Genomic DNA, 57671 nt, shown 5'->3' with positions numbered 1-57671 from the left:
CCTCTTCAAGCCCTTGCTTTAGAAAATTCAGTATACCTGTTTCATCTTCTATAATAAGGATTCTCATGTCCGTTTTTGTTAAGGAAATTAACTTGTTGGCAATGTCGGTATTAGGGGTTCCAATTTTATGTAAAGTAAGCATTCGCAAATGGTAATCTATTTAAAATAAGTCTTAAGATCATCTTAAAAAGTATTTCCAGGCAATGAAGAAAAAAGTGATTTGCAGGGAGGGATAAGTTCCGGGCGCAGTGGTTTGGTAAGTCTCAGCTGTTTCTTAAGATTCTCTTAAGATTTACTTTTTACATTTCAACTTGATGTTTTTTCCTGCATTTTCGTATGAATACTGGTTGCCAGGCTGTTTTTGCCAAAGAATCCAAAGTGGTGTAACTGCTCTCAAAACACATAGGAAGCTTATTGACAACCCTTCTAATTGCCAAGCTCCGTTCTAGAAAGTTAGAGTTCTGCGTCCGTTAATCAACCGCTTTCTCAACCTTATGTATCTACCAAAATCGACAATATGATAATGGATAAACCAAAATTGTTTCGCAAAAGTATTTACCTCACGCTCTTTCAGTTGAGAGGTTTGGAACAGCTTAGCGAATATGACGGGATCGATTTTTCAGAACATCTAAGAAAAGCGGTGGAACAATATTTGAAAAATCAGAAAGCTGATTTTTCGCTGGTCAAAGAAACTGATCTGACTGTCAGTTTTACCGAATCTGTAAGAGAATCTGGTATGCCGGGCGCTTATTGGATTTCAGGTCTGGTAGATAAATATGCGTTTTCTGCATTGCTGTTAGGAGAAAACTCCAAGTGGGGAATTGAGAAGGGAAGGATTTCCAAGTTTTCAATATGGGATCCGGTTGTAAAAGAAAGTAGCAATAATTTCCTTGCGTCCTGCATTGTCAATTACGATCGTGGCTGGGATATACGGCCTAGTAGAATTGCCAAGCCATATTACAACAAGACCAAGTCATGGATTGAACATGATGCGGATCGTTTTATAAAAAATAAAATTTTAGATATCAAGAATTAATCTTTTTGTCAAATGCGTGCCTCATTTTAAAAATGTGGCGGTAATAGATTAGACAAATTTTCCAATTTCAAATTGCTGCGAAATGAAAAATTTCACCCAGGCAAAATTGTGTTTCAACCTGGCCTGATTACAATTCCGTCCCCGGCATGAATTATAATGTTATGTAAATTGAAAAAATAGTTGAAAGAACTGCCTTTAATTTTCTGATTTGAGCTCTTCTTCAAGGATCTTCTGCTGCCCGATTTTTACAAACATCCAGGAGGCCATCAAAGTGAGCAGCATGGCAGGCAGTCCTCTGAACTGAAAATCGCTGTTGATAAGTTCTTCAATTTTTGGACGCGAATAGTTGTGGGTCAAATAGCCCTGCAAGTCTACCGCGATGTAACTGAAACTGATAAAGAAAATCCAGAATATAGCCAGTCCGTACACGACTACAAACAGTTTGGGGATGCTTTTCGGACGAAGCCAAAACATTGGAATGGTCAGTAACATGGGCATGAAAGCCACAAACAGGAATATAATGAATTTTGGTGATACGATCGCAGCTCTGAAAGACAGCCAATCTTTGGCACCGACGGGTGTATATAACGAGTACTCGATCAAAGGGTTATAGTTGGTTGTCCAGCAGGTAATCGTAAAGAGCAGGATAAATATCCAGCGGCTTACAAATTTGATATCGGACAGAAACCGGTTGAGTAACCAGAATGCTATCAAAATCTGCAAGGAAGAAGGAATGATTTGAAAGTAAAAACTTACCTGTACCAAACGCCGATAAACTTCGGCATCAAAACCCTTGATCCATAGCGATAATTGCATTGGAAGAATAAAAAACAAGGTGGCGCAGACAGAAACGGCACTTAGTATAATGGTAATCCATATGGCTATTCGGGGAAATGAGTCGGGACGGAACCAGAGCAATAAAACGGAAATTGAAAGCAAACCAACGGAAGAATAAATCATCAGGATTCTTGACGAAGCATTGAAAACGCCCATGTAGGCGTCGTAATGCTCATGAATTTGGGTAAACGAAGGATATACGATCAAGTAATTGGACGTGATCGTACTCAGGTAATAAAAGCTGACCAGATAGAAAGCGGTGATCACCGCAATAATTATCGACGTTAGTGGATTCTTTTTTGTTTCTGACATTTCCATATTTTGATTTTTTGAAAGGGAGTTTAATATTTCATATCGGGAAGCCAGGGCGGTTAACTGGCAGGCATTTTTATATTTTTCAGATAGACGAAAAGCCGGATTGCCTGCGTTTTAGTTTGTTTAATTTTCTTTTCATGATAAGAAACATGATCAGCAGGCCTGATGTAAATGCCAGTGCCAGACGAATAATCAAAGTTTTCATGACATCCATCCGGTCAAATGGCATTGTTCCCTGTCCGGCGATCATACACCACTGGTCACCCTTTTTGATGTATGTTTCCAGGCGCATGACATCCAGGTTCATCTCGCCAACCGGCGTGTTTAAGGTTACATCCAGCAGTACATTTCTAACGGCTGTTTTTCCATCGTTATACAGCCTGACTATTTCGGTGCCGGGAACCACAATGACACTTTTGAAGGATATACCATCCTGCTCGGTATTCTTTTTCCAAACACCCCCGCTGATCGACCTCAGCCCTTCCGGTCCCACGGCAACAAGGTCGTCGCCGCATCCCGAAGTGATCTGACCAGACGCAGGTTTGTCCGGCGCAATGGCGTGCATGTAAGCAATCACCTCTTTCCTTATTTCAGGATTACCGGTTAAATCAAGGGCGGAAGAATCTGCTTTGGATAGCAAATAAGCCTGATGATCCACTTTTTTATCACAGGCTGATAATACTAGCATTAAAGCGCTTAAAGGGAAGAGGAAACGTTTCATATTGATGGTTTTGAATTTAAAGAACTTGTGATTTCAATTGTGTATAATTTTCTGATTACCAGGATAATCCAGGTTATATCTAAAATGATGAGGATTCTTTCGGTAAGCCCTCGCAGCTGAGGAGCGCTAAGTAAAAAACCAATGAATAACGCAGTGCTGATGGCCCCGAAAAACCAGGAAAGTTTTGCCATGTGGCGCCAGTTGTCATACTTATCGAAAGTAAAGCCCCAGGCAATCATCGCCACGGACAGATTCAGTAGAGCAAAAAGCGCGGACAAGCCATGAATTAAACCTTCCGTTGTGGGCCGATCACCCGGAAGGTCCGTGGGAAACACCGAAAAAGTAAAAGTGCCTATGCACCAAATGCACAAGGTAATTGCAGCAGTTTTCGATGGCTTCATACTACTGAACAGCCCGATAATCAGGCATATTGCCCCTACACCGATGAAAAGGAATCCAAGGGTCATCAGCCATCCATATTCCCCCAGCGCATATTCACTTACAAAGCTGGCAAGTACGCTCTTGTCTGGCCGAATAAAATGCACGATGGTGAAAATGAACAGGAAAAGCAGATGGCTGCCTAAGCCGGTAACCGCTATCATTTTGCCGTAACTCATTTCTTTTTTTGTTGAAAGAATCTGTTGAAATCCCAATAAAATTCGGGTATTTAAAAATGCCGGTCAAAGGGTTTATTGTAAGCAGCAGGTTTTGTTAGGGGGTAGCGGTTTTCATTTAGGAAGGCAAAGAAAAGGCGGTTTATTTACCACTGCCTCAAAAAACCTGCCTTTCGCAATCCGGTCTAGGTAATACTATTTGCTTTCGGTAAGTTTAATAATCCAAGCGTCCCTATGAGCCGAATTCTGTTTTTAACGTTCCTTTGCATTTTTACTGCCCTGGGCGTCATTGCTCAGGATACGATCGTGTTTAATGGCCAGCCTGATTTGAAAAACACATTAGATATTGCCGGTAGAAGTTTGTTTTTTGAAGAAATCAGCGACCATCCGCTCACATTTAACGAAGCTAAAAAGCAGGCTTTCGTTCCCTATACTCAGGAACTCCGCCAGTGGAGATTTTCCAACCGTCCGCTTGTTATCCAATGGCATAAATTCACAATCAGGAATACATCCGGCTCCGATACCATTTCGCTGAGAATTGATGCGGGTATGCATTACTTCACGCGCTTGTATGTCCGTGACACGCTTGCGGTTGTTGCCGGCGCGTTTCAGGCGGATGTTCCCTTAATCAATCGTTTTGGCTTGCCAATTTTAATCTTGCCGCTTAGTACAGAGACTTACTGGGTGCGTAATGTGGATCGTAAAGAGCAGGTTGCACCGCCCGGGATTTTCCTGAAAACGCCCTATCTTGCCGCCCATGATGCGGCAGTAGGTGCCAACCTGGACAGATACCTGTTCCTGTTGTTATCAGCATTGCTGGGGTGCCTTTTTTTTATCAGCATTTACGCAACTTACCAGTACTACCTGTACCGCGATGGTTCCTTTGTGTGGTATATCAGTTATACCATTGCTTCGCTGATCACGGCCATGTACTGGATCGATATCCGGTTGCAGTTTATGCTCTTTCCCGCCTTTGTCCGCGACGTTATTTTTTCTTTCTATCTTTTTTTAATACCTGTCCTTTATACATTTTTTGTGGGAAGTATGCTGAAATTACCGGTACACTTCAAGAAAAGCTGGATGGTCGTTAAAGTGCTGGTGGGGATAGCCATCATGCAAATGATCATTGAGCTTTTACAGGTGCGTTGGGGTTGGTTTATCTTTAACCCTGACTATTATGAAATCTTCATATCACTGGCTCCGGTCATTGTCATGCACCTTATTTTATTGGTACTGACAGCCCTGAGCAAAGATTCTGTAAAGTGGTTCCTGGCTGGTGGATTGGTTAGTTTTTTGCTGTTATGGTGTGTTCCCATTACAGGTATTTTGGGTTTGATTCCTTTTAGAGTCAATGAATTATTTTTAGTCCTCGTTTTTGTTCCAGCCTTTTTGATTTTGGGCTTGACGGTAGAGGCTATCTGTTTTTCATTTGCCTTATCTTACCGCGCCAAGCTTGTTTTGATAGAGAAAAATGAATTACAAAAAACATATGCCATGCAACTTGAAAATGAATTGAATAAAAAAAGCCGCGAACTTCAATTGCAAGGCAGTATCAGCGAGGCGCAGAAAATAAAACAGGTGCAAACCGAGTTTGAACAAAAAATTGCCGAAACTGAAATGACTGCGCTCAGGGCACAAATGAATCCGCATTTTATATTCAATTGCCTCAATTCGATCAAGCTTTATACCCTCGAGAATGATTCGCAAACCGCATCTGAATACCTGACAATTTTCTCCCAACTCATCAGACTGGTATTGGAAAATTCGCAGTCTGAAAAAGTGACATTGCAAAAAGAACTGGAAACGCTTCGTTTGTATATTGAGCTGGAAGCCATGCGGTTTAAAAACAAAGTACATTACGAAATTAACATCGAGCCGGGCATAGACCAGCAATACACAGACATCCCGCCGCTGCTTTTACAGCCTTATGTCGAGAATGCGATATGGCATGGTTTAATGCACAAAAAGGAAGGTGGAAATATCAGGGTGGATGTTACACAGCCATTTGAAGATCTGCTGCATATCGAAATTACTGACAATGGCGTGGGGCGGCAACTGGCTGCAAAATATAAAAGCAAATCGGCAACGCGTCAAAAATCATACGGTTTGAAAATGACATCTGAAAGGCTGGATATTATCAATCAGGTGTATCAGGTGAAGGCCGATGTGAAAATTACGGATATCAGAGACGCAATGAATCAGGTGTGCGGAACAAAAGTGACTATTCAAATACCGGTATGATCCGCTGATATGTTAAAAGCTGTAATAATAGACGACGAACCGGATTGTGTAAAGCTTTTGGCATTACAATTAAAAATGTATTGTCCACAAGTACAGGTAGTTGCAGAATGCACCGAAAGCCATGAGGGCCTCGGAAAAATTACAGAACTGCACCCCGACATTGTTTTCCTGGATATTGAAATGCCGCAGATGAACGGGTTTCAGCTACTGGAAAAGATAGGACATATCAATTTCAGTCTCGTTTTTGTTACTGCGTATGATCAGTTTGCCGTTAAAGCTTTCCGGTTTAGTGCGCTGGATTATTTGCTGAAACCTATCGACGGGAAAGACCTTAAAGTAGCCGTTGAAAAAGCAGAAAATCGCAAATGGCCCGACAAGCAACAGCTTAATTTGCTGAAACACCAGCTGCACGGGAGCGAAAAATCGCTTCCTGAAAAAATCGCCCTGCCATTCCAGAACGGGGTAACATTTGTTGAAATTAAAAATGTGATCTACTGCGAATCGGATAACAATTATACCCGTTTTAATATGTTGGATGGCCATCAGCATACCGTGGCCAAAACCCTGGGCGATATACAGGAAGTGCTGGAAGAAAGGAATTTTTTGAGGGTACACAGGCAATACCTCGTGAACCTGGACCATATTAAAAAATACGTCCGCGGGGACGGCAATTACCTTATCCTTTCCACGAACAAAAATATCCCCGTAGCCCGTAATCAAAAAGACCGGTTGATTGAAAAATTTGGGTGGCTGTGAGCCAGATAAAATCTGGCTTTTCCTCCTAATAAAATGAGTGTAATCGCTGTGGTAAACATTAGAAGCAATAATCCCGCAAACAACTTTTGTTGTGATTCTGGCTAAGAGCCCACCGTATGTATTTGCTTGTCAATTCGAAAAATAGTTTGATCATTTTGGAAGACAAACTGAAATGTTTGACTGTCTGTATTTGTTCCATTTATCCTGAGGAAAAAAAATAAAAATCAGATAACTTAGCGAACATTTAAAAAGTAACGTTGAATCAACCTTTTAAAATACTTTTAGCACCACTGGACTGGGGTTTGGGCCATGCAACCAGGTGTATACCGATCATCCGGTATCTGCTTGAAAAGCAGTGCGAGGTGACTGTTGCTGCCGAAGGTGCGGCCGCTTTGCTTTTAAGAAGTAATTTTCCTGAGTTATCAATAGTACCAATTGAAGGTTATAAAATTCGTTACAGCCGGAGTGCAGGCACTTTTGCTTTTAAAATCCTGATGCAGGTGCCCAAAATTTTTAAAGCAATACAAAATGAAAAGAAGTGGCTGGCAAAGGTTCAGCAGCAATATAAATTCGATCTGGTTATTTCCGACAACCGGTATGGTCTGAAAATCGAAGGGCTTCCCTCGGTCATCATGACACATCAATTACAAATAAAATCCGGAGCAGGTGCCGTTATAGACGGATTGCTTTTGAATCTGCATTGCCAGATTTTAGAGCAGTTTGATCAGTGTTGGGTTGTGGATCATCAGCATGAAAACAGCATAGGCGGAGAACTTTCACATCCCCAAAAAATACCTTCCAATGCACGTTATATCGGACTTCTCTCACAGTTAGACGCGGACATAACCCGGTCAACTGTAAAAGAGGGTAAGGTACTGGTTCTTTTGTCAGGCCCGGAACCGCAAAGAGGCCTTTTGGAATATGAAATTCTGTCCCGGATTACCAGCAATTCGCTATATCGGTATACCGTTGTCGGCGGAAATCCTGGCGAATCTGTGCCTGATGTTCTTCCATTGGGAATTGACTATTATACGCATCTTAACGCGTTTCAACTTCAAGAGCTCATGCACAGTGCTGATCTGGTTATTTGCCGAAGTGGTTATTCAACGCTGATGGACCTTGTGGTTATGGAAAAAAAAGCGCTGCTTATTCCAACACCCGGCCAGTCGGAACAGGAATACCTTGCCGCCAATTTGTCAAAACAAGGTTTATTTTTTTCAACAAAACAAGCCTCATTAGACCTGGAAAGTGATATTTCAGAAGCATTAAAACGTCCCGGATTTGCGGAAGCTTCTGGCGGTTTACAGCATCAAAAAATGAAGGAAGCGGTTGATGAAATACTTGGAAAATTACAAAAGTTCTAGTTGTTCATAAGGATAAGATTCTATTGACTCTTTTTTACAATGCTCATTTCTTCTCAACTTCTGGGGTAGGCCAATATAGCCGTTCTGGCTAATGACGCGAAAGGCGGCCAGGGCGTTTTGAATGGGAAATTCTTGATTCTTTAACGTGCAAGGGCGTCCCTTTTGCAACGGTGGGCATACTGGATGAATCTGATCTTTTTATTATTTGTCCGCAGGATCAGCATTATTTTGAAATCACAAAGAGTACACATTTTACCTTCATTAAATTTACCGACAGTTATTTCGCCGGTCATAAAATGAATACGCCAGACGCACTTATTTTATCGACACCCGAATCAATCATGAGCAATAAGCTTTTGAAAGAAGTGAAATTAAAAATGGAAGAGTCGTACATTTCCATTCTTAGAAATACGGTGGAAAATATCGTTGCCTACAATTGCCGGAAAGATGTTGCCTCATCACCATTGGTCTATTACCAGATACTGTCCATTTTTGGATTGATAAGAGAAGCGGCGGCAAAACTCAGTATCAGGATTGATGATGGTCAGCCGGAAAAAGAAGAACTCATTTCCTACATCCACCAGCATATCTACGAACCATCCTTAATTCAGGTAAAAAATGTAGCTGCACATTTTAATATTGCAACCAGCTATTTCAGCGATTATTTCAAAAGGAAATTTGCAATGAGCTACCGTGAATATGTGAAGTCCTACCGGTTAAACTGATTGAAAAACGTTTACAAATTCCTTCGCTGAGTATGAAGCAAATTGCAGATGAGTTTGGCTTTTCAGATGAAAGCCACTTGTCACATTTTTTTAAAACGATGCGCAAAATGAGTCCTTCGCAGTTTAGAAGTGGCTTGAAGGAATATGAATATCAGGATAATTAATTAAATTATGTGATTATTGTAAATAAGTTAAGTATTATTACCTTATCAAATGTTAATTAATTGAGTTGGTGCCGATCTTAATCATAATAAATTTTTATGGAGGATAAAGCCAGAATTGCGGAACAGGTGGAACCGCAATTCCCACTTTCAAAAGGCTTGGCCATTATGGCCGGCTCCGTGTTGGCTATTGTGACTTCACTTATTTTTCCTCTGGGAGAACTTCTACTTTATGTATTTGTTTACAGCGCCGGAAGAGAAGAAAAAAAGCGAAGCAAAAATCGGATTTAAATTTTTGCCAAAACAGTTCGTTTAGGTCTGATTTTCTTTTTCCTTTTCAACCAAAGCATAGCTCCGGTAACGCTTAGAAACCCGGGTGTCAAGCCAATAAGTACATAAAGTATTTTGACAAAAATCCCCCCGAAATTACCGATGTGCAGTTGGTATATCTGCCATTCCAGTCGATCCGAAAGGCTCTTTTTTGCAATGTCTGAAATATCGATCAATTTGCCTGTTTTCGGATCAAAGGAGATCCCGCTTGCTTTTCCCTGAAATAAAAACCAGCTTGTATTCTCAAATTTTCCCCGTACCAGAACCTGTTGTCCGTGTACCGTAGGCATGGTTACGGCAATCGGCGTGAATCCTTTTATCTTTTTTGACTGATCAATGATGAAATCCATATTCGCGGAGACTGTCTGATTTATGATTGGGGGATTTATTTTCCAACCGGAAGGCATGAAAAAATCAATATTCATCCAGAAACCGGTGAAAAATAGTATCAAATTGAATACCATCGCCCAAACGCCAACAACTCTGTGAAGTGACGAAACCGCTGTTCGCTGGTTTTTGAAATTTAATACATTCTTCAAAAATAATGCATCCCAAAAGTGTTTCCGATAGATAATCAAGCCTGTCAGCAATGACAATACCATGACTAATCCGACAATCCCTGAGAACAATTTTCCAGGCATACCAAGTTGCAAGCTGTAATGAAACTGATACAGCCAGCGAAAAAACGAAGGTGAAAAATCGCTGTAATTCCCTTCGTGCAAAACTTTGCCGGTGTAGGGATCAACAAAAACGAAATAAAGATACCCCTCCGTTTTCCCCTGCTGATTTTTATAAATCATAAATTCATAACTATCGTGGCTATCCAGCGGGAAATCGTGCAATACGATTTTTTTCAGGTTCGGGTAACGGACGGCTAAATTTCGATATATCTGATCAACCGAAACTTTTTTTCTGCCAACCGCCAGCTCATGAAGTTCGGGATTAATCTTTCTGTCGAGCTCAGTTCTGAACATAAGGATTGAGCCTGTCAGGCCAAACAGCAGGAAAAATATTCCTGCTGCCAGTCCCAGCCAGCCGTGCGCTTTAAATGCCCATTTTGTAACGGTTCTTGTCAGCATCCTACTTAAAATATTTTAGCACTAGAAATTGTATCCTACCGTAATTCTGTATTCTCTGGGCGCATAAGGAACGTAGGCAAAAAGGCCAACTGGCCGCGTCCAGGCACTTCCATAGTTAAACCGATTGAAGATATTATTCACAACCCCATTCACAGAAATCCGACTATTGGACCATCCCAAACCGCCATCAACTCTGAATAAATTGGAGATCGGCAGATTTCCATCCTGTGAATATCTTCCCTTTCTTCCGGCTTGAAACTGATAACCAGCTGAAACCGAAAGTCCGTTTAATTTCTTAACAGGCAGCTTGTAGTTTAGCCAGGTATTTTGAATATGTTTTACCAAATAAGGCGATGGGAGCCCAACATTGCTTTCGTTGGCATCTTTTGATATATAAGAATCCGTGTAAGCATAATTAACTACAGCATTCAAGCCTTTAAAAATTTCTCCTTTCAAGTCAAATTCAACACCTTTTGATTTGGTTTGTCCGATCTGCGACTGGAAATTATTATTATTCGGATCGGTCACAATAATGTTGTCACGGATAATCTGATAAACCGAAACCGAAGTATTCCACTTACCATCCGCCCAATCTTTTTTAAGACCAGCTTCCAGATTTTTCCCTTTCAACGGCTCAAAAACTCCACCGGTTGCACTTATTCCGCTTTGCGGTGTGTAGGTATGATCAAAAAGTCCGTAAACAGACAAATCTTTTACAATCGAATAACTCAAACCTATTCTTGGCGTAACTACAACATCGGAAACACTTGTCGGTTTTGGAAGTGACACGCTGTTTTTTGAAGAAGTAAGTCTGGCTGCCAGCGTGATCCTTAATTTATCATTCAGAAGATTTAATTCATCCTGAACATAGCCCGCATAATACTCGATGAATTGCATATTTGTAGCTATATCAGAAAGTTTTCCTGTCCTTTCGTTTGAATCAAAAGTGATACCATAAACCGGATTTAAGGCATCCAAAGGATAAAGTGCAGGATTTGCTTTTGGATCATTATAACCGGCGTAACCCAGGAAATTTTTACGGTTGTAATCAAAACTTGCCAATACATGATGTGTGATCGTAACGGTTGAAAACTGCCCGTTCACGAAAGTCTGCAAGGCGTAAACACTGGAATTGAATCTTTCGTAAGTCAGCCTTCTCTGGATAAGATTCGGTGTGGTTTTATTATAAGCAGAGACAAAAAAGTAATTTCCATCCAGGTGACTTCTTGCATAAGTGGCCTTGGCTGTAAACTGCCATTTGTCGCTCAATTGATTGCGATAGGTCAAAAAACCATTGTTTTCATTGGCCTGAGCCGGTTTTTTATTAGGATCTGTTATACTGAAATCCCGAGGTAGCGAGCCGAAACCGTAAGGAGAAAATACAGTTACCAGATATTGCTGAAAACTTTGTTTGCCATAAATATATTCTGCGGTCAGTGACGATTTGCTATTGATATTGTAACGGATAACAGGCTGGACTACAACTTTGTCATTGAAAGCAAACTTCTGAAATGATTGTGCTTTTTGTCCGGCCACATTTAGGCGGTACTGCCACTTTTTATTTTTACCAAAACTTCCGTCAAAATCACCCGTCAGACGGTAAAGATTAAAGCTGCCGGCTGTGAAACTGATATTGTTTGACCGGACGCCGGTAGGATTTTTCGTGACAATATTAAATGAGCCGGCAGGGTCACCAATGGCATTCATAAAGCCAGCCGGACCTTTGATAAATTCCATTCTGTCAATGATAGAAGCATCTTCCGGCAGCGGTCCATAATAGATCATAGAAATGTCCATCCCGTTTCTGAGCGTGCTGATTCCGGCTCCGCGCATAAAAATCAATGGCCCATAAAAGTCGGCAGTATTGTTACGAATAGTGCCGCTGACATTTCGGGTTATACTTTCATTGACATTAATCGCCTGCTGATCGCGAATAATGCTTTTGTCTATTTCCTGGATATTTTGCGGGACTAAGAGAAGTGCTTTATTTAGTTTTAGACTACCAGAAACGTTGTCAATTTTATAACGTTGGTAATATTTGGAGCTGATCGTAACTTCATTCAGTTCCCTGCTTGTAGTGTCTGATTCCAATGTTGATTTATCTTTTTTCTGAGCAAAAGAGACATTGGAAAGTAAAAGAAATGCGGCAAAAAGAAATTTATAATTCATTTTAATACTCAATTCAATAGTAATCCGGATATCATTTTAACGGCCCGAAGTGGTGGGCTTTTGTGTGGAGAAGCAATTTGTTTCCGGTAGAATTTATAGCGCTAAATAACCCAAAATTTGGGTAAACATGAGCGTAATATTCCATGGAAAAATTATCAAACATAGTAATGCATTCTGCCTGAAAAGCAGCGAACACTTCCGTTGGTAATAATCAAATTGTCCTGAAAAGTAGCTGGTTAAACAGCCAAAGGCGGATGGAAAATTTCGTTCGGGAAATTACGTGGAGAAAGAACAGAATTATATTGAAATACAAGATCAAGCGGCAGTTCGAAACCAGATGGTTGAACACTAAAAAAATTTTGCGTATTTGTATCCATTACCTGGTAGATCAGGCTGGCAAGATAATCCTGTTCTGCCTGACGCTGCTGCTGTTTTTCAGTCTCAGCAAGTTTTTTTGCCAGGTAACATTTCCCGTCACAATGCAGCTGTGGCCTGTTCCGGTTAACACATAAGTTTTTGACAATATAGTCTCTTCTGATCTCAAAATCCAGACAGACCAACGGAATTACCCACGCTTTTACAAGCATTAAAGTAAGCAGGCACAGGCCAATCCATTGTCTATGAGAACCTTTCAAACGAGAATCTAAATTATACCGGTAGAATAGGTTGGCAAAGGTAAGTACGGAATTCTATAATGAAAAAATAAATGACCATAGTAGAACGATATTATAAATATTCCGGGGCCTTAACTGAGGCTTAAACTGTTAAAAATATTCCTGCTTTAAATAAAAAATACCGTCCCAAATGATTTTGAGACGGTATTTTCAGATATACAACTAAAAGAAATCAGGACAATATTAGCCAATAACTTTCCTCAGGTTTTTGTAACACAATTCTACCGTATCAAATGTTGGAGCAAGGTCGTATTCAACAAAGAAATATTGCAGACCGGCAATTTTTGCCGCTTCAAAAATCCGCTGGAATTCCACGACACCAGTTCCAACTTCGGTAATGGTCTGCAAATCTTTTTTGATATCCTTCACGTGCCATAATGGGAAACGGCCCGGATGTTCTTTGAACAATGCCACCGGATCTTTACCCGCCTTTGTTGCCCAGGCCAGATCGAGCTCCATTTTTACAAGGTCTTTGTCTGTTTGAGAAAGCACAAGTTCGTAGGCCGTTTTTCCTCCTTCAACAGCATCGAATTCCGTTGCATGGTTGTGATAGGCGAATCCGATTCCAGCCTTTTTACTGGCTTCTCCGGTTTTTTGAAATACCTCAATGGAGTTTTTAACCTCATCCATAGTGCCCACAGGCGTACTTGCACATACCAGATATTTCAATCCTCCTTCGGCCGCATCATCAACCAGTTGCTGATAATTATCTCGAAGATTCATCATCGTCGGGATTGTGATCGGCTTTCCATCAGCACCCAAAGGCATTTTTCCACCTTTTGGCATTTTAAATGGTGCGCCAAGCGCATGATGCGCGCGCCATTTCATACCCAGATCTTCAACAAGTTTTTTAAATTCCTTTGGTTTGTATCCATAATAACCACCCCGTGTGCTGAATGCGGATTCGATTTCTTTATACCCGATGGAAGCAATTTTTTCCAGCGTTGCTTTCGGATCATTATTCATTTTTTCAAAAACAGTAAACAACTGAATGCCGACCGGTTTTTCAGCAGCAAATAAATCAGACAAACCTGATGCATTTGATAAGTAAGGTATAGCAAGGCTTCCCGCAGTAAGCGCAGCTGCTTTTTTTAGAAAATCTCTTCTGTTATTATTCATAAAAGATAAATTAGAAAGTTAGTATCTGATCATTCAGCTTACTGCTGAAATTTAATTTTTGAAAAAGATAATAGAGGCTCAATCGCTTTTGCAGAATCATTTTTAAACACAATATAGATATCATGTTTGCCCTCTGTGTCCTTGATTTTGATTTTAATAGGCGGTCTGGCGAAAGGATTACGAGGTTTTATTACTTCACCTGGTTTCGCATTCTTTTTCTCGCTTTCCATTTCTGCCATCACTTTTGCAATGTCAACTTCTGGTGCTATGGCTACTTTTTCATCCCCGATAACAGGACCCGTTGGCGAATCAAGTCTGATTTCAATGGTTCCGCCAACGCTGCCTTCTCTTCGCTGAGCCGAAGCGTCCAGTTCCAGTTTATCAATACCAGCCAAATCAATTTGTTTAAATCCAAGATAACTGCCGTTAAAGGCCACCACGCTAAAACCTAATCCCGCAACGCCTAGTGCTTTTAATTCTGCACCTTTTACAATCGGAGCTTCGGCAGCATAAATTTCAGGATTTCGCAGCACAATCATTTCCTCAGAAGTTTGGGATGGAATTGTTTTCGTTCCCGTCACCGCACGATCTGTAAAAGCCGCTCTGATCAACACAGAACCTTTTCCATCATCGCCTTTCGGGATTTCAGGCGTGTATTCTCCTTTCACAGGAAGTGTGCTGAGCGTTTTATCGGTACTGTTCAAAATGTATTTTACAATCACTTCCGCATCCGCAACAGGCAGAGCGGGATGAGCAGCCATAGCTACTTCTCCCCAAACACCGGAACCACCTTCACGTACTTTTTTGACAAGCTTTTCAAGCGCTCCGGACTGTCCTTTGTATTTATTAGAAACATCAGCGAAGGAAGGTCCAACCGATTTAGTATTAGGCTGATGACAAACTTTACAATCACTTTTGCTCATTAAAATCTAGGCAACGGCGAATTGGGTTGAGGCATCCACACTGCGCTGACTTTGCGTAACTTCCGCATAATCAAATCCTTCCGAAGTGTAATCTATACTGACTGCAACTTGTGAAGGTTTAATTTTTCCATCCGTCAGGCTGCCATCTTCCTTATCGTTTACATTGACTGCGTAAGCGATCGGTTTATCGGCAAAGAAAAACGTTTTATTTCCGGCAAGATTTATTGAAACCTGAGGTGGCTCATTACCGGCAACTATTTTTATAGACTGCGAATTACTGGCGCCTTTGGAATCCGTCACCGTCAGATTTGCTGTGTAAACACCCGATTTGTCAAAAGAAACGGTCGGATTTGCAGTAGCAAAAGTTCTTGGAGCAGCGCCAACGCTGGTTATTTTCCAGCTGTATTTTAAAGCATCTCCATCAAAATCTTTTGTTCCTTCCGAAGATAAATTTGCTTTGAAAGGTACTGTTCCGCCTTTTTTATCCGTAGAAACCTGAACGATCGGTTTTCTGTTTCCGCCGTTATATTCAATTCGGATCAAACGTGAATTATCACTTTTTCTAAACCAGTTGCTGCCATATTCAAGGATATACAAATCACCGTCCGGGCCAAATTTTATATCAATTGGCTGCACCGGATGATAGGAGGGAAGTACGCGTTCCATCGAATCATAATCTCCGTTTTCTTTCATGCTGATGGCCATAATCCAGCCACGCGAAAAGTCAGCAGCGATCCATTTGTTTTCGTAATAAGCAGGCCATGGACGTTTTGGATTCACAAAATCAGATTTGTGATAAACCGGTCCGCCCGTAGCACTTCTTGAACCTGATCCTACAAGAGGGAATTTTTCTGAAACGCCGTATGGATAATAAATAAAGTTTGGCGCAGTTGCCGGCAAATCTTTTAATCCTGTGTTGTTAGGCGAATTATTTACCAAATGCAACGGATCTTTTTTCTCCAACGGTTTATTGGCTGCATAATCATAAACCGGAAAAGCCTGATTATCGGCCACAAACCATGGCCAGCCGAAATTGCCCGGTTTCCTGGCCTGATTCATTTCGTCATAACCTCTCGGCCCGATTTCTGAATCCTCATTCGCATCAGGCCCAACTTCACCCCAATAAACATAATTTGTTTTACTGTCCACCGAGATTCTCCATGGATTTCTATGGCCCATCGAATAAATTTCCGGTCTTGTTTTAGCCGTTCCTTTTGGATAAAGATTTCCTTCCGGAATGGTATAAGTCCCGTCAGCTTCCGGATGAATTCTCAGGATTTTCCCTCTCAAATCGTTGGTGTTTCCTGCATGTCCCTGATCATCCCAGCTGCTTCTTCCTTCACGTTCGTCGGTTTGTGCGGCTTTTTGATTTCCGGTATTATTTCCAACGGTCAGAAAAAGATTTCCTGCTTTATCCCAGGTCATACCACCGCCGGTATGGCAGCAAACTTCGCGTTGGGTTTCAACCTCAAGAACTAATTTTTTGGAACTTTCGACCAATTGCTCGTCCTTGATTTCCCAACGGGTCAGAATATGTTTTTTCTCTGTCGGATGTGCGTAATACAAATAAATCCAGTGATTTTTTTCATAATTCGGATCCATAGTAAAACCCATCAAACCTTCTTCCGCTTCCCGCACAACGCCTTCTGCACTGGTATATTTGGTGTTGACGGGAATGGTTGCAATGAGATCGGTTGATTTTGTAGCTGCATTGTATTTTTTCAATGCACCTTTTCTTTCGATGATATAAGCAGAGCCATCTTTCAGCACTTCGAAGACCATCGGTTCGTCCAGATTGTCTGCGATTACGACTGGCGTAAATCGGCTTTCATCAGGTTTTGGCGGACTATCCTGTGTAGTAAAGGATGCGAGAAAAGCCAGTGTAAAAATTTTTAATGACGTTTTTGAAATTTGTAATAGTCGTGGATAAGCTGCGGATGGATCAATCATATAGTTAGGTTAATAAATACCTTGAAATATAATAATATTTTAAGAAAAATTAGTTAAAAGCGAAGAGGTGTCGAATAATATATCCGACACCCTTCTTTCTATCCATCAAATTAAAATTCGTAAGCAAGTGAAAGCCAGAAACTTCTTGGTAATAAAGTCCTGCCCGCCATCATTGTTCCCTTTTCTACTGCGGCGAAGTTGCGGAACTGATCCCCGCGCACGTCTCCTTCTGTAAGTACTCTGGCATTAAGCAGATTGTCTACCCAGAATCTTGCGTTGATATTTTTGGTGAAACTATAACCAGCACCGCCTTTCATCAAAGCATAAGCTGGTAATTTGTAGCTATCACTTGGCGCGGTGAAACGGCTTCCGATATAACTTCCTGCCAGATAAATATTGAATTTTTTGTAATCGTAAGTAGCAGATAATTCCGTGTTAAGAACCGGCACGCGCTCCGTTCTTTTTCCGGTAAAACTGTAAGTGGTATCACCCAAAATCGCAACAATGGCCGAGTTTGTATTCGTGCTTGCGGAATAATCTGTGTATTTGGAATCCTGAATTGTACCCGTTAAACGCAGATTAAGTGATTTGGTAATTTTATACGATGCTTCAAATTCAGCACTGAAAGTTCTGGTAGATCCAAAAGCAAGAAGTGTCTGATTGCCCGAAGAAACCGTTGGGACAGTAATGGAAAGTGACACATTTTTGATCGCCGAATAACTTCCGGATGCAAAAAGAGAGAAATTATTTTTTGCATACTTGTAACCAATCTCAGCCAGGTAAACCGGACGTTTTTTGATTTTGGCAGGATCATAAGCCGTTGCGTTGTAATCTGCAATATTTGGTGCGTTGTAGGCCCTGGTAGCTCTTGCAAATAATGCAGCCTGATTATTGATTTTATAATTCAGACCGGCAGTCGCCGCCCAGTTTGTTGTGGTGATCGAGTATTTGGTATAATCAGCAATGATTAAAGTAGAAGCTTTTGTGTAATCAGGTGTTCCATCCGCTTTGTATGCGTAAAAAGGACGTTTTCCATCCACATTCTGGTTGTCAACTCTGGCTCCCAGATCAAGTCTCCATTTTGGATTTAAAGTGATTTCGTCCGAAGCATAAGCGGATACCGTTCTTGTATTTCCTATTACTGTTGCCAAAGTAAGCGGTGTAATTTGTGCCGCAGTCGGTGAAGTGATCAGTCTTCTTGCACGTTCTTTAAATTCCTGAACGTAAGAAAAATTATAATTTGGTCCGTCATTTCTGTTGTACTGATGAATACCGCCACCAAAAGTCAGACTATGATTATTCATATTCCTTTTGAAATCGATATAATCGATAATCTGAACATCTTTTAATTGTTGGGTAAGACCCGTTACATTCACAAGTCTGTCGCCGGCCTTTAAAGAAGCAGCTGTTCCGTCAAGATAATAGTATTGTGTTGTTCCGTTATAAGCAACATTACTGGCAGGAATTCCGGCCGTAACATTCATGTTGGTATGCTGGTAACGGAAGTTATTATTAATCTCCCAGCCTTGATCAGTCGTATAATTAAACTGAAAACCACCCGATCCTTGTTTGGTATGAATTCCGTCAGACATATCATAATTTCTTGTCACACCATCCGCACTTTTGTAACTGAATTTTGTGTCAATCGTGGCTAATGACTGGTTTACCATGTCGAAAGAACTGCTTTTAGTAGGTTTTCCTGTTCCGTCATAAGGATAGTAACTGGTCAGCATCCATTGTACTTTATCGTTAAGATATTTTCCATAAACGCGAACAAATCCTTTCTGGTTTTTGAAATTATAAGTCATGTTTCCTTTCAGTTGTCCACCTTGGTTGGCAGTATAACCCGGAGAAACAATTCCCTTATCTGTTCTGTAAAAACCACCAATGTTGTAACGGATGTTGCTGTTCACTTTTCCACCCACGTTACCGTCTAAACGATACAATCCCTGAGACAAACCGGTCGTCGCTTTGAACTTGCCATAAGTTTTTTCAGCACCCGTATAACTTAGATTATTTATAACGGCACCCGGTGTGTTAGCCATGACGATGGAAGCATTTCCACCTCTTACGGCTTCAATATTTCTGATGGTTAAATCTGTTTTATAATATTGGTCAACAGAAGGAAGTGAATTATAACCCGTTGGTAGCACCGGCAATCCGTCTTCCATAATCCCAAGAAATATATAACCTCCCTGCTGAGGAAATCCGCGCACCCAAACATTTCCCGGACCATCACCACCTGTACTTTCAACTGTCAATCCAGGAATTGCTTTTAACAGATCTGTACTATTTAAGGGCGCTCTGGTTTGTATATCTTTATTATTGATTGTCGTGATGGCAACGCTGCTTTCTATCTTCTTTTTTGGATTTCCGCCTGTTACAACGATTTCCTGCAATTGAAGCACGTCATCTTTTAATTCTACATCAACCTGTAAGTCACCGCCGATCACCTGGATTTCTTTTTTTACACTTGTAAATCCGATACTGCTGATTGTCAGTGTATAACTTCCTTCAGGAATGTCTACAAACGAAAATGCGCCATTGATATCCGTTACCACGCCATTGCTTTTGTAATTCAAAAGCACGGTAACGCCGCCCAGCGTTTCACCTTTGCTGTCTTTGATTTTTCCTGAAACGGTATAATTCGGCGCCTTACTTTTAATCGAAGAAAGAGACTGCGCTCCATCTTTCGAAGTACGGCTGATAATGATCAGATTTTCAGTTACTCTGTAAGTAAGATCCAGCGGTTTCAGCGTTTCGTCCAGTACTTTATATAACGGCTGATCTTTTACGCTGATATTAATTTTGCGTTCTCCTCTGATGATTTTGCTGCTGAAAACAAACTTTCCACTGATCTGTTTTTCAATGTTTTGCAGTACATTTTCAACTTCTTTATTGTTCAGGTTTACACTGATTTTCTTACTTAATAACGTCTGGGCATTTCCTTCCGTCGCATTGGCATTACCCAAAGCCCATATTGCAATAATAACCTGATAGAGCGAGATACGCATGGCTCTTAGAATAACTTGAAAATTACACGCTTCTTTCATACATTTGAAATGTTTTATTGAGGTTAGATTTGGTAAAACGATCCCCTGCATCCTTTTTGCGAAGGATGTCGTGTTGGTTCCGAAAGCAACTTGGGGGATTTAACGAGGGTCGGAGATGTTGGTAGCATTATCCGACTCTTTTTTTTAACAATACTTCGTTTTTTACATAAGTGTTGAGATAAGGTTAAAAGAACATTTTAGGTTAATTTTTGCAACCTTTACTATATACGACGATCTTCCCGTCCAGCATTTCGTAACGTGCTTCTATTACTTCGCAGATAATATCCAGTTTTTCAAGCAATGATTGTTTTGATAATGATGCCGTGACAGGACAGCCGCGAAGCAACTCTTTATCAAAGATGATATCAACCTGATAGGCGTCTTCGAGATCATTTAAAACTTCTGAGGCAGGCGTATTTACAAAATCAAAAGTTGTGCTTACCGTTGAAACAATCTCGGGATTGTCGATAATCGTTTTAAGCATATTACTGGTTTCGCATTCGTAAACCATTTTTTGATTTGCAGTCAACACCATTCCTTTTGACTGTAATGCTTTCTGGTTCTTTACATCAGCAAAATCGGCCTGGCGAAAAACAGACACTTTTCCTTCTTTTACCTCAACCGTTGTTTTCAGCGCCTGATTTTGCGCATTTATGGTGAAACTTGTGCCCAAAACTTTGGTAACCAACTCATTGGCATAGACAAGGAATGGCCTTTTAGGATCTTTTGAAACATGGAAGAAAGCTTGTCCCGACAAATAAACCTCTCTTTTTTCAACTAAGAAGTTTTCGGGAAAACTGATTTTGGAGTGCGGCATAAGCGTAATTTGACTGCCGTCTGAAAGCGAAATTGTTTTTGAAGACTTCGTTTCATTTTTTTCTTCCCGCAGCGATTTTCCAGCGGTTAACTTATCATAGCTGCTTTGGGTAATTTGATTGCGTTGATATAACCAGCCCAAACCGAGCATCAAAAGAATGGTTGCCGCAGCCCAGAAAATTGAATTTTGACTGAAAATGTTTGCCGATTTGTTGAATAAAGACTTTTCAGTTTCCTCTTGCACATTATCGTTCTTCATTGCACGGACTTTGCTCAGCAGTTCCTGAATTTCAAAATCGATCTCGTTATCATCAAGATGCGTTTCGTAATTTTTGTAAACACTTTGCAATAATGTTTGTGCACGCGTGATTTCCTCCGTTTGCGCCGGATTTTCTTTCTGGTATTGCTCCCAAAAAGTTACATCATGATCACGACGGTATCGGACCCACTCCTGAAAACGGGCGTCCAGTACAAAATCTTCAAGGCTATATTCGTGGTATTGATTCATGTTATTATTGGCTTCTATTTATACATAGGCAGCGACTAACATGAAATAATCAAAAAATTTCACTTTTTTTTGAAAAAAGTTTAAAATCGAAAGTTTTGGTAGTCTTTGGTTACAAACGATCTTTCAATTCCTGTATCGTGCGGTATAAAAGATTAGCAACAGCTTGCTTTGAAATCGACATGACCTGGGCAATGGATTCATTGTCCAGATTTTCGAAAAAGCGGAGATAGATAACTTCCTGCTGGCGTTTGGTAAGTAAATTAATTTGCTGATTAAGCATTTTCAACATCGCTTCACTTGTTTCAATGTCAATGATTTGCTGCTCAATAGAACTTTCGCCCAGATTTTCAGCTTCGAAATCAAGATCATCATCATCTGTCAGCCAGGACTGTTTCTGGCTTTCGCGATGAATTTTCCGGCGAAGCGATTTGAGAAGATAAAATTTCACGAAAGCTGTATCACCAATGGTTTCCCGCTTTGCCCACAATTCCATAAAAAGATCCTGAATACAATCTTTTACAAACTCACGATCTTTGGAAAACTTGACGCCGTAACTAAAAAGACTTCGGTAATACTGTCTCGCAATTTTTCCAAACGCTACATCATCGCCGGCGCGAAATGCATTCCATAGTTCAGAATCATCCTGATTTGAGTCGGTGGGAGTGGGCATTTAAAAGTTTAAGAGCGGTGCCGGTTAGGTTTAGGTTATGCAATCCTACGATATTTTATATAAAATTACAATTAAATTTTATGACGAAGCAATGTAGATTTGATAAAGTATTCGTTGATATTGGCTACTTCGTGGCAAAGGGAAATCACTTCTTTTGAAATTTAAAACATCAAATGATCCGCTTTGCCTATCGTTATGAAGTTTTCATGTTTATATTTGTCCACTTCAAATTGTTGAAAGATAAAATTACCAGTTAACGAATTGAAAAGTTCAAAAAGACAATGGATGGCAATGAGCCTGATCACCCTGATGCTTGTAAAAGCCTGGGTGCTTCCGCTGTTATACCTGGATTTTGAAATTCGCAGAGATTATATTGTTGCCAATCTATGCGTGAACCGAGACAAACCGATTTTGTTGTGCAACGGTAAATGTTATCTTACCAAAAGAGTAAAAGACGCCAGAGAAAAAGAGGAACGACAAGCTGAAAACGATTATTTGTCGCACCTTTTATATCAGGTAATGGATAACAGGACGTTGGTTTTTAATGCTTTGCAAAATCCATTTGAACTCCGTTCTTTTGTTCAATATCAATTTAATCCTTCGCTTACGGCCCGTAATCCGGCGTCCGATATTTTCCATCCACCTCTTGTTTAACTGATTTATTTTAATGCAGTAATTATTTAAGATTGGTTTAATTAATCTGTAATATTTCTGTATTCTTAAAATTATTTTATACTTCTGAATGCGGCAGCAAAAGTCGCAACGCTAAACTGTGGAATCAATTATTCTGAAAGTTTTACGATTTTCTGTTCATACCAGGACTTTTCATCAAGTTTTGACAAGCATTTTGTTACTACTGCTTTTTGGTTGCCAGACAAAAGAAAACACGAAAACGGAAGCTTGGAAACCAACGCCGTTGAAATGGACAAAACCTACGAATTTCCCTGATCCGGTTTATAATTTGTCAAAAAATCCATTGACGGAAGAAGGTGTTGCGTTAGGGAAAACACTGTTTTACGATCAGGTTTTGTCCAAGACAAATCAGATAAGCTGCGCAAGTTGTCATCTTCAAAAAGCTGCTTTTTCACATCAGGGACAAAGTTTTAGCTTGGGAATTCATGGCCAGCTTAGTAAACGGAATTCGCCTGCTATTCAGAATATGGCCTGGAATCCTGTTTTTTTCTGGGACGGTGGCGTTCATGATCTGGATTTTGTGCCTTTTAATCCGGTTCAAAATCCGGTTGAAATGGGAGAAAATGTTAGCAACGTTATTGAAAAAATTAAAAAGGTATCAGATAAAAAGGTGGTGAATTATCCTAAAATGTTCAAAGCAGCTTTTGGAACGGGTGAAATTAATTCAATAAGAATGATGAAAGCATTGTCGCAGTTTATGGTTACGATGGTTTCAGCAGATTCGCCTTATGATCAATATGTTGCTGGAAACGACAATGCTTTAAGGTCGGAACAAAAAGAAGGATTGACGATTTTTAAAAAGAACTGCGCTTCCTGTCACGCTGGTGAACTGTTTACCAATTATAGTTTCAAAAATAATGGGCTGGCACCTTTGAAAGCCAATGATACCGGAAGGTTTGATGTGACAAGACTTGACAAAGATAAATACAAATTCAAAGTTCCGGGTTTACGAAATATTGGGTTCACGGCGCCCTACATGCATGATGGTCGGTTTAAAACGTTGGAAGAAGTACTTGATCATTATTCCGGAAATGTGATAAAATCTGAAACGCTGGATCCAATTTTGATACAGGAAAATGGGGAAACCGGGATTAATCTCTCAAAAGAGGAAAAGAAAAAAGTGATTACATTTCTGAAAAGTCTGGATGATCAAAAGTTTTTGGAAAATCCAACGCTTGCCTCTCCGAAAGTGTCTGCGTTTTAACATAAAATTAATGCCTTATTCGGGTGTGATTTTATATTTAATTCAATTGTTTAGCCGTTTTGAAATCGTTGAAGTATTTATCTAAATTATTTCGGTGCGCTGCACCTTGATGAAGATTTGACGATTTTGTTTCTACAAATATTTGGGTGCTCTGCACCATCTAAAAGGTGAGGAGCACCTCAATATTTGTAGAAAAGACCATAACACATTGCCAATCCCAGGTGCAGCGCACCGTAATATTTGTAGCCAATATGAAAAAACTGATTTATTTATCCCTGCTAACATTGATCTCTGCCATTTCAATTGTTGCCTGCAATGATGACACAAAAGACGTTACCGACAATCCGGATCTGGTTGCCGGAACAGGAAAAATGACTTTAAAATTTGACAACGTATCCGGAAATCAGGATTTGAAACTGGATAGCACAAAATATACAAATAGCTCCGGCGAAGATTTTACCGTTTCAACGTTAAATTATTTCATCTCAAACATTAAGCTGACACGGGATGACGGTAAAACCTACACCATACCGCAGGATTCCAGTTATTTCCTGATCCGCGAATCTGATCCAAAATCCCAGATCGTGACCTTGAAGCAATTGCCGGAAGGGAATTATACCGGTATCGAATATATTATCGGGGTGGATAGTTTACGCAGCGTTTCCGGAATTGATAAACGTGTTGGCGCACTGGATCCATCCGGCGATCCTGAAGATGGCGGCATGTACTGGGCATGGAGTTCGGGATATATATTTTTGAAGCTGGAAGGAGTATCATCAAAAGCAGGATCAGCCAACAATAAATTTTACTATCACATTGGCTTTTTTGGGGGATATGATTCCAAAACGGTCAATAATATCAAGACCGTAAAGCTTGATTTTGCGGGGAATAAGGCAATTGTCGCCGCTGGAAATGTTCCGCAGGTTCGTTTGGTGGGCGATGTGCAAAAAGTTTTCAGTGGTCCGGTTCCTATTAGTATAGAAAAAAATCCAAGTATCATGTTTGATTTTACGCTTTCTTCCAACGCGGCTAATAATTATAAATCCATGTTTAGTTTGGGAGAAATAACACAAAACATTGCGGTACAATAAGCTTATTCTTCAAAATTGAAAGTTGATAATTCTAATATGATTCGTTCATTATTCATTGCAGTTCAAAGGTTCAGCATACCTTTTTGTTTGTTGGCGGTATTGATGCAGCTGAATATTTCCTGTTCTTCCAAATCCAAGGAAACGCCGACAGATCCGGTTCCCGAACCAACGGCTCCAACACCTTTACGCTGGGTAAAACCAACACATTTTCCTGATCCGGTTTATGATCTTACCAAAAATCCGCTGACGGTTGAAGGTGCATTATTAGGAAAATATTTGTTTTACGACGGCATTTTATCCCGGACCAATATTATCGGCTGCGGAACTTGTCATCAGCAGGCAACGGCGTTTACGCATCACGGGCATGATCTTAGCCACGGTGTGGATGATCAGTTAGGAACCCGAAACGCTCCGGCTGTCCAAAATCTTGCCTGGAATACTTCGTTTTTCTGGGATGGAAATGTGCATGTGCTCGATTCCGTTTCGCTTTTTCCAATTCAGAATAAAGTGGAAATGGATGAAACGATGGATAATATTCTGGTCAAACTCAGAGCGACACCGATTGCCACGCAAAAGGTTCAGGTTGATTATCCAAAAATGTTTAAAGCTGCTTACGGAACCACAGAAATCACTTCTGAACGGGTTAGAAAGGCCTTGTCTCAATTTATGATGACGATGGTTTCTGCGAATTCAAAATACGATTATTACGTGCTTGGTGATGCCGCTGCGTTATCTGCGGATGAAAAAACAGGTTTGGCACTTTTCAAACAGAAGTGTTCCTCTTGTCACAATGGAGAATTGTTTACGGATTATAGTTACCGGAATAACGGTTTACCTCCTATAAAAATCGATGATCAGGGCCGTTACGGCATTACAAAAAATGAAAGTGACCGTTATAAATTTAAAGTGCCAAGTCTGAGAAATGTCGGGCTTACGGCGCCTTACATGCACGACGGCCGTTTTGTGACGCTGGAACAGGTGCTTACACATTATACAGATAATATGCAGTCGATGGCTACGCTCGATGATACCTTTAAACTTCCAAATGGAAAAGTGGGAATTGTGCTCACCGCTGCTGAAAAGCAAAGTATCATCTTGTTTTTAAAGACTTTAAGTGATACTCAGTTTACCACTAACGCCCAACTTTCCGACCCCGGCATTGGCAATGCTTTTTAATTGATTCCTCATTTCATGCGTTCGTTTTTAGCTTATTTATTGTTGTTTTCAATAATGCTGCCGACAATCAGTCCGTGGGGAACGATCGTTTATTTCCGTTTGAACCAGGAATTTATTGCCAGAACACTTTGTGAAAATCGTGAACAGCCGCTGGCGATGTGTTATGGAAAATGTTACCTGGCAAAAATCCTCAAACAGCAGAAAGAACAGGAAGATAAAGAAACAGCGCAACGGCTCCAAAATTTGCCGCTTTTTCAACTTTTTTCCCAAACAGAAACGCAGTTTGCATTTATTTGTAAATACGTAGTTGAAACCGGAAAAACCTGCTTTTACTATCAATTAGTCTTTTATACTTCACCGGAATTTCGCTTGCTCAGGCCACCTGAATTTTCTTAACGATAGCGGGATTTATGATTTATAAAATAAAATCATTGCGTAGTTCAAGAGCTGCGGTCCTGCGTTTGTTGAAGTAAATTTAAGTCTGATTAGTAAACACAAATACCTTTTGAAAATGAAAAAATACCTGATAATCGCTTTCACGATTTCTTTTTTATATAGCTGTAATAAAGCCAATGACACAAAGGAAGGACATCATCACGATGCAAAAACTCCTTTGAATGAGCAGACGGAGGCAATGCTTGCGATTCATGACAGCATTATGCCGCATATGGACAAGCTGATGGATTTGAAAAAACAGCTTAAAAATGATGTTAAAATCACAGACAGCCTTTTGGCTCTGAAATCTACCGAAGTGCTGAAAAACCGTAAAGAAGAAGCGTTGAAACTCACTTCGCAGCTTGATAGTACGGATAAAGCGATGATGAACTGGATGCACGAGTTTAAGTTTGACACATTGGAAAAACTGGACAAAACTCAGGCGGCTTCTTACGTTGCAGATCAAAAAAAGAAAATAGAAAGCGTCAGAGAGCAAATGAATAAAAGTCTCTCGGATGCAAATCAGTTTATTGAAAAAACTAAAAACAAATGAAATTATATATAATGGGCTTTCTCGCCCTGATCGTACTAAGCAGCGGTTGTGAAACTAAAAAATTACCCTTTTATGGAGAACCGGAAGTTGTGAAAAAAGTTGTCGATGGGAAAGAAACAGAGCAAACTGTTTATCCGACAATTCCGGATTTTTCATTTATTAATGAGGATAAGGAAATGGTTACTGACAAGGATTTTAAGGGAAAAGTTTATGTTGCTGATTTTTTCTTTGTAACCTGCCCAACAATTTGTCCGGTAATGAAGAAAAATATGCTAACCGTTTATAAGGAGTATAAAGATAACCCGGATGTGAAAATTCTGTCGCATACCATTGATCCGGAGCACGATACGCCGGAAATTCTCAAAAAGTATGCAACAGATCTTGGCGTGACGGGAAAAATGTGGCAATTTGTCACTGGCGACAAAGAGAAAATTTATGACATCGGGCAGAAACATTATATGGTAAGTGCGCTGGAAGATTCATCTCAGGCGGGCGGTTATATCCATAGCGGCGCATTTGTTTTGATTGATAAAGATCGTCACATCCGTGGAATGTATGACGGCACAACGACAGACGGAACTGCAAAACTGATCAAAGATCTGGCAACATTGCTAAAAGAATAAAAGCGGTATTTTAAGAATATTTAAGCAGATCACGGAATCTTTGTGTTTCGTGATCTGCTTATTTTTTTCTCGCTTTTATCCTACTATTTGATAAATTTTGAGGAAGGATAAGTAGAAAAGTACAAAATTTTTGAAATGAACGGTGTATTTGTACGTTTTGAAGAACTATAACAAAACCGATGTTGTTGGTTTGAGATGAAAGCCGGTTACCGGTTTTTCCGGCAATGGTAAAATATTTGGTATAGTTACTAAATTTGGCACTGCTTTTGTAGTGCTGTTATCATTAATAATATTTTGTTAACACCGATTATTTAGAACATCATGTATGACATCTGTACAATAGGTCACATCACGCTTGATAAAGTAGTAACGACCAAGTCTGTTAAACACATGCCTGGCGGAACTTCCTTCTATTTTTCGAAGGCTATTCAGCAATTTGATATCAATTATGTGCTGATTACGGCATTGGCGCAAAGTGAAATGAATGTTGTGACCGGCTTGCGTACTGATGGTATTGAAATACATTCTTTACCAAGTGAGCATTCGGTTTATTTTGAAAATATTTATAGTGAAAACCAGGATTACAGAGAGCAAAACGTTTTGCAAAAAGCAGCACCTTTTGATGTTACCGTAATGCCTGCTATTGACGCGAAAATCTATCACCTGGGGCCTTTGCTTTCGGATGATATTTCTGTTGATCTGATCAAATCACTTGCTTCAAAAGGTTTAGTGTCGCTTGATATTCAGGGCTTTCTGAGATATGTTGAAAACAAAAAAGTGTTTTATACGGATTGGACTGATAAAAAAGAGGCGCTTCCTTATGTTTCCATATTGAAAGCAAATGAGCATGAAATGGAAGTAGTTACCGGCAGAAAAGATGTTCAGGAAGGTGCACGTGCATTGGCCGATATGGGCGTTCAGGAGGTGATTATTACACTTGGAAGTAAGGGGTCGTTAATTTTCAAAGACGGATTGTTCCATGAAATTCCAGCTTTCAAACCAACGGCAATTATCGATGCGACTGGCTGTGGTGACACCTATATGGCAGGGTATTTGAGCAAAAAAATACAAGGCGGCGATATCGAGGAATCAGGAGAATACGGAGCGGCTATGGCTACTTTGAAAATAGGTTCTTCGGGACCGTTTTCGGGTGACGCATCTTCTGTTGAAGAAGTACTTACGAATGGAATTGCTGAAAGATTTAACGTTTTGCAATTCGGATTGTAATTGATAAACGTCCAAAAATAGTAATAAAAAAGCCAGCTTCGAGCTGGCTTTTTTATTTAGTATCAGAGAAGATCGTTTTTGCTGAAAAGGCGCTCAGCCATTTTTTTATCATGACCATAAATATCATTTCGGAAATTCAGGTTTCCGTATTGGTCAACCCAGGTTGTGAAATATCCAATAAATACCGGAATTTCAGCCTTTCCACGCAGGCGGACATATTTTTCTTTTCCCAGATTCATCGCAGTTGTGATTTTCTCGTCGGTCCAGGTACTGTCTTTTCTCAATAAAAATTCAGCCAGTTTTTTAGGTTCAGAAAGCCGGATACAACCATGACTGAAAGCTCTGCTGGATTCGCCGAAAAGATTTTTGGACGGTGTATCGTGCAGATAAATATTATAGCTGTTTGGGAATAGAAATTTTACTAGTCCAAGTGAGTTTTTCGGTCCTGGTTTTTGTCTTACCGAACTGCCATTCCATTCCATATTATGTTTTGCCAAATAGTTAGAATTCTTTTTGATGCCGGGAAGAATTTCCTTTTTCAAAATACCTGGCGGAATATTCCAGTAAGGACTAAAAACAATTTGATTTAAGGTTCCTGAGAAAATTACGGTACTGTGTGCTTCCGAACCCACAACTACGTTCATATCAAAAAGTAATTTACCTTCTTCATATACATGCAGCTTATATTCCGGGATATTGACAAGTAAATAATCGGTTGCAGGCTGCGCAGGAACCCAGCGAATACGTTCCATATTTATTAATATTTGTTGAATGCGTTCCTGGATCGGGACATTTATTTCTCTGAAAAAGGAGGTGCCTAACTGACCATCCTGTTTCAATCCGAAACGCATCTGGAAATGTTTTACGGCGCTCACCAAAGCTGTATCCAAAACCGCCGAAGAATCTGCCGTTGCCAGGTCTCCGAACACGAATAACCGTCTTTTTATTTCCGGAATATTTTCGTAGCTATTCCCTTTTTTATACTTTTTATCAGCCGCGGTTAAAGCCGGCCATTCTTCATCTTTATTAATTTGATAATAACTTAATAGCTTCTCTTTCATTAAGTTATACTGTCTGTTTACTGGTTCGTAAGCTGATAAATTCTTTCCTTTATTTTTCAGCAATGAATCCAGAAAGCCTTCAGTATTGATCTTTTTTCTTGGAATGTACCAGTCAAGTTCCTGCGTATTAATCCGGTGATCGCCAGCATAAGCACGACTGGAATATTTGAAAAATTGTTCCGTCAATAACAGTTCTGTATTGACAACGGACTTATCTTTTGGGTTAACCGATTTCAGTTGTTTTAAAGAATCAACTCTCGAAACCAGTCCGGGATTGTAAAGTGAGCTGTCGCCGGAATAATGGATATAATCATTTTGCATACCTAAAAAAGTTGTAGCAAAATCGGCAAGTCCGTCATGAAAAAACCAGGCAAACTGGTAATTTCTGTGGTTATAAAAACTCTGGATTTGTGATGAAATGCTATCGTTTTTTGAAGATTTCAGAAATCTGGTCAGCTCGGTGCTGTCAACGAATAATTCGGTGAAGGAATTTTTTACCGTGATCGTCGTATCGCGTACAGCGACGGCAAGTGCTTTTTTCTCGGTTTTTGAGCATGAGGAAAATACGATACCCGCCAGTAAAAAGGTGCAAAGATATCCGAAAGCGTGTGTTTTCAGGTTTTTCAAAATCATTTAGCTGATAGAATTATTTTGTTATTGAATGCCTCGAAAACTATTTTGTTGCCACTGCTTAAACTTACGTTTTTAACTGCGCCCGTTCCCTGAAATGTATACGATATGCCAACAATTTTTATTTCCCGCTTAGGAAGCGGATATTCAGCCGCTAATTTATTGTTGACAAAATATTGAATTTTCTCTCCTGTATTTTTGCAGGAAACTTTGTTCCAAATAGAAAAATCTACACCGAAAGCGGATAAATCTGCTTTTTTTCCGGATATATAATTATCTATGCTCAGCATATTTAATTCAGAAACACAGCCTTTGACAGAAAGTGGAATCACAATCGGAATGTCGTCGGTTAACAAGGTAATACTTGCCATCTGACAAGCCGCAGCACCTTCCCGATATTCGTGTTTTATTTCTGTATTAAAAGAAAAGTTTTTTAGAGAAACGGATTCGAAATTCCCCACATTGAAATAATGAACATACGGAGGTTCGGGCTGCATGGAAATATTTTTTTCTGTAATGACAGAAACCGGCAATCGCAGGATATCCGGTTTGATAAATTCAGCATCTTTGAGATAAACCGGAATCTTTTTTCCATCAATTGTTCCAAGCCATCCTTTTGTGGGAACCAGTAACTTATGCTCCTTGACAACCTTTTCCCCGACAATCAGTTTGGCAATATAAAATCCAGGTTCGTAATAAATGGAAGTGTGTTTGTGCAGATTTTTACCAACCAGCGTCCTTTTTCTTCCATCCCAGGACTGCTGGATAAACACGGAATCTGTCGGAGAATCCGAAGCGTCATAAGTGAAAATAACTGAATTCGGAATCTCTCTTGTAATCGGTTGACTATTAAAAGTGTAGTTTTCCTTTTGCGTTTGTCTTGTATTTTGGAATGCAAGAATACTGATTAAACCAATAAGTAAAACTGCTCCGGAAATCCAGGCTAGTTTTTTCCCAGGTATCGTAATTTTTCGATCTGTCTCAAAAGATATTTCAGGTTGATTTAAATTGGAAATGACATATTGTTTCACAAAACTTCGCCAGTCGTTGTAGCCCGCAAATTTTGCCAGCGTATTCAAAGTCGTTACACTTGGCAAGTGATTGTATTCCACGCGTCCCCAAATTCTTCGGAGCGTGCTTATGCTCAGTGAAATGCCCGTTTCATCAAGAATTAGCTGATTGAGATTTTCGAAATCGGTGCTTTGCCAATTTTCGCTTTCTCCCCAATCAAGCTTTTGCTCGATTATCTTCTTACATCTCAATAGTTCACTAATATCGGATAACATTGATAATCAGTCTGGTATAACTTGAAAAAACTTGACCTGTATTTGAACAAAGAAAAAACCAGCGTCCGGCTTAGGTTTGTCTCAGAGGTTTTAACTCCTGCCGAACATCTTTTTATCAAGTAACAAATATTTTAAATATGAACAAAGTAACTTCTTTGACGACGATTCTGCTGTTTTTATTTTTTCAAAATCTAAGTGCGCAAACGATCTTCGTTGACGCAATAAAGGGCAATGATTCTGGTGGTGGAACGGTACGGGCGCCATTGGCAAGTATTCAAAAAGCGCTGGATCAGGCCGGCGGATTTACGGGTAAAGAGGCTATTCATATTAAATTATTACCGGGACTATACCTTCTTAAAGACAGGGTTGTTATTGATAAAATGCGAAATGAAGCCATCTGGCTTACCATCGAAGCAGCTGTAATGCCGGATGACGCAGACTGGGAGCCTACGAAAATGCCGGTTATTCAATCGGTGTCGGCCAATAATTCGGTTACGCAGTTTCCTCACAGCATCGGGTTTTTAATTGCATCAAATAACATTGCGCTAAAAGGTTTAAAATTTATCGGGAATGGAAATCCGGAAGTGAAATATTATTACCCGGTCAACAGAGAAAATGAAAGTTTGAAAGGGCTGGATATCTCTCAATGTTATTTCATTGGAGAACGAAATTCGGCTCCGATACAGGGAAGTATCTGGGCGCATGGTGCGGGAACGCATGTGGATCATTGCATTTTTTATGGCTGCAAAAATGCGCTTCTTCTTTTCAAATCGATCAGCGATTTTTCTCTTACTAATTCGATTATTTACGGAGCTTATGAAGCTGCCGTGTGGTTTGGAGCATTTAATTCTGATTTTATTTTCAAAAATAATATCGTTTCAAATTGTGCTTATTTCTGGTTGCGGGCAGAAAATACTTTTCCAAAATACACTTTCAACAATTCCCTGATCATTAACAACGATGGATATATGGGTTATTACGCCAAAGATGGCTCTATCCCTGCCGACAAAAATGAGCACATAGAAAATCAGATCCGGAAATCCGGGAGTTTGATTTTAAGTGAGGTTAAAACAAATGGCTTACCAAAAGATTATCTGAATCCAACAAAGGAATCGGCAGGGAAAGAGCTTGGAGCCGGGATTTTTATCAATCCCCAAAATTAATCTTCCAAAGCATTTTCATTTTCAAGCCTCTCATAAAACCCATAAACAAATAGTCATGAAACATTTATTTGTAATCATTTTCAGCATTTTGCCTTTTGTTATTTTTGCACAGAAAAAAAACAAAACCAAGACATTGGTATCAGTTAAGACGGATATCAACATTTCTTTGATCGCAGAAAATTGGGAATTTCAAAACGGAAAAGTACAGTTTGAAACCTATGATTCCAGGCCAGTTATGAAAATTTCTGCCAATGCCGGAACGGTGGTTTTAAAAAATACCAGCTTTTCAAATGGTACAATTGAATACGATTTCATTCCGGTAGATCCTATGTTCGCGTCGCTTTATTTTCATTGGCAGGACAAGTTGGAAAATGAATGTTTTTATTTCAGAACCGGTACTTATGAGGATTCAACAGCGATGGATGTTGTGCAGTATGCCCCTCATATTTCCGGAGTCAATCTTTGGGATTTATTGGGCCAATATCAGGGAAATGCGTATTTGAAAAAGACTACATGGAATCATGTTAAAGTTGTGATTTCGGGCATGCAAATGCGCGCTTATCTGAATGATATGCAACGGCCTGTTCTGGAAATTCCACGACTGGAAGGCAATACGTCAAAAGGTTTGATCGGGTTTGATGGAGAATCTGTCATTTCAAATCTTGTCATAAAAATGGATGAGACTGAAAATTTACCTGCCGTTCCTGGCGTGGATCTCACTGCCCATGATCCGAGATATTTGCGCAACTGGCAGGTTAGTAAACCTTTTGAAACACCGGAAAAAGTAGATTTTAGTTATGATTTTATTCCAAAACCTGATCAAACATGGGAAACTATTACAGCTGAAAGAATGGGACTGGTTAACCTGACCCGTAAATTTGGCGGGAGTGAAAAACGCAGGATGGTCTGGTTGAAACTGAATGTTGATTCAAAATCAGCTCAGAACAAAAAAATCAATTTGGGATTTAGTGATGAAGTTTGGGTCATGTTAAATGGTCGTTTCCTTTATACTGATAAAAACGCTTATGGCCGCCCTATGATGAAAGCACCGTTTGGAAGATGTTCAATTGAGAATGCTTCATTTTCAATTCCATTCAAAGCAGGTAAAAATGAAATACTGATGGCCGTTGCCAACGATTTTTTTGGTTGGGCAATTGTGGCAAGACTGGAAGATATGAAAGGAATAACCATAGAAAATAAATAACGTAGATTCGGGTACGTAAAAATATTAGTCGTTATATGACCAAAAGGCAAAAGTCTTTGTTCATATAGCGACTTTTGCATAGCAGCAATTTGAATGAATGCCTGGCATGTAAAAAATGTGCTGGTATAATTATTTTTGATAAAGTTAAAATTGAAGTAGAAGGAAATGGGTTTATACGACAATAAAATTGTAGTTGTAACGGGTGCCGGGAAAGGCATTGGAAAAAGTATTGCAATCGCTTATGCTAAAGAAGGTGCAAAACTGGCATTGCTTGACCGGGATGCAGAAAATCTGGTAAAAACAGAAAAACTGTTCCGTGAACTCGGCGGAGAAGTTTTTACGCAGATTGTGGATCTGACTTTACCCGGAGACATTGTAAATGCAATGCTTAAAGTGAAAGAGATTTTTGGTGAAATAAATATTCTTGTAAACAACGCAGGTCTGGGCCGCAGCAAATCTCCCTATGAACTGGATTTGGAAGATTGGGATTATGTGCTCAATACAAATCTCCGGGGCACTTTTATTTGCAGTCGTGAAGCGGCAAAGGTTATGCGTGGAAATGGAGGAGGTTCTATTGTCAATATTGCGTCCACAAGAGCACTTATGTCCGAACCTGATACAGAAGCTTACGCAGCCTCAAAAGGTGGCATCCTGGCGCTTACTCACGCCATGGCAATTTCACTCGGAAAAGATAAAATTATGGTCAATGCGATAAGTCCCGGCTGGATAGAAACCGGCGATTATTCAGCTCTGAAAATATCCGATCACGAGCAGCATCCCGCAGGCCGTGTTGGCAAGCCGGAAGACATTTCAAGAGCCTGTTTATTTTTAACAAATCCTGAAAATAATTTCATAACAGGGACCAATTTTGTGATCGATGGGGGCATGACGAGGAAAATGATCTACGAAGAATAGATTTTTCATTAAAACCAGAAGACTTGTAAAGGTATATTATTTTGGGAATTATAATCAGCGAAAGTGCCAAAGGGAGCAGGAAACGGCGTATTGTGTCTTAAAAAGAAAAAACACGCAGGCTTCAAAATGAACCCGCGTGTCAAATTACACTTCATCAACAAACTAAAAACCAAATAAAACTACTACGAAAAAAATCGCTTGTCAAGTTTTTTTTGCTGTAGGAGGGGGATTCGAACCACCCACGGTGCGGTTAGCCTCGATACAAAATACTGTTGGTGGTCCACCCCAGTCGACTCTCGTCGGCATTATACCGTGTTTTTCCCTGATTCACCACCCCCGAGACAGGAGGGCATGGCTGCCAATTTCATCACCCTACAATGTGATATTTTGTGTATTCCAAACTTTCAAATAAATTGTTTTCCCGGAAACCACACTGCAAAAGTAAGGGGTTAAGTTTTAAATATAAAATATTTGCATAAAAAAATCGAAAAATTTACGATATTTTTATAAATTGCTTAAATAAGTTGCGATTCCTTCAACAAAAAACCCCTAAATGCAAAAATATTCAGATATAGACAGCACTGATTTGAGAATTCTGTCATTGCTGATCGAGAATGCTGCACTACCCTATACGGAGATCGGAAAGCGTGTATTTGTGTCCGGTGGTACAGTGCACGTGCGTATGAAGAAGATGGAACAACTCGGTATTGTGAAAGGTTCACAGCTATTGATTGATCCGGCTAAACTGGGCTGGGATATCAGTGCTTTCCTGGGCGTTTATCTTGATAAAAGTTCTTTGTATGAGCAGGTTGCATCCGAATTGGAACGTATTCCGGAAGTGGTTAACATACATTACACCACAGGGATTTACAGCATTTTTGTAAAAATTGTTTGCCGGGACACCGGGCATTTGAGAGAAATCCTGCATGACAAAATTCAGAAAGTAAACGGAATTCAAAGAACTGAAACTTTTATTTCACTCGAAGAACGTATAAATCGCTCTATACCACTGACGGATGAATAGACGTTAAATGGAAGAATTTTCTAAATTCATCAATATTTTAATTTTGCTATTGTATATATAAAAAACTTATATATATTTGTTAGGTAAAAACTACATTATGGATACGAACACAACAAGTAACGAATACGTACGTGGTACGCTTAAAACCATCGTTTTGAATTTGCTGGCAGAGCAGAAACGTATGTACGGTTATGAAATTACCCAGGAAGTGAAGGAAAGGACAGGAGGGGCGATTGCACTTACTTTTGGTGCGCTGTATCCTGTTTTACATAAATTGGAACAGGATGGTTTTTTAGTGACAGAGTCCGTTGAAGTGGATGGCAGGCTACGGAAATATTATTCGCTGACAACGCCGGGAAGTGAAGCGGCACGTATTAAAACGGATGATCTTGAACGGTTTGTAGATGCGATCCGGTTATTGCTGGCACCTAAAAGCCTGGCAACCGAATAGTTTATCCATTGGCTAATAGTTTTTCCATGATCCTGTAATACCCTAAAACTTTTTTACAGATGAAACGCCTTCAAAACAACAAAATAGAATTGCTTAGCAATTATTTAAAGAAAAATGGCCTGAATCCGGAATTGTTTCCCGAGATACTGGATCATTTGGCGTGTGAAGCAGAAGAAAGACTTTGGGACGGGGATTCGTTTGAGCATGCTTTCAGCAATATTGTTGAAACGGCTGATCCGGAAACGCTCCATACACTGAGTGTTGAACATAATCATCTATTAGCCATGGAAAAAACATTAAATGACATCGTGTTTGAAGGACGAAACAAATCTTACGGTGCATACCAGCTCCGAAAAGAGTACAACAGCACCATGCAGCGCTCGGTATTGCTTGGCGTAACATTCTTTTTGCTTGTTATGCTTTTGCCAAATTTGTATGCACGGCTGGTTCCCGAACCTGAAAAGAACGACATCGGTTTTGAGGTTAAACTAACTACGGTTGATATCAAACCGGACGCGACACCTCCGCCGCCTGTGCCGGTGGAACCTCCGAAAGCAGAACCTCAGCCAAACACCAGAAAGTTCACTTCCTACGATGTTTTGCCAGATAATATGGTGGTGGAGGAAGCTACCCCGCCAACCGTGGAAGACTTGCAGAATGCGTTACCGGGACAAGAAACTGTGGAAGGTAATTCGGATATCATGGATATTGTTCCGCCAGCAGCGGAAGTTCCGGCAGGAAAAGGTAAGGCGGTGGAAGCCGAAGTTCCTAAAGAAGAAACATTCGTCGCTGTGGAGCAGGCACCTGCCTATTTTGGAGGAAACGCTGCGATGGCTGAATTTTTAAGAAAAAATCTTAAGTACCCGGTGCAAGCATCAAGAGCGAATATTCAAGGACGCGTGTTTGTCTCGTTTATCGTGGGTTCCGATGGTAAGATCGAGGATGTGAAAACGCTGAAAGGGATCGGTTTCGGATGTGATGAAGAAGCTGAACGCGTGATCAGGCTTATGCCAAAATGGAAAGCGGGACGCCAGTCAGGAACTCCGGTTCGAGTGAAGTTTAATCTGCCTGTGGTTTTTCAAATGGAATAAATTATAAAGTTTAATTGAATATTAAGACAGATCCCCGCCTGATGCGGGGATTTTTTTATTATTTTTGTATTTAAATAAGTATATCAATCAAACCGGATTTTTATCGGTTATCCCTTGAAATTTTTTGTTTACCTATGCAGAGATTCAGTAAGTAATGTACGCCATTGTTGATATAGAGACGACCGGAGGAGGAGGTAATTCCCGCATAACTGAGATAGCTGTTTTTCGTCATAATGGAGTGGAAGTGGTGGACTTTTTTCATTCCCTGATCAATCCCGAAACATTTATCCCACCATTTATTACCCGTCTGACGGGAATTGATAACCTGATGGTTCAGGATGCACCGACTTTTTCGGAGGTGCAGGATTCTGTCCGTGCATTGACGAAAGATGCCTGGTTTGTCGCGCACAATGCAAAATTTGATTATGGATTTTTAAAGAAAGAGTTTGGCGTACTGGATGAACATTTTCAAAGAGATTTGTTGTGTACCGTGCAGCTTAGCCGAAAAATCTTTCCAGGCCTGAAGTCTTATAGTCTGGGTAATTTGTGTGAAAGTTTACAGATACTTATCGAAAACCGTCACCGTGCAGAAGGTGATGCTGCAGCAACAGTCAAACTTTTTGAAATGCTATTGGAAAATGATCTTCAAAAGCTGATTCCTGTGAATATGGTATGATTTGTGTAAATAATCTCACAAATTTATGTGGAATGATTTTTATAATAATGGGTAAATATAAATTAACCTAAATTATTATACGCATGAAAGCTTACATCAACATCCTCGTCGTCTTTTTTCTGGTAATTGGCCTAACAAGTTGTGAAGTTGTTGGCGGTATATTCAAAGGTGGCATGTGGACCGGCGCCATCCTTGTCATCGCCGTTATAGGGTTGGTTATCTGGCTATTTACAAAATTACTGGGTGGAAATAAAGGATAAACAGAACATTAAAATAAAAGGAAAGGAGGTTTATTGTAAAAAATAAGCCTCCTTTCCTTTTTATAATATCCTGTGAGTTAGGTCGTTATTATTGATCGCATTTTATATTACGCAAAAATGGATCAAATCTTTGGTTATCCCGATTCTCTCACACATCTTTGCACTCCGAACGGGGGATTAGCTCAGTTGGCTAGAGTGCTTGCATGGCATGCAAGAGGTCATGGGTTCGAATCCCATATTCTCCACGATCTCATTATCAGTCACTTACAAAAATATTGTAAGTGACTTTTTTATTTAGTAGAACATTTTAATTGGTATTGTTTTAGGTTTTTTAGACTTTGGCGTATTTCGTCGCCTGTATATTGTTTAAATCTCTGTACTGAATTGCCTAAAATGTTATATGGTTCGGAGATCTGGTTTGATAATAGGAGATTCTGTATTGGTAACCTATAAAAATTTTAATTTTTTATACCTTTGTTCTTGAAGGCGGCCCAGAGCCAGCCAGTATAGCATGTTTATGCCTTTTGTGCTGACATGCTATTTTTTGTCCTGCTTTTTGCTTTCATATAATTTGTCATAGCTTGTTTTTGTCTTAAATAGTGTAGAAGCCAGTTCCAATAATTTTCTTTGGACAGCTATCAAAACCTTCATCGCATCGGCCGTCGTCTTATTTTCTGGTTGGATATTCCGGATATTGAGCAATACTCAACTCCTTACATTCTGTTCAGACTCGAAAAGGTAAAAAAGGATGAGGCAATTTCTAAATAACAATATACTTCATGAGTTATTATGAGGTTGATCTGCTCTCATCCTTCTATCACTTTATCTTACAAATCTAACCTTTATCCTTCCGACTGAATTAACTTTGTAAACATAGGAGTGTTTTATTTAAACCAAAACAATTTTATATCAAACATAAAAAACATCCAAGTCAGAGTTACTAAAGATCCAGTTTGCGTCTAAACTGTGGGATACTAACTCAATAATAAGGTTTTATTAAGAAAAGAAAAATGCTTATTAGAGTATAACTTATACTTTACATTTATACTTGTACACTTAAATTTTTAAAAAATGACAACTGCAGAAGTAGCTAACAAGTTGGTAGAACTTTGCCGCCAGGGAAAAGTTGACGAAGTTCAGCAAGCCCTATTTGCCGACAATGCTCAAAGTATTGAAGCAAACGAAATGATGGGGCCTAAGATAGTAGAAGGCTTGGATGCCATTAAGGCAAAATCAATAGCTTTTCAAGCGGGAGTAGAAGAATTCCATAGCGCAACCATTTCTGACCCTATTGTAGCGGGTAACAGTTTTGCTATTACTTGGGCTATGGATGCAACCTTTAAAGGGCGTGGAAGAATGAGCATTGAAGAAGTATGTGTATATCAGGTTAATGACGGTAAAATAACTTTGGAGCAGTTCTTTTACTAATGTTAACTAAGGCCGGGAAGGCAACATTGGGCTTGACATTATTGATAGGTTCATCCAGTACTATTTTTAATCCATAATAATAGAACAATGCAGTATGTAATTGGAACAAAAGAAAATCCTTTGGTATTAAAAACGCCGCCATTATCGTCGGAATTCACAATGCACAGAGACGAGAAAGATGGAAAAGAAATATTGGTTTGCACAGTTGGCAAAACTGTTCTACATTATGACTATCGCTGTCTTCTCGACTTGCATGCAATGCTAAAAGTACACGGAGATTGGATGGAACTTGGTAGTGCAGATGAACAAAAAACAGCGAAAGAAGGAACAGTTGAGGCTTGGGCACGTTCAGAGAAGAATCCGGTTGGCGGTTGGTATGGACTGAAAAAAGGGTTTCGTGGACGTTTTGGTATGTATATTCCTCCCCTAATGGAATCATTAGGACTTGCCGAAGTAACACACGATTCAAAAGGCAACAAGATGAAAGCGCAGTAGCACTAACTTGGGTTATGTATGAGAATATGAGAATATGAGATTTTTCTTACATATAGGCAGCAGTGATTTCGACGATACGACGCAAATGGCAAAATAATTAAAACGGACGTTGTTAAGCTAATTAACTATTTTTTTAGTTGATTACGATAATTGACATAATTAAAGAATGCCAATAGAACTCTTTAATCAAAATGACTTAAAAGACCGGGAGCAAACGCTTTTGGTCTTTTAAATTTATCACACAAATTATATAAGATTGTTATTACATAGAAAATCGGATTTGAACACTTGATCATTCCTCTGGATTTATAGCCTGAATCAGTTTCAAAAGGCTGGTTAGGTGTTCGATTTGATCTGTTTTATATAATATTGATTGTGAGTTACTTATAATTTTTTGTAATCAATTTTTATGTTTGTTTGAAGTTAGGCGAAATTGCCTCTCGCAATATTCCTTCGGATACCTTGAAAAGAGGTTTGCCCGGTTCATATTAATGGGTTTTACTAAGATCGACTTTATTTGGGAAGCGCTTGGTCAGACTGATCTGTCGCAATTCCACCTGTTGCAAAATGTAACGATAAGCCATAGAAAGCTGGTTGATAAATTCACCCGATTTTTCGGGATGAGATTCAACAAGAGAAGCGAGCACACTTAAATTGTTGAACAGAAAATGCGGACTAATCTGGTTTTTTGAGGCCAGGAATCGGGCATTAATGTTTTCTTTTTCAAGTATTTGTGAATCTACAAGTACCCTTTTAAATTCTCCTGAATCTGATTGCTTACGCACAAATAATAGGCCGAAATAGGTGCAAGTATTGTTAATGCCTGATTCCCCCCTATACCGGCTGCCCAACGCAGCCGCATGTTTAGGATCATAGGAAAATGTCATTGGAATATGGTCCCGGAATGTCTCCATAAACCCCCAGGTAAAGATCAGCATCCAGTTAAAAAGGATCGCCAGCAGAACCGCGGGCACTAAGGTAATAAGCTGATTGGAAAGTTGAAATTCCGAGGATTTATCGCTGCCGGTTATCCGGGCAAGCTTTTTAGTCCCCAGTCAATCATATAGATCGAGCTGGTGTAAAAGATAGTACTAACCAGAATCTCGATAAGAAAAAGTGGTAATTTAGTGAGAATGGTATACCACATATATCGTGCTGAACATTGATGAATGTTCTGAGCGGAATGTAAATAATGGCAAGGGCAAAGCCAAGTAACCATTTCTTGTCAAAAACTGAACGCCGCATGTTAATTTGAAAGTCAGCTCAATATAAAACAAAAGACCTGAAGTGAATATTTTTTTTGATATTACAGGCTCAAAATTACCAGAACAGCTTTATTGAATCCAGGAAATAATGTTAGCCTGATTTTTTATCAAAAGGCAAATCAATGGAATATTACTTTAAAACAATGGAATCACCGGTGGGGAAATTAACATTGGTAGCCAGCGAGCAAGGCCTTTCGGCTGTTTTATGGGAAAAAAATAATTCTGACCGAACCGGAATAAGTTTCGGTTTAGAGGATATCAATTATCCGATTCTTCTGGAAACTGAAAAGCAGCTCAATGAATATTTTGCAAAAAAACGAAAGGTGTTTTCTCTTAAACTTGATTTTGTCGGTTCCGAATTTCAAAAGAAAGTGTGGGAAGCATTACTGACCATTCCATTTGGAGAGACAAGAACTTACGGGCAGATTGCAAAACAAATTGGTAATCCTCAGGCTGTGCGCGCCGTTGGCGGTGCAGCAAATAAAAATCCGGTTTCCATTATTGCGCCGTGCCATCGTGTGATTGGTGCTACTGGGAAATTGGTTGGATTTGGTGGAGGAATTGCTAACAAAACCATTCTTTTGGACATTGAAAAAACTTTCAAACAGACTTCGTTATGGGAATAAAAATATCAGATAATTATGCAATGTCCGAAACATTTTCAGCAGACAATTTTCGTGAAATTTGTGATAAACTTGGTGACTTGGACGAAGATTTGGCTGTTATCATAAAGGAGCATGGCTATCCGCCGATGTGGACGAGGCCTAATACGTATGAAACGCTGGTTCATATTATTCTCGAACAGCAGGTTTCCTTAGCTTCGGCGCTTGCTGCGTTGAAGAAATTGCAGGAAAAAACAATAGCATTGACACCTGAAAATATTCTTAAACTAAGCGATGAAGAATTGAAAGCCTGTTATGTAAGTCGCCAGAAAATGATTTATTTAAGAGGTCTCGCTTTGGCATTGGTTGAAAAAAGACTGGAGCTGGATGTTTTGGGAAGTTTGCCTGATAATGAAGTGCGAAGTCAGCTAACCGCACTGAAAGGTATTGGGAACTGGACGACCGATATTTATTTGATGTTTGTTTTGCAAAGAGCGGATATATTTCCAATCGGTGATCTGGCCGCAGTTAATGCATTAAAAAGAGCAAAAAAACTGGTCAGGGAAACGCCTCGTGAAAATCTGCTTGAAGTTGCTGCTTTCTGGAAACCATACCGAACCGTGGCGACGATGATTCTATGGCATCATTATCTTTCTTCGCCGTTTAGAAGCTATGCATTATACCCAAAATGATTTTTTAGTTTGAGGTTGATCAAGACTTTTTATGCGGTTTATAGCCAGGTCTTTTTTCATAACCCACATTGCTTACATCTTCTTTTTTCAAATCGTTTTGCTCTTCGAAATAATTTACTACATACATCAGCGGAATTGTAATTCTGTCGGCGGCGTTGGAAAGTTGTATGACTGCACGGTCTAACGATTCTTTATCAAAACCAATAAAATTGCCCCGGACGAACTCGCCTGGCATTTTTGCATACGTTATCTGCTTATTAAGATATTTTTCTGCCCGTCTTTGCAGGCCGGTAAGTTGAAGCTCAGTCATGATTTTGTGTATTTGCTCCGAAGGTTACCAATATTTTTTTTGAAAGAAAAGATCCTGCTACAATTCTTCAAAATAAATCACTCGAAAAGCGAAATCTGGAAGTAAATTTTTTGATTAATAATGCAGGAATTGGTTCCGCCGGAGATTTTTCAAGTCTCGAACTAAAAAGCGAGCTGGAAATGATAACGCTCAATGTGTCCGCTCTGGTAGCGCTGATGCATCGTTTTATCCAAAAAAAATGATGGACGGGATAGGTTATCTGGTGTCAAATTCGCTTATTACCAGAGTATTGGCCAAGTCATTCCGCCCAACTTTTGATCGAAAAAAATAAGGAATATTATACTGATTCGAACAAAAATTCGCTGATCAGGAAATTGAGTATTTTTTAGGTTTCAATCCCATTTGTCTTTCAAAAATTCGGGTAAAATGGCTTAGATTGGTAAATCCAGTCCGATAGCCAGCTTCTGATACGGAAACTTTTTGTTCTTTAATCAGATAGGCCGCTTCATTTATTCGTAGCATCTGATAATAACTGTGGACGCTGTTTCCAAAGATCTGCTTAAACAGACGCTGCATTTTACTTTCGCTCATCCCCGCTGAAAATGCCAGCTCATAGAGGTTGGGCGAAATATTGAGATCTGAAATGATTTTGTCTTTGATGGAATAAACCATTTTCACATCAGTAATATTAAGCGGATAATTATGAACATTTCCCCGTTTGGAAAGTTCGACAAACAGCATATAGATCAGCTCTTCGGCTTTTATTCTGTAATAAAAATCGGAGAGCTGAGCATTTGCATCTGCTTCAACTATTTTTGCTGCTATTGTTTGTATTTCCGGCGAAATAATCTCTTCATATAAATAAGGCTGGTTTCCAGAAACAATAGTTTGCAGCAGTGTACTTCCCTCTTGTTGATTGAGTAAATCTTTTAGTAAATCCGTATGAACCGATATCAAAATGGTATTGATCTGTGTTTTGGCCGGGGTGAAAATTTCAAAATCCATATCAGCAGAAGTCACCTGCACAGAAGGCAGGAAGCCGGCTTGTCTGTTTTTGATTTCATTATTCTGGTGGAATACCTTCCGAAAACTAAATGTAATCAGATCTCTTCCGGTCGCTACCGGATTTCTTTTCAGTATGATATCTTCTTCAAGTTCAAATTTATGAATCATCAGATGGAGTTTCGGGCCAAGATTAAAGCTTTTGATATAACCTTTTCCCATGATTTCGGGTAACACAAGTACGCCATTTTGGATTTGGGTTCCGGTAAGCTGCGCAATACTGGCCATTAAGCCAATACTTGCTGATTTTGTAAGATCAATTATCATTTTACTTTTTTGGACTATTAATTTACTAAAATAAGATATTTTATCAATATGGCGTCACTTAATTTTGTTTCCACAAATCAACAATAACAAATTAAGAGATGAACAAGAATTTAATAGCCAATAAAAAAATAGCCATAGTAGGCGGTGGCCCTGTGGGTTTAATGGCTGCCAGACTTTTACAAATGAAAGGCGCGGTGGCAACAGTTTACGAACGTGACAAAACCCAGGATGCACGAATGCTGGGTGGTTCCATAGATCTGCATAAAAATACCGGACAAAAAGCATTGGAAAAAGCGCGTCTGCTTGATAAATTTTACGAAAAAGCCAGGCCTACCAGCCAAAGAATGGCGGATAAGTTTGGTAACATTCTGATGGAAATGATGCCTGACCAAGCCAGTCTTTATGATGAACCGGAAATTGACCGTCCTGATCTGAGAAAAATACTGCTTGAAAGTCTGACTGAAAATACAGTTGTTTGGGACCGGCAGGTTATTGGCATTGATATAAAAACGGATTGCTTTGAACTGCATTTTCAAAACGGAAGCACAGCATTTTCTGAGTTGGTCATCGTTGCTGATGGATCAAGATCCCGCACCAGAAAGTATGTAACTAATACGGAGCCTGAGCTCACGGGAACCTTTGTGATACAGGGAGAAATCCTGCACCCGGAATCAGCTTGTCCGCTTATTTATAAATTGGCCAACAATGGAAATCTGGCAGCGGTTGAAGATAAAAAGGCGGTTTTTTTGCATAACAAAGGAACCGGAAGTCTGTGTTATTATGTGTCATTTAATGAGGTTTCCAGTTTGTTTAGAGACCGCAACATTGATTTGAAAAATATTCCCGCCGTTCGTGTTTTTCTTGAAGAAATGTTTACGGGTTGGGATAAATCGTATATGGAAATGTTTAGAGCAACCAATGAATTTACAGGTTTTCCTCTGAACGTTTTTCCTTTAAAACAAAGCTGGAATCCTCATAATAACATCACGCTCATTGGAGACGCCGCTCATGTAATGCCTCCTTTCGGTGGAAATGGAGTAAATATTGGCCTGCTGGATGCATTAAATCTGACTGAAAATCTGACAAACGGGGAATTTTCAGACATACAATCAGCCATAGATGATTATGAAAAAAAGATGTTTGCATATGCAGCACCGGTTCAGCTTGGAGCGATGGAAGCTGATAAACGAATACATTCCCAGACTGAAAATGCTTTTAAAAGAGTCGAAAAAATGATGCAGGAGAGAAGGAAGCAAAAATGAAAAGTAAGCTTGCCTGAACATGTGCGGTGCGGTTATTCTCTATGAGAACGACCGCACTTTTTGTTTGCGAGCAATCTGTTTCATTTTCCATTTTGGCTACAACAATTACCAAACCGGATACAATCGCCTTGTGTTAGACCCGCACCTTTGTATTACAATAATGAACAGGAAAAACAGCTAAATATAAATCAAATGTCATACTGCAGTTATATAGAAAGCATGACCGGCGGGCAAAAGGATATGCACAAAGATTATCACGATAATCATTACGGATTTCCGATTCATGATGATAATGAATTGTTTGGAAGATTGATTCTGGAAATTAATCAGGCTGGCCTGAGTTGGGAAATCATCCTGAAAAAAGAATCCGGTTTCCGTCTGGCCTACGACAGTTTTGAAATTGAAAAAATAGCTTCCTATACAGAAGCGGACAGGGAAAGATTGTTGAAAGATCCGGGCATTATCCGAAACCGGCTGAAAATTAATGCAGCGATTGAAAACGCCAGGGCCATTCTCGGACTTCAAAAAGAATATGGCTCATTTGAAAAATGGCTTGCATTTCACCATCCAAAATCAAAGGAAGAATGGGTAAAAGTTTTTAAGAAAGCTTTCCGCTTTACCGGCGGAGAAATTGTGAATGAATTCCTCATGAGTATCGGAATGTTGCCTGGTGCCCACGCTAAAACATGTCCTGTTTATAGAAAAATTTTGAATGAAAATCCGCTCTGGATTAATGCCTGATAAGTAAATTATTTCTAATACTTTAAATCGAAAAATAAAATGAAAACGATCTTCATTACCGGCGCATCGGCCGGACTTGGTAAAGCAACTGCAAAATTATTTCAATCAAAAGGCTGGAAAGTAATCGCAACCATGCGTACACCAGAAAAGGAAACCGAACTGAATCTGTTGGAAAACGTGATTTTGCTTCCGCTTGATGTTACTAATATTGAACAAATTGAAACGACTGTAAAAGCTGCCGTTGCTTTGGGCGATATTGATGTAGTTTTCAATAACGCCGGTTATGGTCTGATCGGGCCTTTGGAATCTTATACCGAGGATGAGGTCAGAAGTCAGTTTGAAACTAATTTCTTTGGGGTAATATGGGTTACCAAAGCATTTATCCCTTATTTTAAGGAAAGAAAAAGCGGTTTGTTTATTACAACAACATCACTTTGTGGCCTGACGACTTATCCGCTTTCGTCGATATACAACGCTTCCAAATGGGCTTTACAGGGATGGAGTGAAAGTATGTCTTTCGATCTTGCCCGGTTTAATATTGGCATAAAAAATGTTGCGCCGGGCGGAATCAAAAGCAATTATATGAATGTCATGAAAGTATCGGAAGACAAAGATTATGATCCGTTGATGGAAAGAATGACCGAAGGATTTACGGACGGGACTTTAATGGAATTTTCTGAATCGGAAGTAATTGCTGAGGTTGTTTATCGTGCAGTGACGGACGAAAAGGATCAGCTGACCTATCCTGCCGGAAATGATGCGGTAAGAATTTATGAAAAGAGACTCAAAGATGGACCGGAAGCTTTTAGACAGGGGATAACAAAATATCTGAATCTTGAAAGTCCGTACAACGTTGCTACTTTGTAAATTAGGTAACTTGGCATGGAAATCCCGACAGGAAATTTCCATGCCCGTCATTTTGGAATATTATGAAATCAGAATCAAAACAGCCGTTTATTTTCAACTCAATTTCAGAATTGCACCGGGCATTAGGTTTGCCGAAACCGCTGCATCCGTTGGTAAGTCTTGTGGATTATGGTAATATCAAAAGCGATACCGATGAAATCAGTAAAGGAATGATCCTGAACTTTTTTAAGGTTTCCTACAAAAGGAATTTCCACGGCAAGATAAAATACGGGCAGCATTACTATGATTTTGATGAAGGCGGTCTGTCTTTTATTTCTCCAAACCAGATCATTTCGGCAATTGCGAATGAAGCTGATTACGGTGGTTTTACTTTGCTTTTTCATTCTGACTTCATCCGGAATTATCCTTTGGGAAAGAATATCAGGAATTATGGATTTTTCTCCTATTCGGCTTCTGAGGCACTTTATCTTTCCGAAAAAGAGCAAGAGATCATTATTGGGATCTTTAAAAATATCGGGCACGAACTTTCTTTATCGATCGATCATTTTAGTCAGGATATTATTTTATCACAAATCGAACAATTGCTGAATTATAGTAACCGGTTCTATAACAGACAGTTCATTACAAGGAAAACGGCCCACAGTGATTTGCTGACCGAACTTGAAAAGATACTGGCAAATCATTTTGATAACAGCGAAGGGTTGGTAAAAGGGTTGCCATCTGTGCTGGAGATTTCTGAAAAACTGAATGTTTCGCAAAGATACCTGAGTGATATGCTTCGGCAGCTTACCGGGCAAAATACGCAGCAGCATATCCACAACAGGCTTATTAATAAAGCAAAAGAAATATTAAGTACAACAGATCTCACGGTTGGAGAAATTGCTTATCAGCTGGGTTTTGAGCATCCTCAGTCTTTCAATAAATTGTTTAAAAACAAGACAAAAGTGTCGCCTGTAGAATTCAGACGGTCGTTTAATTGATATCAATTTCATAAACCTGATTTTGATCAAATCAGGAAATCAGACCGCCCAGGCTTCAACATCCATTTTTAAAAGCCTGCTCTTGAAAAGATCAGTACGATATTTTACTATAAATTTTTTAAACGTAAAACCGGTTCGGGCTATCAGGCTTTCATTGATACATTCTTCCGATACATTAAAACTGGATGCAATTTCCTGAATATCAAATTTATTGTTGAGTTGAAGCTGCCTTTTGATGTATTCAAGGATGCGGTCCGTTTCGGGATGAAATTGCCGTACTGGAATGTATTTCCTGACATACTGAATATTTCTGTCAAGCATGTGTATCAATGTGAAGACACTGTTTCTGATAATTTCCTTATAAGAATCTGGCCGGTTTTGCATTTCGTGGGTAATGAGCTTGATAATCTGGCTTGCAGATTCCCTGTCGATACTACGCTCCATAACCTTGCCCTGAACAAATGATTTATTTAAAACCAAGGACTCGACCTGGCCAAACATGGTTGAGAAAGTAGTCACATAAGGTTTCTCTTTTAAAGCTGTTTTTTGTGATAAACCGGAAATTATGCTAAATATTTTTGTTTTTCCGAAACTTTTAAAACTAATATTTTGCTGCGGGCGGAGGATGAAAATACTGTCTTTTTCGTAGCTGTACGGGACATTATCCAAGGTTGCTCTTCCACTTCCTTCAAGAATAACGATTACTCTCAGGCGGTCACTATATGGGCAAAGCGATTCCAGCTCATTAGCTTCCAGGCTTGCCAGGATGCACTTCTTATGTATGTTCAGTTCTTCCAAAATTCAGCAGGGAAAATGAAAATAAATTGACTAATGAATTGTCTGGTTTCTGTACCTGACAACGTTCAGTCAAAAGTGTTTAAAAGTAAACTTTATGTAAAATAAAAAAGTCTCAATGACGGGTTTTGGAAGCTGAACGGGCATTTTTTGTGGAAGAATGAAAACCTGGAATTATTTGCCAAGCCATTGTTTGAAATCCGGGATGCGATCCGTGCTAACATAAATTTCCTGCTGTGCCGTTGGTGCCAGTTCAAGTTTAAGCCGGCCCGCGGATAAGGCATTGATAGAACTGATACTTCCAAGCGAAATGATCAGCGATCTGTTGATGCGAAAAAACTGGCTCGGATCCAGCAGCTGGATCAGTTTATCCAGACTATAATCCATTGTCAGATGTTTCCCGTCAAACGTTCTTAGATACGTAGCCTTTTGTTCAATGGTAAAATAGGCGATATCTGCCGTTTTTACGCTAAAAAGCCGTGTTCCGGCAGATGCCATAAACCGGTCTTTGTACTGTTCATGCTGGATTGGCAATTGCAGCCATGATTTTAATTCGGATAAATCGGGGAAGGTTTTATTTTTAAAATGCAGATCTTTGAATTTATTGAGCGCAGTGTCAAGTTCGGCCGGATTAACCGGTTTCAAAAGATAATCGACGCTGTTTGCCTTAAATGCTTTCAGCGCATATTCGTTATAAGCCGTTGTAAACAGGATTGGAATTGTCAGATTCAGCTGTTCAATGATTTTAAAGCCAAGGCCGTCTTCCAGCATAATATCAAGGAAAATAAGATCAGGTTCGGCGTTGCTATCGTTTTCGAGCCAGAGAATACTTTCTTTTACAGAAGGTATTCTGGCAAGTACATTGACAGAAGGATCATACCTCAAAATAAGATTTTCCAATCTTGTCGCGCTAAGTGTTTCATCTTCAATAATGAGAACGTTCATGAAATCAGAGGGATTTTAACGACAAACTGATTTTGCTGGTTTTCTACCAAAACGGGTTTATTGACAAGCAATTTATAGCGGTTAATAATATTGTGTAAACCAATTCCGGTAGAAGCCTCGGTTGGTTCCCGCAGCTGAACCGGATTCCGGATAACTAAAAAATCGTCTTCTATGCCAATCGTTATAACCAGTGGATTGGGAACCGACATCTGGTTATGTTTTACTGCATTTTCAACCAGAAGTTGTAAAGTAAGAGGTACTATCGAATAAGAATCGATTTGCTCGTCTGAAAGGTTAATTTGCAAATTTATTTTGTCTTCAAATCTTGTTTTAAGCAAATACATATAGCTTTCCAGAAATTCAATTTCCGTGCGCAGTTTGATCTGGTCGAAATCAGATTGTTCGAGTATGTAGCGATAAGCCTGTGAAAGTCTGCTTATAAATTCTATGGATAATTCCTTATCGGTTTCAACGAGTGTACTCAGCACACTGAAATTATTAAACAGAAAATGAGGACTTACCTGATTTTTCAGTGCGTTGAAATGTGCCTTGATATTTTCTTTTTCAAGGCGTTCGCTATTAAAATGTACTTGTTGCAAGCGCTGGTAAACCCGTACATTTGCGGCCAGATAATAGGCTGCCATAAGTGCCATAACAGTTATTCCATTGTTGGCACGTCGTTTCTGGTTTATCATAAGCAGTTCCCCGGAAGAGCTGACGTGATAAATCCGTGGGTCCCAGATTGATTCCATCCAGTGCCAGAATGCCCTGAAAGCAGTATTAAACATTACCGCCAGGCCGATGGCAATGAGTAAAGTCATCAGCTGGTTCAAAAATTTATAATTGACCAGAAATTTACTCCTGGGGAATCTGGAAATATAATATTGGAGCCACTCAATAACATTTAACCATAAAGTGTAAAACAAAATACTGACAATCAGTTCTATAATCCAGAGCGGCAGTTTGTGGAGAACTATTGTGGTGTCATAAAACGTAACATTTACATAGATACGGATGGGTACGTAAATAATAGCAAGTCCGAATCCCAACTTCCATTTCTGCCTGTTGGTAAGTGGATTAAGTGTTTCTGCCCACATAAATTGAGATGATTTGTCAGCCGTATTACCAAAGGCAAAAAACGGGTTTATTTTACCCATTCGGCTTTTCAGAACGCAGACAAATTTTATTTAGTGGAGTACCTTAAAAGGGCTGTTCATCCATTTCAATTCCGCCCAGCATATGACCCAGAATAGGCTCACATTTTTCGCGACAGGCAGGATAGAAATGGCCATGTTTCCGGAAATCAGATTTTGGAGATAAACCCCACCAGAATTCCGCTATGGCAATGGGCTGCATATTTTGCTGAAAAGCATATTGGAGTAACTTTGGAGCTGCACATTCTCCTGCTCCGGCAGGTGGATTTTTGTAGGAAGCATCTTCGAAAATTTCGCACAGGCTTTTCTTGTCTCCTTTCTGGTTAAGGAAATTATACTGGTCAAAAATTTCTTTTTGTAAAGAGACAGAATGTGCTTTTCGTGTCGTTTTCAGCAGTTCAACTTCTTGCTGTGTTTCTGTTTCCTTATCTTCAAGCGCTTTAATTTGCTGATTGATAAGGGAAAGTTTTTCCATCCCGGTATTCAGGAAACCGCCGTCAGCCATGCCGTCAAAAATGGGCGGGACAAATTTTTGATGATGATTTCCGCCAGCCAGTTTCCCTGAGAATGCAGATAGATAACCAATTTCATCATCCTCTGTTCTTACCACCAAAACACCAAACATTTTTCCAATAACAGTACCTTCCTGATCAGCTTTTAAACCAAAATTATGATCCCATTCCTGTTGATTTTCCAGATGTGATTGTAATTTTTCAACAGCGAGCAAAGAAAGCGGATGTGGCTCGTAGTCAAACGGAAAAGTAAATTTGTAGGGAAAGGTATACGCAGCCAGTGATTCTTCAAAAGGGCTGAAAATCTTATCCGCGGATGAGATGGACTTTATCAAATGCAAGCTATAAAATTCAGTAATATATCAGCGTGTGCAAAAACGCTCACAAAATTAACAATATCCAATAACTTTTAACCTGAAAAATGACAAAATAAAAAAGTAAAATTCTTTCAACCGGCTTGAAATATAGTTTCAGAAACCCAATATTAATGCGGTTACTATCAAATAAAGGATCATTGCTACCGTTGATTTGTTCATGATATTTTATTTAAATTTTGGAAAAAGAGAATGGCTGATATTCCTTTATTTAAGAATGCATTTTAATATCTTTAAACAGTTACGGAAATTATCCATGAAAGGCTGCCATTTGAATTGAATCGGAGCATTGAGTTACCGTTAAATATGAAATCTGCAATTTTCTAAGTTTATTTTGTACCTTTTCGAAAAAATGTAAACCCAGGCATTGAATAAGATTTTTGTTTACCTGATCATTTTACTTTTACCGGCTGCTGCTTTTGCACAACCTGTTAACAATCTGAGCGATAGTTCCACTGCCGCAATTAATCAGTACGCAGTCTTGCCAGATCGCGGTTATACCTTTGAAAAAATACTTTCGGATACCTCGCTTGTTTTTATTGATGGAGATTCGCTTAGGTCAGGTAATGCAACGAACTATTGGCTGAAAATCCGCATTAACAATCCTTTTCACTATGCTGATGTCTATAATGTTTCACTAAACTTAAACCTGAATAACGTTTTATATTATTTTAATGAAAATACCCAAAAGTGGGTATCATATCAAAATGGGCTCTTGGTTCCGTATAAGGGTAAGCGTAACCTTAATGAAATGACCTGTGTTTTACAGGGACAAACTGAAAACATTTTGTATATCAAGGTTGAAGCAAGTGCGTTACAGAAATTAGGTTATAATGTCAAACCGTTGATAAAGATTGAAAAATCTGTTTATGCCAGCAAGAGAGAGCAGAAGGCGTGGTTGTCCTGGATAACTTCATTGACCGTATTGGCCCTCTTTTTTCTGAATAATTTATACATTTATTTTAGTATCAGGGATAAAACCGTCTTGTTCTATCTTATTGCTCAGTTGGGTGGAATCTTTTATATCACGGCGTATAAAAGGTTTTATTACATCCTCTTTCCAAATTCGGTTTTTACTTCTACGGTGTCTCCAAACGGGCAGTTGCATTCTTTTGATTTATCCAGTTTATTGATGCACGGAGGCATTTTGCTGATCATGTATGGCGTGGTAGGATTGACACAGTCTTTCTTAAATACGAAAAAGAGGCTGCCCGTGATGGACACGGCGCTCCGGACCGGGTTGTTGGTTTATGTGCTGTTTACAGTGATGGTTGTAGTGGTCAATATTTTCGTGGTTTATCTGGAAGATTATACTTTATTGTATCACAATATTCTTGCCTTGCTGCTGATCGCCATCATGATGTGTACCTGTGTGGTCGGTTACTTTAGAAAACTTCCTGCCGCCACACCATTTTTACTGGCTATTTTTCTGCCTTTATTTTTCATGTTGGGTACTACTTTATACCATGTTTTTATCAGCTTTAACGATACCAGTGATTCCTTAATGCCTGATTTTTCAATAATTTCTCAGGCGCTTGCTTTTTCAATAGCTTTGGTAGCGCGTACAAAATCCATTCACAAAGATCTAAAAGCAAAAGAAATGGAAGCCCGGCAACTCGAATTTGACTTGAAGGAAATAGGATTAAGGCAAAGACTGATCGAATTGGAAAACCAGAAAATTAATGCAGATATTCGTCATGAGAAAATCAGGAATGAATTACTTGAACAGCGTCTGGAAGTAAACCAGAGAGAACTGGCGTCAACGACATTGTACTTAGTTCAGAAAAACGAATTGCTTGCGAGTCTGAAAACACAGATTCAGGAGCTGAACCAATTGTACCCCGACAACAAACATCAGGGACTGAAAGGTATCGAATCCATCCTCCAAAGTAACTTGTATCTGGACGGCGACTGGCGAAAATTCAAGCTGCATTTTGAGCAGGTCCATCCTCATTTTTTTGAAAATCTGCTGGCAAAATATCCTTCACTTACCAAAAATGAAATAAGGCTGTACGCCTATTTTCATATCAATCTTTCCACTAAGGAAATTGCGGTTTTACTGAATATTGACCCCGCCAGTGTGCGGCGGGCAAAAACAAGGCTTTACAAAAAAATGGCCATCGCTGAGGAAGGCGATTTGCAGGATGGCAGCAACTAACTGAACATAGCAACAATTTTAGTGGAATTTTGGCCAAAACCCGGTTTTTGTTGAAAAATCAGGGTTTTTCTGTTATTTGTACACACTTTGTCTACGCTCGATTTTTGGTATTAAGCAATTTAGTGCATTGTTTTGCTTAGAAATTATTGTTGCCCTCCCTACTATCAAAGATGTGTTTAATTACGGCTGAATTAAGTCGGGAAATTAAATTTCATGTTGCTGCATGTGATCAGCTAAATGATTACATGCAGCAATAAAAAACAGCTAACCCAGCACATTTAATCAGGAAAACGTATGAGCACTATGAGTGAAAGAGGAAGTAGAAAATGTAAATCCCTTAGGGAAACGCTGTCCGAAACAATTGGATTAATAGTCGTTTTGTACTGCGTTTATTTGTTCGGTAATCTAGTTGTTAGCGGATATATCACTGACAAAACACTGACCAAAGTTTTACTGGATTTTTGGCCGAAATGAGGAAATGATTTTAGCTTTTGCACAGTATGAAATAATAAGCTAAAATCACTTTTTTTCAGGGATCAGATCTTGCAATTTTATTTGTCTTTAATTTGAACTGAGACTATTTGCCTCGGATAATCATCCTTTGATATCTTGTCAAAGATGGTTTTCCTGAGTCCTTGACTTCCAGGATGATGTGAATAGTATCTCCTTTTTTGATGTCACCAGGAATTGTCATGTTAGCTTTCGGACTGGCTGCATTTAGAATAGCTACTTTGTTTTTGTAACTCCCAACTTCCTCATATCGCCACCAGTGATACGTTAGTTTATCGGAATCGGGATCGCTGGCCTGGCCACTGAGAAGTATGATTTTGCCAGGTTTTACGCTCAAATAGCTTTGTGACAGTAACTTAACATTCGGTGGGTGATTTGCATTATTGTAGCTTTTTACACACCAGTCTGCGCGGGCTGCGAAATCATTCTGAATTACGTCAATCCAGCGTGTTTGTGGATAAGCCGCGTCGTTTTTATGTGTATATGGATTGTAATCGGTTACCGTATTTCCATCTTCCCATCGACTTGGATTTGTTTTTGATTGAATCATTCTACCGCCCCAGCCGCCATATGAACCGTCTTCCAAACTTCTTAATCCCACATCGATAAGGTAGAAAAATGCGGGAGAATCTCCTTCACCGATAAAATCGTATTTGCCAAAGCCGTTTTTGGATGCTTCAGTGCTATCACCATGTGTATGTTCGGGATCTCCTTCAAGTTTTGTACCGTCACCATACAAATAATAGTTTTCCAGCAACGGTCCATGGTTGAATTTAATATTTTCGGCAAACCACTTTCCCTTCAAATAGGGTTGAAGTTCTATTGGGACTACTTTTGGCCACGGGTAGGCAAAGCTCCAAAATTGATCGGCATTGTACAAAATACGGAGTTGAGGCCAGTTGGGAGCTATATATTTCAGATACGTAGCATCCTGATCCAAAATAGCATAAATGACCGCTTTTTGAGAAACTTTCCTGTAAATACTGTCCCATTCAGGTTTTGATTTATAATCTTCTTCAATTGATTTTAGTGCCCTGGCAACCGTGTTTGTTCCTCCCCAGATTTGAAGGTAAACAGGATCGGGATTATCGTCGAGAAGTATTTTTTTGATAAAATCAGAACCTTCTGTATTTGCGGACATTTCTCCTTCAAAATCAATATTTCCGATTTTGACAATGCCTTTTAAGTAATCCGGTGTCGGATATCCTTTTGCATGTTTTATGAGGTTAGGATAAATTTTACGGTAGTCTTCAATGTGTTTTTGCATCCAGCTCGTCCCGGGCCACCGAAGATCTTTGCGTTGACCATATCTTTTAGCCGTATTCTCCATTTCAGAGGTAAACAAAGTCCCTTTACCATCACCTTTATAATGCCATTGAGAACTGCTGTAAACCAGCCCGACGATATTAAATTCATTGGAATACAATAGCAGCCTCGTGAAAGAATCGATATCGTCAACTTCTCCGTCCGTTGTAATAATTGTCCTTTGTTTTTTTACAGAATTTTGTGCCAATACTAAACCCGGAAAAATAAATGTCATTAAAATGAATACTAAACTTCTAGTGGTTAGTGAAAGCATAATTTCCGGATTGACTTCGAAACCAGGGTGGTTTCGAATAACATGATAACATAAAAAATTGAATATCTACTTAGATTTTGTTTCAAAACGAAAGACTTGATTTCAAGCGATGCAAGAAATAATAGTCATAAAAATGATTGTCTTACAAACCATTTTTGTTACATGTCTACATTTGCGCGTTGAAAATACTTATTTTGCATTCCGGGAATAAATTACCTCACATCCTATTACCACGCAATAACCTATATGAAGAAATTAATTACAATCTTTTTACCCGTTTTTCTGGCAGGTTCCGCATTTTCACAACAGGCGGTATTAACAGCAAACGACTATCAAAAAGCAGAAAGTTTTCTAACGCCCAACACGCAAAAGTACATTGACAATGTTGCGGGAAAGCCAACCTGGATCTCCGGAGAGCGGTTTTGGTATCGTACGTTGACGGCACAAGGCAGCGAATTTATTTTGGTAAATGCATTGAAAGGAACGCGCTTGCCTGCTTTTAACCAAGCCAAACTGGCGCAGTCTCTTTCGGCTGCGAGTGGAAAAAGTTATACTGCTTTTATGCTCCCTTTTCAAAGTTTCACTTTTTCAACGGATGAAAAATCGCTTCTTATTTCAGCGGATGGAAAACCGTGGAAATGTGATTTGAAAACGTATCAGATAACAGAAGACACTTCGGCAAAAATAAAAACAGACGAAGAGCCGAAGAACGAATCGTTCTCACCGGATGGCAAAAAAGCGGTTTTGATCAAAGATTATAATTTGTGGATACGTGATGTAACGTCAAACCAGCTTACACAGTTAACCAGCGACGGAATCAAAGATTTTGGATACGCAACGGATAATGCG

At 39.5% G+C, this 57671-nt stretch carries 56 protein-coding genes and 1 tRNA gene (2 of these 57 cut by a window edge); 34 read left to right on the top strand and 23 right to left on the bottom strand.

The genetic code is table 11. The annotated features are described in order from the left end of the window. A protein-coding gene (locus FDK13_RS08555; protein ID WP_137339560.1) for a response regulator transcription factor crosses the window boundary here: on the bottom strand, window positions 1–67 show its start. 605 nt of this gene lie to the left of the window's left edge; 67 of the gene's 672 nt are visible here — the first part of the coding sequence; the start codon lies at window positions 65–67; its stop codon lies beyond the left edge, outside the window. A gap of 456 nt (window positions 68–523) precedes the next feature. Between FDK13_RS08555 and FDK13_RS35720 the strand changes: the two genes are divergently transcribed. Further along, window positions 524–1036, top strand: a complete 513-nt coding sequence (locus tag FDK13_RS35720) for a DUF7678 domain-containing protein (protein WP_181956145.1) — start codon at window positions 524–526, stop codon at window positions 1034–1036. Between the two features lie 195 nt (window positions 1037–1231). Here FDK13_RS35720 and FDK13_RS08545 read toward each other — a convergent pair whose 3' ends face one another. The 3 genes from FDK13_RS08545 to FDK13_RS08535 all read right to left on the bottom strand — a co-directional run bounded on the left by FDK13_RS08545 (window position 1232) and on the right by FDK13_RS08535 (window position 3526). Then, a complete protein-coding gene (locus tag FDK13_RS08545) occupies window positions 1232–2185 on the bottom strand; it encodes a hypothetical protein (RefSeq protein WP_137339559.1) in 954 nt (317 codons plus the stop codon). An 85-nt stretch (window positions 2186–2270) separates the two neighbouring features. Further along, complete coding sequence (locus FDK13_RS08540) at window positions 2271–2909, bottom strand: hypothetical protein (RefSeq protein WP_137339558.1); 639 nt, start codon at window positions 2907–2909, stop codon at window positions 2271–2273. Next, the gene (locus FDK13_RS08535) at window positions 2906–3526 is read right to left on the bottom strand and encodes a DUF998 domain-containing protein (RefSeq protein WP_137339557.1); all 621 of its coding nucleotides are present in this window, start codon (window positions 3524–3526) and stop codon (window positions 2906–2908) included. Before FDK13_RS08535 ends, FDK13_RS08540 begins: the two co-directional genes overlap by 4 nt. 231 nt (window positions 3527–3757) lie before the next feature. Between FDK13_RS08535 and FDK13_RS08530 the strand changes: the two genes are divergently transcribed. The 6 genes from FDK13_RS08530 (at window position 3758) to FDK13_RS08505 (ending at window position 9061) form a co-directional block, all read left to right on the top strand. Next, on the top strand, window positions 3758–5764 hold the full coding sequence (locus FDK13_RS08530) for a sensor histidine kinase (protein ID WP_137339556.1): 2007 nt from the start codon (window positions 3758–3760) through the stop codon (window positions 5762–5764). Window positions 5765–5773: 9 nt separating this feature from the next. Further along, window positions 5774–6520 carry a LytR/AlgR family response regulator transcription factor gene (locus FDK13_RS08525; RefSeq protein ID WP_137339555.1) on the top strand — a complete coding sequence of 249 codons (747 nt, stop codon included), beginning with the start codon at window positions 5774–5776 and terminating at the stop codon, window positions 6518–6520. 257 nt (window positions 6521–6777) lie between these two features. Next, the gene (locus FDK13_RS08520; RefSeq protein WP_229215966.1) at window positions 6778–7884 is read left to right on the top strand and encodes a glycosyltransferase; all 1107 of its coding nucleotides are present in this window, start codon (window positions 6778–6780) and stop codon (window positions 7882–7884) included. Window positions 7885–8054: 170 nt separating this feature from the next. Beyond that, on the top strand, window positions 8055–8609 hold the full coding sequence (locus FDK13_RS08515; RefSeq protein WP_137339554.1) for a helix-turn-helix domain-containing protein: 555 nt from the start codon (window positions 8055–8057) through the stop codon (window positions 8607–8609). Window positions 8610–8641: 32 nt separating this feature from the next. After that, window positions 8642–8773 (top strand): helix-turn-helix domain-containing protein, encoded by a 132-nt coding sequence (locus FDK13_RS08510; protein WP_137339553.1) that lies wholly within the window; start codon window positions 8642–8644, stop codon window positions 8771–8773. 96 nt (window positions 8774–8869) lie between these two features. Beyond that, window positions 8870–9061: a hypothetical protein gene (locus FDK13_RS08505; RefSeq protein ID WP_137339552.1), complete on the top strand. Its 192-nt coding sequence runs from the start codon at window positions 8870–8872 to the stop codon at window positions 9059–9061. Here the strand turns inward: FDK13_RS08505 and FDK13_RS08500 are convergent. The 9 genes from FDK13_RS08500 to FDK13_RS08465 all read right to left on the bottom strand — a co-directional run bounded on the left by FDK13_RS08500 (window position 9058) and on the right by FDK13_RS08465 (window position 22061). Continuing rightward, window positions 9058–10179 (bottom strand): PepSY-associated TM helix domain-containing protein, encoded by a 1122-nt coding sequence (locus tag FDK13_RS08500; RefSeq protein WP_137339551.1) that lies wholly within the window; start codon window positions 10177–10179, stop codon window positions 9058–9060. The genes FDK13_RS08505 and FDK13_RS08500 overlap by 4 nt on opposite strands. A gap of 21 nt (window positions 10180–10200) precedes the next feature. After that, a complete protein-coding gene (locus FDK13_RS08495; protein WP_137339550.1) occupies window positions 10201–12348 on the bottom strand; it encodes a TonB-dependent siderophore receptor in 2148 nt (715 codons plus the stop codon). A 236-nt stretch (window positions 12349–12584) separates the two neighbouring features. Beyond that, window positions 12585–12983: a hypothetical protein gene (locus FDK13_RS08490; protein ID WP_229215965.1), complete on the bottom strand. Its 399-nt coding sequence runs from the start codon at window positions 12981–12983 to the stop codon at window positions 12585–12587. A 222-nt stretch (window positions 12984–13205) separates the two neighbouring features. Continuing rightward, a complete protein-coding gene (locus FDK13_RS08485) occupies window positions 13206–14141 on the bottom strand; it encodes a sugar phosphate isomerase/epimerase family protein (RefSeq protein WP_137339549.1) in 936 nt (311 codons plus the stop codon). A gap of 38 nt (window positions 14142–14179) precedes the next feature. Beyond that, window positions 14180–15064, bottom strand: a complete 885-nt coding sequence (locus tag FDK13_RS36060; RefSeq protein WP_229215964.1) for a carbohydrate-binding protein — start codon at window positions 15062–15064, stop codon at window positions 14180–14182. A gap of 6 nt (window positions 15065–15070) precedes the next feature. After that, on the bottom strand, window positions 15071–17014 hold the full coding sequence (locus FDK13_RS08480; protein WP_229215963.1) for a PQQ-dependent sugar dehydrogenase: 1944 nt from the start codon (window positions 17012–17014) through the stop codon (window positions 15071–15073). A gap of 110 nt (window positions 17015–17124) precedes the next feature. After that, window positions 17125–20067 (bottom strand): TonB-dependent receptor domain-containing protein, encoded by a 2943-nt coding sequence (locus FDK13_RS08475; protein WP_137339548.1) that lies wholly within the window; start codon window positions 20065–20067, stop codon window positions 17125–17127. 202 nt (window positions 20068–20269) lie between these two features. Further along, window positions 20270–21391 carry a FecR family protein gene (locus FDK13_RS08470; RefSeq protein ID WP_137339547.1) on the bottom strand — a complete coding sequence of 374 codons (1122 nt, stop codon included), beginning with the start codon at window positions 21389–21391 and terminating at the stop codon, window positions 20270–20272. Between the two features lie 109 nt (window positions 21392–21500). After that, the gene (locus FDK13_RS08465; RefSeq protein WP_137339546.1) at window positions 21501–22061 is read right to left on the bottom strand and encodes an RNA polymerase sigma factor; all 561 of its coding nucleotides are present in this window, start codon (window positions 22059–22061) and stop codon (window positions 21501–21503) included. Window positions 22062–22322: 261 nt separating this feature from the next. Between FDK13_RS08465 and FDK13_RS08460 the strand changes: the two genes are divergently transcribed. From FDK13_RS08460 to FDK13_RS08425, 8 genes are all read left to right on the top strand, one after another. Continuing rightward, complete coding sequence (locus FDK13_RS08460; RefSeq protein WP_229215962.1) at window positions 22323–22715, top strand: hypothetical protein; 393 nt, start codon at window positions 22323–22325, stop codon at window positions 22713–22715. A gap of 118 nt (window positions 22716–22833) precedes the next feature. Continuing rightward, window positions 22834–23958, top strand: coding sequence for a cytochrome-c peroxidase (locus FDK13_RS08455; protein WP_229215961.1), 1125 nt, complete (start codon window positions 22834–22836; stop codon window positions 23956–23958). A gap of 251 nt (window positions 23959–24209) precedes the next feature. Further along, on the top strand, window positions 24210–25049 hold the full coding sequence (locus tag FDK13_RS08450; protein WP_137339545.1) for an MbnP family protein: 840 nt from the start codon (window positions 24210–24212) through the stop codon (window positions 25047–25049). Window positions 25050–25085: 36 nt separating this feature from the next. After that, a complete protein-coding gene (locus FDK13_RS08445; protein WP_229215960.1) occupies window positions 25086–26225 on the top strand; it encodes a cytochrome-c peroxidase in 1140 nt (379 codons plus the stop codon). A gap of 15 nt (window positions 26226–26240) precedes the next feature. Beyond that, window positions 26241–26621 carry a hypothetical protein gene (locus FDK13_RS08440; protein ID WP_137339544.1) on the top strand — a complete coding sequence of 127 codons (381 nt, stop codon included), beginning with the start codon at window positions 26241–26243 and terminating at the stop codon, window positions 26619–26621. Between the two features lie 115 nt (window positions 26622–26736). Beyond that, window positions 26737–27213: a viral A-type inclusion protein gene (locus FDK13_RS08435; RefSeq protein ID WP_137339543.1), complete on the top strand. Its 477-nt coding sequence runs from the start codon at window positions 26737–26739 to the stop codon at window positions 27211–27213. Further along, a complete protein-coding gene (locus tag FDK13_RS08430) occupies window positions 27210–27836 on the top strand; it encodes an SCO family protein (protein ID WP_137339542.1) in 627 nt (208 codons plus the stop codon). Before FDK13_RS08435 ends, FDK13_RS08430 begins: the two co-directional genes overlap by 4 nt. Before the next feature lie 321 nt (window positions 27837–28157). Next, a complete protein-coding gene (locus FDK13_RS08425) occupies window positions 28158–29063 on the top strand; it encodes a PfkB family carbohydrate kinase (protein WP_137339541.1) in 906 nt (301 codons plus the stop codon). A gap of 62 nt (window positions 29064–29125) precedes the next feature. Here FDK13_RS08425 and FDK13_RS08420 read toward each other — a convergent pair whose 3' ends face one another. Next, a complete protein-coding gene (locus FDK13_RS08420) occupies window positions 29126–30751 on the bottom strand; it encodes a L,D-transpeptidase family protein (RefSeq protein ID WP_229215959.1) in 1626 nt (541 codons plus the stop codon). A gap of 2 nt (window positions 30752–30753) precedes the next feature. Continuing rightward, complete coding sequence (locus FDK13_RS08415) at window positions 30754–32040, bottom strand: hypothetical protein (protein ID WP_137339539.1); 1287 nt, start codon at window positions 32038–32040, stop codon at window positions 30754–30756. A gap of 137 nt (window positions 32041–32177) precedes the next feature. Between FDK13_RS08415 and FDK13_RS08410 the strand changes: the two genes are divergently transcribed. The 11 genes from FDK13_RS08410 (at window position 32178) to FDK13_RS08365 (ending at window position 40747) form a co-directional block, all read left to right on the top strand. Next, window positions 32178–33203, top strand: a complete 1026-nt coding sequence (locus tag FDK13_RS08410) for a right-handed parallel beta-helix repeat-containing protein (protein ID WP_137339538.1) — start codon at window positions 32178–32180, stop codon at window positions 33201–33203. A 55-nt stretch (window positions 33204–33258) separates the two neighbouring features. Next, entirely contained in the window at window positions 33259–34407 is a 1149-nt protein-coding gene (locus FDK13_RS08405) for a hypothetical protein (RefSeq protein WP_137339537.1), read from the top strand. A gap of 165 nt (window positions 34408–34572) precedes the next feature. Then, window positions 34573–35322 (top strand): SDR family NAD(P)-dependent oxidoreductase, encoded by a 750-nt coding sequence (locus tag FDK13_RS08400; protein ID WP_137339536.1) that lies wholly within the window; start codon window positions 34573–34575, stop codon window positions 35320–35322. 553 nt (window positions 35323–35875) lie between these two features. After that, entirely contained in the window at window positions 35876–36346 is a 471-nt protein-coding gene (locus tag FDK13_RS08395; RefSeq protein WP_137339535.1) for an Lrp/AsnC ligand binding domain-containing protein, read from the top strand. A gap of 97 nt (window positions 36347–36443) precedes the next feature. Further along, window positions 36444–36797, top strand: a complete 354-nt coding sequence (locus FDK13_RS08390; protein WP_137339534.1) for a PadR family transcriptional regulator — start codon at window positions 36444–36446, stop codon at window positions 36795–36797. Window positions 36798–36856: 59 nt separating this feature from the next. After that, on the top strand, window positions 36857–37888 hold the full coding sequence (locus FDK13_RS08385) for an energy transducer TonB (protein ID WP_137339533.1): 1032 nt from the start codon (window positions 36857–36859) through the stop codon (window positions 37886–37888). A 154-nt stretch (window positions 37889–38042) separates the two neighbouring features. After that, window positions 38043–38564, top strand: coding sequence for a 3'-5' exonuclease (locus tag FDK13_RS08380; RefSeq protein WP_137339532.1), 522 nt, complete (start codon window positions 38043–38045; stop codon window positions 38562–38564). 83 nt (window positions 38565–38647) lie between these two features. Further along, window positions 38648–38824 carry a hypothetical protein gene (locus tag FDK13_RS35325; protein ID WP_170982747.1) on the top strand — a complete coding sequence of 59 codons (177 nt, stop codon included), beginning with the start codon at window positions 38648–38650 and terminating at the stop codon, window positions 38822–38824. Between the two features lie 171 nt (window positions 38825–38995). Beyond that, window positions 38996–39069, top strand: a tRNA-Ala gene (locus tag FDK13_RS08375). Window positions 39070–39895: 826 nt separating this feature from the next. Continuing rightward, entirely contained in the window at window positions 39896–40252 is a 357-nt protein-coding gene (locus tag FDK13_RS08370; RefSeq protein WP_137339531.1) for a nuclear transport factor 2 family protein, read from the top strand. 87 nt (window positions 40253–40339) lie between these two features. Further along, window positions 40340–40747, top strand: a complete 408-nt coding sequence (locus FDK13_RS08365) for a DUF6855 family protein (RefSeq protein WP_137339530.1) — start codon at window positions 40340–40342, stop codon at window positions 40745–40747. A 488-nt stretch (window positions 40748–41235) separates the two neighbouring features. On the opposite strand, the gene FDK13_RS36055 is transcribed toward FDK13_RS08365, so the two are convergent. Further along, window positions 41236–41721, bottom strand: a complete 486-nt coding sequence (locus tag FDK13_RS36055) for a histidine kinase (protein WP_229215958.1) — start codon at window positions 41719–41721, stop codon at window positions 41236–41238. A gap of 413 nt (window positions 41722–42134) precedes the next feature. On the opposite strand from FDK13_RS36055, the gene FDK13_RS08355 reads away from it, so the two are divergent. Beyond that, a complete protein-coding gene (locus tag FDK13_RS08355) occupies window positions 42135–42638 on the top strand; it encodes a methylated-DNA--[protein]-cysteine S-methyltransferase (protein WP_137339529.1) in 504 nt (167 codons plus the stop codon). Continuing rightward, entirely contained in the window at window positions 42629–43306 is a 678-nt protein-coding gene (locus FDK13_RS08350) for a DNA-3-methyladenine glycosylase family protein (RefSeq protein ID WP_220417339.1), read from the top strand. The genes FDK13_RS08355 and FDK13_RS08350 overlap by 10 nt, the downstream gene beginning before the upstream one ends. A gap of 19 nt (window positions 43307–43325) precedes the next feature. Here the strand turns inward: FDK13_RS08350 and FDK13_RS08345 are convergent, their stop codons facing one another. Both FDK13_RS08345 and FDK13_RS08340 read right to left on the bottom strand, forming a co-directional pair. Further along, window positions 43326–43616 carry a hypothetical protein gene (locus FDK13_RS08345; RefSeq protein WP_181956144.1) on the bottom strand — a complete coding sequence of 97 codons (291 nt, stop codon included), beginning with the start codon at window positions 43614–43616 and terminating at the stop codon, window positions 43326–43328. A gap of 366 nt (window positions 43617–43982) precedes the next feature. Further along, the gene (locus FDK13_RS08340) at window positions 43983–44945 is read right to left on the bottom strand and encodes a helix-turn-helix transcriptional regulator (protein ID WP_137339528.1); all 963 of its coding nucleotides are present in this window, start codon (window positions 44943–44945) and stop codon (window positions 43983–43985) included. A gap of 98 nt (window positions 44946–45043) precedes the next feature. Here FDK13_RS08340 and FDK13_RS08335 point away from each other — a divergent pair, with 98 nt between their 5' ends. From FDK13_RS08335 to FDK13_RS08320, 4 genes are all read left to right on the top strand, one after another. Further along, on the top strand, window positions 45044–46207 hold the full coding sequence (locus FDK13_RS08335; RefSeq protein ID WP_137339527.1) for an FAD-dependent oxidoreductase: 1164 nt from the start codon (window positions 45044–45046) through the stop codon (window positions 46205–46207). A 192-nt stretch (window positions 46208–46399) separates the two neighbouring features. Beyond that, entirely contained in the window at window positions 46400–46948 is a 549-nt protein-coding gene (locus FDK13_RS08330; RefSeq protein WP_137339526.1) for a DNA-3-methyladenine glycosylase I, read from the top strand. A 39-nt stretch (window positions 46949–46987) separates the two neighbouring features. Beyond that, on the top strand, window positions 46988–47815 hold the full coding sequence (locus FDK13_RS08325; protein WP_137339525.1) for an SDR family oxidoreductase: 828 nt from the start codon (window positions 46988–46990) through the stop codon (window positions 47813–47815). Between the two features lie 62 nt (window positions 47816–47877). Further along, the gene (locus FDK13_RS08320) at window positions 47878–48795 is read left to right on the top strand and encodes a helix-turn-helix domain-containing protein (protein WP_137339524.1); all 918 of its coding nucleotides are present in this window, start codon (window positions 47878–47880) and stop codon (window positions 48793–48795) included. A gap of 39 nt (window positions 48796–48834) precedes the next feature. Here FDK13_RS08320 and FDK13_RS08315 read toward each other — a convergent pair whose 3' ends face one another. The 4 genes from FDK13_RS08315 to FDK13_RS08300 all read right to left on the bottom strand — a co-directional run bounded on the left by FDK13_RS08315 (window position 48835) and on the right by FDK13_RS08300 (window position 52536). Further along, window positions 48835–49593 carry a hypothetical protein gene (locus FDK13_RS08315; RefSeq protein WP_137339523.1) on the bottom strand — a complete coding sequence of 253 codons (759 nt, stop codon included), beginning with the start codon at window positions 49591–49593 and terminating at the stop codon, window positions 48835–48837. Between the two features lie 171 nt (window positions 49594–49764). Continuing rightward, complete coding sequence (locus FDK13_RS08310) at window positions 49765–50535, bottom strand: LytR/AlgR family response regulator transcription factor (protein ID WP_137339522.1); 771 nt, start codon at window positions 50533–50535, stop codon at window positions 49765–49767. Beyond that, a complete protein-coding gene (locus FDK13_RS08305) occupies window positions 50532–51692 on the bottom strand; it encodes a sensor histidine kinase (protein ID WP_229215957.1) in 1161 nt (386 codons plus the stop codon). The genes FDK13_RS08310 and FDK13_RS08305 overlap by 4 nt, the downstream gene beginning before the upstream one ends. A 43-nt stretch (window positions 51693–51735) precedes the next feature. Further along, on the bottom strand, window positions 51736–52536 hold the full coding sequence (locus FDK13_RS08300) for a pseudouridylate synthase (protein ID WP_229215956.1): 801 nt from the start codon (window positions 52534–52536) through the stop codon (window positions 51736–51738). A 406-nt stretch (window positions 52537–52942) separates the two neighbouring features. Between FDK13_RS08300 and FDK13_RS08295 the strand changes: the two genes are divergently transcribed. Continuing rightward, window positions 52943–54733 carry a 7TM diverse intracellular signaling domain-containing protein gene (locus FDK13_RS08295; protein ID WP_137339521.1) on the top strand — a complete coding sequence of 597 codons (1791 nt, stop codon included), beginning with the start codon at window positions 52943–52945 and terminating at the stop codon, window positions 54731–54733. Between the two features lie 577 nt (window positions 54734–55310). On the opposite strand, the gene FDK13_RS08290 is transcribed toward FDK13_RS08295, so the two are convergent. Continuing rightward, window positions 55311–56783, bottom strand: coding sequence for a DUF1593 domain-containing protein (locus FDK13_RS08290; RefSeq protein WP_229215955.1), 1473 nt, complete (start codon window positions 56781–56783; stop codon window positions 55311–55313). Window positions 56784–57068: 285 nt separating this feature from the next. On the opposite strand from FDK13_RS08290, the gene FDK13_RS08285 reads away from it, so the two are divergent. After that, window positions 57069–57671, top strand: the 5' portion of a protein-coding gene (locus tag FDK13_RS08285; protein WP_137339519.1) for a S9 family peptidase. 1725 nt of this gene lie beyond the right edge of the window; the window shows 603 of its 2328 coding nt (coding positions 1–603); its start codon is at window positions 57069–57071; its stop codon lies beyond the right edge, outside the window.

Origin of the sequence: Dyadobacter frigoris (assembly GCF_005280585.1) — a bacterium.
GTDB classification, from domain to species: domain Bacteria; phylum Bacteroidota; class Bacteroidia; order Cytophagales; family Spirosomataceae; genus Dyadobacter; species Dyadobacter frigoris.
Note: the sequence above shows the minus strand (reverse complement) of the source record. Positions and strands in the feature narration are given on the sequence as shown.

What these genes read in the sequence shown, in the direction of transcription:
- FDK13_RS08480 (WP_229215963.1), bottom strand. Translation starts at nt 17,014, where the DNA reads ATGATTGATCCATCCGCAGCTTATCCACGACTATTACAAATTTCAAAA.
- FDK13_RS08415 (WP_137339539.1), bottom strand. Translation starts at nt 32,040, where the DNA reads ATGTTATCCGATATTAGTGAACTATTGAGATGTAAGAAGATAATCGAG.
- FDK13_RS08540 (WP_137339558.1), bottom strand. Translation starts at nt 2,909, where the DNA reads ATGAAACGTTTCCTCTTCCCTTTAAGCGCTTTAATGCTAGTATTATCA.
- FDK13_RS08335 (WP_137339527.1), top strand. Translation starts at nt 45,044, where the DNA reads ATGAACAAGAATTTAATAGCCAATAAAAAAATAGCCATAGTAGGCGGT.
- FDK13_RS08325 (WP_137339525.1), top strand. Translation starts at nt 46,988, where the DNA reads ATGAAAACGATCTTCATTACCGGCGCATCGGCCGGACTTGGTAAAGCA.
- FDK13_RS08485 (WP_137339549.1), bottom strand. Translation starts at nt 14,141, where the DNA reads ATGAATAATAACAGAAGAGATTTTCTAAAAAAAGCAGCTGCGCTTACT.
- FDK13_RS08440 (WP_137339544.1), top strand. Translation starts at nt 26,241, where the DNA reads ATGCGTTCGTTTTTAGCTTATTTATTGTTGTTTTCAATAATGCTGCCG.
- FDK13_RS08290 (WP_229215955.1), bottom strand. Translation starts at nt 56,783, where the DNA reads ATGACATTTATTTTTCCGGGTTTAGTATTGGCACAAAATTCTGTAAAA.
- FDK13_RS08505 (WP_137339552.1), top strand. Translation starts at nt 8,870, where the DNA reads ATGGAGGATAAAGCCAGAATTGCGGAACAGGTGGAACCGCAATTCCCA.
- FDK13_RS08450 (WP_137339545.1), top strand. Translation starts at nt 24,210, where the DNA reads ATGAAAAAACTGATTTATTTATCCCTGCTAACATTGATCTCTGCCATT.
- FDK13_RS08380 (WP_137339532.1), top strand. Translation starts at nt 38,043, where the DNA reads ATGTACGCCATTGTTGATATAGAGACGACCGGAGGAGGAGGTAATTCC.
- FDK13_RS08340 (WP_137339528.1), bottom strand. Translation starts at nt 44,945, where the DNA reads ATGATAATTGATCTTACAAAATCAGCAAGTATTGGCTTAATGGCCAGT.
- FDK13_RS08445 (WP_229215960.1), top strand. Translation starts at nt 25,086, where the DNA reads ATGATTCGTTCATTATTCATTGCAGTTCAAAGGTTCAGCATACCTTTT.
- FDK13_RS08410 (WP_137339538.1), top strand. Translation starts at nt 32,178, where the DNA reads ATGAACAAAGTAACTTCTTTGACGACGATTCTGCTGTTTTTATTTTTT.
- FDK13_RS08525 (WP_137339555.1), top strand. Translation starts at nt 5,774, where the DNA reads ATGTTAAAAGCTGTAATAATAGACGACGAACCGGATTGTGTAAAGCTT.
- FDK13_RS08395 (WP_137339535.1), top strand. Translation starts at nt 35,876, where the DNA reads ATGCAAAAATATTCAGATATAGACAGCACTGATTTGAGAATTCTGTCA.
- FDK13_RS08545 (WP_137339559.1), bottom strand. Translation starts at nt 2,185, where the DNA reads ATGTCAGAAACAAAAAAGAATCCACTAACGTCGATAATTATTGCGGTG.
- FDK13_RS08430 (WP_137339542.1), top strand. Translation starts at nt 27,210, where the DNA reads ATGAAATTATATATAATGGGCTTTCTCGCCCTGATCGTACTAAGCAGC.
- FDK13_RS08500 (WP_137339551.1), bottom strand. Translation starts at nt 10,179, where the DNA reads ATGCTGACAAGAACCGTTACAAAATGGGCATTTAAAGCGCACGGCTGG.
- FDK13_RS08535 (WP_137339557.1), bottom strand. Translation starts at nt 3,526, where the DNA reads ATGAGTTACGGCAAAATGATAGCGGTTACCGGCTTAGGCAGCCATCTG.
- FDK13_RS08530 (WP_137339556.1), top strand. Translation starts at nt 3,758, where the DNA reads ATGAGCCGAATTCTGTTTTTAACGTTCCTTTGCATTTTTACTGCCCTG.
- FDK13_RS08390 (WP_137339534.1), top strand. Translation starts at nt 36,444, where the DNA reads ATGGATACGAACACAACAAGTAACGAATACGTACGTGGTACGCTTAAA.
- FDK13_RS08475 (WP_137339548.1), bottom strand. Translation starts at nt 20,067, where the DNA reads ATGAAAGAAGCGTGTAATTTTCAAGTTATTCTAAGAGCCATGCGTATC.
- FDK13_RS08365 (WP_137339530.1), top strand. Translation starts at nt 40,340, where the DNA reads ATGCAGTATGTAATTGGAACAAAAGAAAATCCTTTGGTATTAAAAACG.
- FDK13_RS08355 (WP_137339529.1), top strand. Translation starts at nt 42,135, where the DNA reads ATGGAATATTACTTTAAAACAATGGAATCACCGGTGGGGAAATTAACA.
- FDK13_RS08385 (WP_137339533.1), top strand. Translation starts at nt 36,857, where the DNA reads ATGAAACGCCTTCAAAACAACAAAATAGAATTGCTTAGCAATTATTTA.
- FDK13_RS08405 (WP_137339537.1), top strand. Translation starts at nt 33,259, where the DNA reads ATGAAACATTTATTTGTAATCATTTTCAGCATTTTGCCTTTTGTTATT.
- FDK13_RS08510 (WP_137339553.1), top strand. Translation starts at nt 8,642, where the DNA reads ATGAAGCAAATTGCAGATGAGTTTGGCTTTTCAGATGAAAGCCACTTG.
- FDK13_RS08425 (WP_137339541.1), top strand. Translation starts at nt 28,158, where the DNA reads ATGTATGACATCTGTACAATAGGTCACATCACGCTTGATAAAGTAGTA.
- FDK13_RS35720 (WP_181956145.1), top strand. Translation starts at nt 524, where the DNA reads ATGGATAAACCAAAATTGTTTCGCAAAAGTATTTACCTCACGCTCTTT.
- FDK13_RS08330 (WP_137339526.1), top strand. Translation starts at nt 46,400, where the DNA reads ATGTCATACTGCAGTTATATAGAAAGCATGACCGGCGGGCAAAAGGAT.
- FDK13_RS08310 (WP_137339522.1), bottom strand. Translation starts at nt 50,535, where the DNA reads ATGAACGTTCTCATTATTGAAGATGAAACACTTAGCGCGACAAGATTG.
- FDK13_RS08435 (WP_137339543.1), top strand. Translation starts at nt 26,737, where the DNA reads ATGAAAAAATACCTGATAATCGCTTTCACGATTTCTTTTTTATATAGC.
- FDK13_RS36060 (WP_229215964.1), bottom strand. Translation starts at nt 15,064, where the DNA reads ATGAGCAAAAGTGATTGTAAAGTTTGTCATCAGCCTAATACTAAATCG.
- FDK13_RS08305 (WP_229215957.1), bottom strand. Translation starts at nt 51,692, where the DNA reads ATGGGTAAAATAAACCCGTTTTTTGCCTTTGGTAATACGGCTGACAAA.
- FDK13_RS08470 (WP_137339547.1), bottom strand. Translation starts at nt 21,391, where the DNA reads ATGAATCAATACCACGAATATAGCCTTGAAGATTTTGTACTGGACGCC.
- FDK13_RS08400 (WP_137339536.1), top strand. Translation starts at nt 34,573, where the DNA reads ATGGGTTTATACGACAATAAAATTGTAGTTGTAACGGGTGCCGGGAAA.
- FDK13_RS35325 (WP_170982747.1), top strand. Translation starts at nt 38,648, where the DNA reads ATGAAAGCTTACATCAACATCCTCGTCGTCTTTTTTCTGGTAATTGGC.
- FDK13_RS08495 (WP_137339550.1), bottom strand. Translation starts at nt 12,348, where the DNA reads ATGAATTATAAATTTCTTTTTGCCGCATTTCTTTTACTTTCCAATGTC.
- FDK13_RS08350 (WP_220417339.1), top strand. Translation starts at nt 42,629, where the DNA reads ATGGGAATAAAAATATCAGATAATTATGCAATGTCCGAAACATTTTCA.
- FDK13_RS08465 (WP_137339546.1), bottom strand. Translation starts at nt 22,061, where the DNA reads ATGCCCACTCCCACCGACTCAAATCAGGATGATTCTGAACTATGGAAT.
- FDK13_RS08345 (WP_181956144.1), bottom strand. Translation starts at nt 43,616, where the DNA reads ATGACTGAGCTTCAACTTACCGGCCTGCAAAGACGGGCAGAAAAATAT.
- FDK13_RS08320 (WP_137339524.1), top strand. Translation starts at nt 47,878, where the DNA reads ATGAAATCAGAATCAAAACAGCCGTTTATTTTCAACTCAATTTCAGAA.
- FDK13_RS08370 (WP_137339531.1), top strand. Translation starts at nt 39,896, where the DNA reads ATGACAACTGCAGAAGTAGCTAACAAGTTGGTAGAACTTTGCCGCCAG.